A 57,671-nucleotide genomic window follows, 5' to 3' on the forward strand; every position below is an offset into this window, starting at 1 on the left:
ATACCGAAGGCCTGGTGACAGGCCTGGCCCGTCGTCTTGGTCCCTATGCCTGGGGGGTCAATGCCTTGGAGATTGACCACGAGGCGTTAAAAATTGGCCAGTTTGCGCTCAAATCCTGTGAGGGCTTGACTCAGGATGGCTGTATTTTTCGGGTGCCTATGGCCGACCCGCATCCCCCGGCACTGGAGGTGCCGACCACCATCAAGGACTGCGTTGTCTATCTGACCGTGCCGCAGCGCCGTCAGGGCGCCGTCGAGGTGGATCTGAGCGGCGCTGAACGTTCAGCCAGCCGGTTGCGCCCCGAAAGCCAGGAGGTCACGGATGTCACCAGCACCGAGCGCAAGCCGGTGCCGCTGAATGTTGGTAAGATGCGCCTGCAGTTTGCCCTTGGTGTTGACGATATGGCGGATCTGCTGGCGATCCCGGTGGCGCGTATCATCGAGGTGCGATCAGACAAAGAGATCGTGCTGGATCAGGCCTTTATCCCCTCCTGCCTGGATGCGCGCGCGGCCTCGGTGCTGCGCGATTTCCTGCGTGAACTCGAAGGGTTGCTGGCGCACCGCATGGAGGCACTGTCAGGTCGTTTGGCCGAGGCAGGAACGGCCCGTGGCGTAGCGGATGTCTCTGACTTTATGCTGCTTTCGGTGGTGAACCGGATGTTACCGATGATCCGGCATCTGCGTCAGATCGAAAATCTGCATCCGGAACGTCTGTATATGCTCTGTGCCGGGCTGGCGGGTGAGCTGTCGGGCTATATGGCGACGAATAAACAAGCGCCAGAGCTGCCCTCTTATACCCATGATGATCTGATGGGGTGTTTTGCGCCGCTCATTCGGGTGTTGCGGCAGTATCTCAGCTCGGTGCTGGAACAGACAGCGATTGCGATCAAACTGGAAGAGCGCAAATACGGCATCTCGGTTGGGGTAATTGCGGATCGCAAATTGCTGGGCAATGCAGGGTTTGTCTTGGCGGTGAGCGCCGATCTACCGGCCGAAGACGTGCGGCGCCATTTTGCGGGCCAGGCCAAGATCGGCCCGGTTGAGGAAATTCGCCAGCTGGTCAACTCGGCCCTGCCGGGGATCACCTTGCGGCCCCTGCCAGTTGCTCCGCGTCAGATCCCCTATCATTCCGGTGTGGTCTATTTTGAGATGGATGCCGATAGCCCCTATTGGCGCAAGATGACCACCTCTGGCGGCGTGGCTGTGCATGTCTCCGGGCAGTATCCGGGGCTGAAGATGGAGCTTTGGGCCATCCGCAACAGTTGAGGCAAGCAGGTTTATGAATTCTCCGCTGCGGTGGGGGGTTTAGGTAATTTGGTGAGTGGGTAAAAGAACATGGGTGATTATGACGACCCCTTTGCGGAACCGGGTGATACCGATAAAACGGTGATCCGCCCCAATCCCGGTGGACGCCGACCTGCAACTGCGCAGCCCTCTCCTGTTGCGGCGCCAGCTTCCGGCGGTGGTCCAGAGAGTGCTGGGGGTGCGGGTGAGGATGCCTTTGGTGTGCCCCAGGCCGCCACAGCCCAAAGCAGCCAATCTGCCGGCGCCGCCACTGGCAAAGCAACACCCATTGCGCTGACGGGGATGAACCCTCTGGCGGCCTGTGCCTCGACCCTGTTTGCCCTGATCAGCCGCATTCGCAACCGGGCACAGCATATGGATCCGGATGGGTTGCGCAAAAACGTGGTGGCCGAGGTGCGCGCCTTTGAAAACCGCGCCTTGCAGACAGGAATTGCAGCGCAGACGGTAAAAGTAGCCCGTTATGCACTTTGCGCGACTTTGGATGACGTGGTGCTGAACACGCCCTGGGGCGGGCAGTCCAGCTGGGGGCTACAGTCCATGGTGGGGACTTTTCATCGCGAAACTGTTGGCGGTGACCGGTTTTACGATCTTTTGGCGCGGCTGGAAAAGGAACCCGGCGCCAATATCGACATGCTGGAGTTTCTCTACATGTGCATGTCGTTGGGATTTGAAGGCCGCTTGCGCATTGAGCAAGGCGGTCCGGAAAAGCACCTGCAAATTCGAGCCGCCTTGGCCCGTATTCTGCGCAATCAGCGCGGCCCGATCGAGCGGGATTTGTCGCCGCATTGGGAAGGGGTGATCAAGCCTTTCAAGGTTTTGTCTGCCTGGCGTCTGGTCTGGATCGCCCTGGTGGTTACATCTGTCTTGCTGGTGGCGCAGTTTCTGGGGCTGAGTTGGGCCCTGTCCAACCAGACCGGAAATGTAGTGGGCCAGTTGAGTATCGTGGATGCAGGGCCACGGGTCGAGTTGGAACGCCGAGCCCCGCCCCCTCCGCCGCCGCCTCCTATTCAGACGCTCGAAGAACAGGTGGCAAAGGTCGCGGGTTTTCTGGAGCCGGAGATTGCAGAGGGCATCGTTCAGGTTTTCCAGAAGGGCAATACGCTGATCATTCGCCTCGCAGGTTCGGGGATGTTTGGCTCTGGCTCTGACCAGCTGAGCAAAGCCTTCAAAACGCCGGTGGCCCGGGTTGCCGAGGCGCTGAACGGCGAAAAAGGACAGATCATTGTCGCGGGTCACTCGGACAATATCCCGATCCGGTCCTCGCGCTTTCCTTCCAATATGGCGCTGTCACTGGCGCGGGCCAAATCGGTGATGACGGGCATGGCCCGGGTCTTTGACAACCCTGATCGTCTTTCTGCCGAGGGACGTGCCGAGAAAGAGCCGATTGCCGACAACGGCACCAAAGCCGGGCGGGCCAAGAACCGCCGTATCGAGATCTTGCTGGTGCAGGAGGTTGACCAATGATCCGCCGCTATCTTTTGCCCCTGTTTAGATCGCTTTATTCGGCGCTGATCCTTCTGGCGATTGCGCTTTCGGCCTGCACCTGGTTCTTTGCGCCCTATATTGGCGGCGCAGAATGGCGTCCCTTTGACAGTATCCAGGCGCGGGTGATCACCATTGCGGTGATCTGGATCGTTATCCTTTTCATCATAGGGCTGGTGTTCTGGCTGCGTCGCCGTCGCGACCGGGCGATGGCTGATGACATGGTTGAGGCGGTGGATATCGTTGATGATGACGATGTGATGCTGGAGGAAATCGGCGAGCTGCGTGGCAAATTCAAACAGGCCATGACAGAGCTGCGTAAATCCAAAAACGGGCGGCGACACCTGAATGTGCTGCCCTGGTATGTGATCATCGGCCCGCCCGGATCCGGGAAAACCACGGCAATTGTCAATTCCGGCCTGCAGTTTCCGCTGGCGGACAAGCTGGGCAAGGCGGCAATTGGCGGGGTGGGCGGCACGCGCAACTGCGATTGGTGGTTTACCAATGAGGCGGTGCTGATCGACACAGCTGGGCGCTACACCACTCAGGAAAGTGACGCTGAGGCAGATAATGCCGCCTGGCTCGGCTTTTTGGGGCTCTTGAAAAAGTACCGTAAACGCCAGCCGATCAACGGCGCTCTGGTGGCGATCTCGCTGTCGGATCTGTCGCTTCAGGACGAGGTAACGCAGAAATCCCATGCCCAAGCGGTGCGCAGGCGCCTGTCCGAGCTGCGCGAGCGGCTTGGCGTGCGGTTCCCGGTCTATGTTCTGTTCACTAAGGCGGATCTGATCGCGGGTTTTCAGGAGTATTTTGACGCCCTGGGCAAGGAGGAACGCGAGCAGGTCTGGGGCTTTACCCTGCCTCTGATCAAAAGCAAAAAAGACCCTGCAGGGATTGAACATTTCGACGATGAGTTTGCCGGGCTGCTGGGCCAGATGAACGCCCAACTCTTGGAAAAAATGCAGAATGAGACCGATCACCAACGCCGGGCGTTGGTGGCGGGGTTCCCCTCACAGGTGGCCTCGATGCGGGCTGTGGCCAAGGAGTTTCTAACCGAGGTCTTTCAGGACAACCGCTATGAGCAACGTCAGATGCTGCGCGGTGTCTATTTCACATCTGGCACCCAGGAGGGGACGCCCATTGACCGGCTGATGCTGGGCATGGCGCAGACCTTTGGCATTGGCCGACAGGCGATCGGTACCGGGCAGGGAACTGGGCGCTCGTTCTTTTTGACCCGACTGTTTGAGGGCGTGTTGTTCCCTGAGGCGGGCCTGGTGTCCGCTGATGATAAGGTCGAGCGACGTTATCGCTGGACGCGGCGTCTGGCCATCACAGCAACGGTTTTGGTGGCTGCGGCCATGGGCGGAATTTGGGTGAATTCCTATTTTCAAAACGCTGAGTTTATTCGCACGGCTGAAGCAAAGGTGGTCGATTATCAGGCCAGAGCCGCAACCCTGCCGCCAAGCCCGGTTGGTGATACGGATTTGGTGCCGGTGGCAGAGGCGCTCAATCTGTTGCGCGATATGCCGGGCAATCCGGTGCTGGCAGATCCAAAGCCCGAGCGCGCGATGACCTATGGGCTGTATCAGGGCGAGGTGATCGGCACCCAAACAGCGCAGACCTACCGTGCAGCGCTCAATCAACGCCTGCTGCCGCGGCTTCTGGTCCGTTTGGAAGAGCAGATCGAAGGCAATGTGAACAATCCGGATGTGCTGTATGAAGCGCTGAAAATCTATCTGATGCTGGGTCTGCAGGGGCCAATGAACCCGGATCTGGTCAAGGAATGGATGCGGCTGGACTGGGAGTTGGTGGCCTATCCCGGCGCCGCGCGCGCGCAGTTGCGCAGTGACCTGATGGATCACATGTCGGCGCTGCTGTCGCAGCCGATGGAAGAAATTGCCCTCAATGGCCCTTTGGTGGAGCAGGCGCAGAATATCCTGTCGGAGATGCCGCTGGCGCAGCGGGTCTACAACGGTATCGTCAACTCCAATCAGGCAACCAGCCTGCCGAAGTGGCGGTTGACGGAGATTGGTGGCCCCTCGGTCAAACGGGTTTTAGTGCGCAGTTCCGGCAAGCCGCTGAACGAAGGCGTCGAGGGTATCTTTACCTATGATGGCTTTAACAACGTGTTCCTGCCTGAGGCCGTCAGCGTTTCCGAACGGGTCCAGAACGAGGCTTGGGTGCTGGGCGAGCGCGCCGGGGATGGCCAGAGCGAATCGGCGCTTTTGGCACTCAGCCGCGATGTGCTGGATCTCTACTACAACGACTATATCAGCCGCTACGATCAGGTTTTGGGGGATGTGGACATTGTTCCGCTGGAATCGCTCAGCCATGCGGTTGAGGTGACAAATGTTCTCTCGGGTCCAACCTCCCCGATCATGAATATCCTGACCGAAATCAGCCGCGAAACCCGCCTGGCCGAGAACCGTTCAGCTCTGGATTCTGCCTCTCTGAACGAAGGTGTTTCGCAGGTTGTTGGCATCGAGACCCGCTCTGGCCTGTCCATTCAAGGACAGATCCTGCTTGAGGCTTTGATCAGCTCTGCCGCCAATGCGCCGGGAGAGGCCCCCAAGCCGCCGGGATCCTATGTTCAGGAACGCTTTCAATGGCTGCATGATTTGGTGGTCCGCCTGGAAGGGCAGCCCTCGCGTCTGGACGATCTGATGGGCTCTTTGCAGCTGGTTTACCAAGAGCTGAACAAGATGTCGTTCAGCGGCGTCGCCTCGGGTGAGAGCGGTCAGGCCTTGTTGCAGTTCCAGCAGACAGCCTCGCGGATTGATGGGCCTATCCAACGTTGGGCAACCCAGATTTCGTCAGGCTCCTCGGGTATTACATCTGAGGGAACGCGGGCATCGATCAATGCGCGTTGGCAATCTGCGGTATTGCCCTTTTGCCAAAAGGCGCTGGACAACCGATATCCGTTCAATCGCCGTGCCCGCGCCGATGTGGCGATGGCGGATTTTGCAAAACTCTTTGCGCCGGGTGGGCTGATCGACGGTTTTTTTGATGAGAACCTGCTCAAATATGTGGATACGCGCAGTCGCCCATGGACCTGGAAACGGGTGAATGACGTTGATCTGGGGATCAGTCAGGCAGTGTTGCAGCAGATGCAATATGCGGCTGAAATCCGGGATGCCTTCTTTAATGGTGCAGCCACTCCTTTGGTGCAATTCCAGATCACACCTAAGGCGCTAGACCCCAAGGCCAAGGAAGTGTTGTTGGAAATTGATGGCACAAAGGTCAGCTACAATCACCGGATGGGGCAGCCCACGCCAGTTTCTGTGAGGTGGCCAGGATCAGTCGGCCTGGCGCGGATCACTCTGCTGCCGCAGCGGCGCGGCAATGAAAACACAATGTCGCGCGACGGGCCCTGGGCCTGGTTCCGGCTGCTTGATGCAGCAGAAGTGCGGCGCACCAATGTCAGCGATCGGCGCCGGGTGAACTTTCGCGTAGGTGGCCGACTGGCGCTGTTTGAGCTGCAATCGGGATCGGTGGTGAACCCCTTTGCCTTGCCTGCCATGGCAAAATTCCGCTGCCCGAAGTCGATGTAATGGCAGCGGGGTTTGGAGCTTTTGGCAAGATGCCCGACGTCGGAGATTTCTTTCGGCTCAACGTGTCTGGCGGCTTTGTGCGGGTCTGGGACAACTGGCTGCAGCAGTTGCTGATGGAAGGGCAGGCCCAATATGGGGCCGGTTTTGACACCCACTACATGTCGGCGCCGCTCTGGCGGTTTACCCTGGCGGCTGGCCTGGCTGGTCCTAGCAAGATCATGGGGGTTCTGATGCCTTCGGTGGATCGTGTGGGACGTCGCTTCCCGCTGACCCTGGTGCTGCCTTTGGACACTCCTGGCCCCCCGGCCTTGGACCATTTGCGCGAAGGTGCGCTGTTCGAAAACCTGGAAGAAATTGCCCTCTCGACGCTTGAAAACGGCATGACGAAATCGCGGCTTGAAGAAGACCTTCAGGCCATAGAGGTCCCAGGTTTACGGGCCTCGGTGCCGCTGCGGCACGAAGGGGAGACCCTGGTCCTCACGGGTAGCGGCGGTGATGATGCTTTGGTTGCGACCCATCTTGCAGGGGCTTTGCTGGCAAAACAGGTGCCCGGTGGCGGTGTCTGGAGCACCCATCTGGAGAGCGGACCACGGATGATGGTCAAAGTGGATTTGCCGTTGGGGCGGGCGGGATCCGGGTTGTTTGACCTGGCAGCACCAATTTGGCGGGAGGCCCAGCCGATATGACAGATGTCCGGACTTACCGTTTTGTGGCGCAGACCCATGTGGGGCTGAAACGAAAGGTGAATGAGGATGCATTCCTTGCTTTGCCGGATCACCACATCTGGCTGGTTTCTGACGGAATGGGGGGGCATCAGGCCGGTGATTATGCCAGCGCTTTGATCGTGGATACGGTGGCGTCACTGCCGCTTGGACTCGATCCGGCGGCAAGGATGCATGGGCTGCGGGATCGAATACAGACTGCCCACCGGGCAATTCAGGCCGAGGCACAGGCGCGGGGAGGGGGCACCATCGGCGCGACGGTTGTGGCTCTTGTGCTGGCAAATGGTCATTTCCTCGGCCTCTGGGCGGGGGACAGCCGTCTCTATCGATTGCGAGATGGCGTGATCGAGCTTCTGACCAGCGATCACTCTGCTGTGGCTGACTACGTTCTGGCCGGCAAGATGGATTGGGACGAAGCCGATCAACATCCCCATGCCAATGCGATCACCAGGGCAGTTGGGGTCGGCGAAGAGCTGGAGCTGGATAAGATCCGGGGTGTTGTGGAGGCCGGCGATCGGTTCCTGATCTGTTCAGACGGGCTGACCAAATACGCAACCTTCCCTATTCTGCAGGAGGTGCTGTCGACAACTCCGCTGGAAACCGTTGGTGATCGCCTGCTGCAAGTAGCCCTGGAGGGAGGCGGAGCAGACAATATCTCCCACATCGTCGTGGATGTGATCTGACCGGACCTGTGCGACAAAAAAGGTGCTGTTCTAGTGGGAGATCAGCACCTTCGTTGGCTGGATGAGGCTTCTGTGAACCCTCTCCATAGCTATGAATTCCGATGTCTCTCTCCAAGAACCTGCAATGGCATGCTCTAGAGCAACTTCAAACGCCTGGCTTTCTTCCTACTGTGTGCTGGCTAAACCACTTTGAAGATGCAGAGGTGGTTACGGCAGGGCCGTTTCCAATATCTTGCTGTCCATTGATAGGATCAACCCGGCATCCCTGGCGCTGTTCTCCTTGAGAGCCTCGGCAAAACCAACAGCGCTTTCGGAGGTGGGACGCAGCCCGGCGAACAAGGGTTCAGAGGAGTGCAGGACCAGAACGCGGCTTTTGCCAAGCGTGCTGTCATCGACGCGGAAGGCGAGGCCGCCGTTCAGAGCGGATTCTGCCAGGGTATAGGCCACGCGCACCGAGAATGGCCCAGTAGTGTCACCGCGCAGCTCTGCAATCGAGTTTTTCTGGCGCGAGAGATTAGGTAACAGATGAAAGACGTTACCCGAGACATCCAATATGGAAACCGTTAGAAAGCCCGTACTGATCGTGGCTGGTAACTCTATGTCGATAACCGGGTTTTCACCGACAAAAAACCGTCCCGACGGGTTGGGCACATTGTCATTGCCGGTACTGAAGGCGACATCTATTTCCCCGGTCGGTGCGTTTGGCAGCGCACCTTCAACGACGCAAAGTGAGGGGTTCAGGATCTCAACCTCAAAGGAAATCTTACGGCTCCCGGCGAGGCGACGCAGCGCATCAAACATCCGAACGCGGGTTTCCGACCCGGCAAGACGGCCCGTAACGGTGATTGTATCCTCGGGACCAAAGCCGCCCCCCACCGATCCAGGCGTTACATGCAGGGGGCCACAGTCTTCAAAGCCGCCAATCAGGCCGCGCACCTGGGAAATGGCGAGAACCGGCAGCCGATAGGTGATCTCTACCGTGCCGTCCAATCCGCCAGGCAACCCGTCTTCAAACTTGGCGTTCAGTGCAGCGGCCAGATCGGGATCACTGGTGATGCCGCTCAGTTTGGCCTGATTGTCGCTGACCGCGAGACGCCATCGCTGGAGATCAGATAGTGGGGTGAGGGTGGCCAGAATATCCTCCCCCCAACTCTCAGAAATTGCCCCGCTGGAAAGGGTGATATCAGCCTGTTCCACCAGTGCCACCAGCGCATCCCGGCTGTCTTCAGAGGGCATGTTGCCGATGGCACGGCTTGGTCCGGTTTTGGTTTTTTCGACAATCAGCGTAAAGGGCTGCGCAACCGGGTAGCGAGGCCCTAACAAGGGATCAAACAGGCCTGAGAAGAAGGCACCGGCGCCAGCCATGCCGAGGGCAAGAATGGCTATCAGAGCCAGGAGGGGGGCTTTACTGCGGGATGTCTCTGCTTGGGTCGGTTCGCTCTTGCGTGTGCTGGTCGCTTTTGCCGGGGCCGCAGCGTTTGGGACAATGATTGTCGCCTCATCTGAGGGCGGTTCGGGGAGGGGGGGCGTGGCAGCCTCTGGGTCGCTTTCAACGCGATCCAGAAAGGCCAGCACATCCGCCGCACTGCCAAGGCGGCTATTTGGATCAGGGTCGCACATCCGCTCGATCAGCTGCTTGAATGGCGCTGGCAATCCGTCTGTATCGAGTGGCTTTTGTTTGTTTTCAACCACCTCCATGGGGTTTGCCCCCAGCGAGGGAGAGGCGCCCCGGAAGTTGGCCAGTAAGAGTGCCCCCAGCGAATAGATGTCAGCACGGGCATCGGTATTGCCTGCCAGTTGCTCTGGCGCTGCATAGGAGTATTTGCCGGCAAATTCATTGCCCACAATGGTTTCTGCTCCAGGGTTGGTATCCTTGGCAATGCCAAAGTCGATGATCACCGCCTTCGCAGGATCGCCATCGCGCAGGATGATATTGTCCGGGCTCAGATCGCGGTGGACGATGTTGCGGGCATGGGCCGCCTTTAGGCCTTCGGCGACCCGGCGGCAGATGATCAAAAGATCAGCGGCCTCCATCGGCCCCTGTTTCAGTTTTTTATCCAGGCCTGGCCCGTCGATATAATCCATCAACAGATAGATATGGCCATCTGGCGTGCGGTGGTTTTCAGAATAGCGCACAACCGCATCATGGCGAATTTCACGGATGTTTTCTTCGCGGGCCATCAGGACTGTGAAGTCCTCATTGCCGGAAAACTCCTGCTTTAGAACCTTGATGGCAACGAGGTTGCCAGAAATCTCCGAACGCGCCTTGTAGACGTTCGACGTCCCGCCCCGGCCCAGGAGCATTTCAATGCGATAAGTATTGTTGAGCAGATCGCCTGGTTGAAAAAGATCACTGGGCTGGGAGGTGATCATCGCAGCCTATCCTTGTCCAAAGCCGGTACTTCGTGAAACTGTCCAAACACAGCAAAACATGCTGTGCAAAACCGCGAGGGATGTGCATCTTCAGGCCGCAAAGGGGCCAGGTTGAATGGCATAAGGTTAGCCCAGAGCCTGGAATTCTACACGTCGGTTTTCATCTGCGCGCGGATTGGCTTCGTTATAGGGGGCGGCCTCTCCCATGCCGATTGCCTTGAGCATGTTTTCCTCTATGCCACAGCTGCTGATCAGATGACGGCGGACTTCCTGGGCGCGCAGCAAGGAGAGCCGCTCATTGTAGCTGGACGAACCAGAGCTGTCGGTATGGCCGATGATCTGGAAAACCGTCCCCTGCAACGCCTGCATCGAGGCACACATATTGACCAGTTTTGGCTGCTGATCTGCCCGCAGTGTGGCGCTGTCAAAATCAAAAGAGATCTGCAGGTTGATCTGTGCCTGGCGTTCAACCGGGGAATATTCCGCGCTGGCAGCCGCAACAGTAGCGGTTTCCTGATTATCAGAGGCCTGCGGCACGGCAGCAGCAGCACTGCTTGGCGCAATCACCAAGCCGCGGGTCTTTTGCTGTTGCAGGATTTTGGTAATCTCTTCCACAGACTGACCCGCAGTGCTCTCCTGGGCGTGGGCCCCGGAGGCTGGCAAGAACAGTGCTGAACACACAAAGGCAGCAATAATACTGTCGCGGACCATAACTTGTCCCCTATACTGAAAAAACATCACTAGAAAAGACTATACCACATGCGCAGTTCTGCCAATGGGCAGGATGGGAATAAGAGTTTTGTCAATTGATGTGATAATTCTGGACAAAGGGCTTTACTCACCTGCCGCCTGGGCCTTGAATGGACAGGTAATGAGTTGAGGGTGTTATGCGGGTTTTACCAGCTATTATTGTCTGTATCGGGCTGCTCTTGGCACCTGCTGTCTGGATTGGCCTGAAGTGGATGCTGTCCGAAGAGGACTTCCAGGGGGCCTCGGTTGATTCTACGGCACGGATCGAAATCGAAATGTTGCGCCAGCAAATCGAAGACCTGCAACTGCGCCTGACGGATCTCCAGACCGAAGTCACGCGCCTGCCGCTTGCCGGTGGCGCACAGATGGCACCTGCGGCCTCCTCGGCTGAGGCCGAGCGCGAGATCTGGGATCAGACCGAAGGTGCGGATCTGGACTACGCACAGGTTGTGTTGATTGCCGATCGGGTGAATGTCAATCGCGGCTTGAAGGTGACGGGTGGCCGATACCTCACAGAGCGACTGGGACGGCCACGCGAGACCCTGAATGATACCTGCCAACCGATGACCAACCCAGAGTTGAGAGAAAAACTGGTGACAGAACAGGTTGGGCCAATTCGGGTTAGCATGTTGCGCCCAGCAATCGAGAGCCTGAAAGTGGTGTTTGAGAACATTCGCCAGGCAGATCCGGATCTATACAACCGTATCAATACCGCCGGAGCGCTCTGTGTCCGCCGTATCCGGGGCACCACCAATTCTCTGTCCACCCATAGCTATGGCTTGGCGGTTGATCTCAATATTGACGGTCAGCTGGATAATTTTACCGATGGGAAAACCCAATTGGGGCTGACGATCATGGCTGACTTTTTCTTTGCCGAGGGCTGGGTTTGGGGCGCTGGTTTCCGGCGTGAAGATAGCATGCATTTTGAAATCAGCCGCCGTCAACTGGATGCCTGGATCGCAGAAGGCCGCCTATAAGAGCCTTCCTGCAGATCCGGTCCATTCCTCAGGACCGCAGCAAGACCTTGTTTGAGCCCAAAGCCGCAGCCACCTGTTGGTATTGACTGGCGCGCGTCGCAGACTGTGTTGATGAGCGTAAAAGCTGGGTTTCGGCTTCTTCGAGAATAGCGATTGCCTGCCTATGCACGCTGGGGCGTCGGCTTGCAGGAACTGCTACCAATGGGCGGGTGGAGCGCTGACCGTCAGCGCTGCTGATGCGGGCGCGTGGAGCGTTACGGTCGCTGTTTTCACGCACCAAAAGACGCAGCTCTTCTGCGGTGTCGCGCAAAATCTGCTTCAGTTCTTTGTGACCGTGTAACCCGGAGGCATCCTGACTGAGTGTTGCAAGACGCTCCGCCAGACAATCCGCGACATAGCTTCCGGCCGCCTTGCACATTGTCTTCATCTGCGAAATACGCGTTGATAACTCAGGGACGGTCGTGACTTGGGTTGCCGGAGATCGACCCGTTGGGGTTCCTTCATTTGCTGAGTCAGAACCATAGCTGCCGCTATCTCCCGTAACCTGTGCTGACACTGAGGAGGATATGATCAGCAAAAGGCCCGCAACACAGCCAAGAATTGTTTTTGAAACGGAAACCATGGCGTAAACTCCTGAAATTTTTACTTTTTTGATGGCCCAACTAGTCATCCAACCCGTAGGCCCGGCGAATGCCTCGCTGGGTTCCGGGACCAAAATCACCATCAATAGAACCTTGATAAAACTGGTTTTCTTTCAATTTGTCCTGCAGTGCCCTGCGGGTGTTCAATGTGAACATATTTGGGCGTTTGCTCAGTAGATCCAAGACATCGGCGCTGCCGGTGCGCAGGGCTGCATACAGGAAATGAGCTGCCTCCTCGGGGCCTTTGCCAGGCACCAGACCGTCGTCAATGAGGGCGGCAAAATTGAACTGTGCTTGTGGGTGTCTGAGCTCAGCGGCCCGCTGGAAAAACCCATAGGCTTTTTGAGGATTAGCCGGCAGGCCAAGGCCGCCCTGATGATGCAGGAAGCCCAGATCGTTGATTGCATCAGCAAAATTTTGTCCCGCTGCAGCTTGATACAGCTGCAAAGCCTTTTGCGGGTCGGCTGCAACGCCGGTGCCGCGCTCATAAAGTTTGGCCAGTTCAAACTGGGCTTCCGGTGCCCCTGCATCTGCGGCACGTTGCAGGAAATCAACGGCTGCAACAGGGTCAAATCGGCCCGCATTGGGGTTGAGCCGCATATAGGCCAGCCCCAGCATTGATCGTGTATCGCCCTGCTCAGCCAGAGCAAGCAGTTGCTGTTCCTGATCAGGCTTGATTGCGGACCAGGCGTCGGAGGTGCCTGCAGGCAGCGCCTCGGCGCCCTCCGAACCAGTGGAGGCGAGATAAAAGGGGACCCCGGTCAAAGATCCATAGGTATGGGGTTCCTGCAAGTTGCCGGTTTTTTCCAGAACCAAATCGCGCACCTGCCGGAACATCAGGCTGATTTCCAGGCCCGGTTGCGCCATTTTTTGCATCAGAGCCTGTGCATAGGGGCTATTTGTGCCGCTGCCATCCAGAGCCACCTGACCATCACGGGCTGCAAAGGCCACCAATGTGCCACGGTCAGGATCGACCGCAGCCATGCCACCACCGCCACCACGGGTGTCATTAGATGCGGTGTCTGACGCATTGGCTTGGCTCAGAGTGAGGGAGTCACCCAAAGGATTGTCCCGGCAGCTGTCGAGGATGACAATCCGCATTTTACGGGCACGATCCACCGCGGCCAACAGTTGTTTCAACGAGGCAGATTGGCGCTGTACATCACGGTTGCTGGTGACATTCGCATCCACGGGGATGAGGAAATTTTCACCCTGTACTTCGATCCCATGCCCGGCAAAATAGATCAGGGCAAGGTCTGCCACTTCGGAGCGGAACGCAAAGTCATCCAGCAACCCGACCATGTCCTGAGTGGTCGCATCCAGCGAAAGGGTGACATCAAAACCAATGTTTTCAAGGCTTTGTGCCATGCCGTTGGCATCGTTGTGGGTGTTCTCCAAAGGCGGCAGATATTGGTAGTTGGCGATGCCGATAACCAGTGCGATCCGATCCCGCGCCGCCTCTGCGATTTGAGGAAGAGTGAAACAGACCACCGCTGTCAGAATCTTGAAAAACCGCACCATAGCAAAACCAACGAAAACCAAACAAAACTACAGGTAATCTAGCGTGCTGGGGCAGCAAAGAAAGAGAAAAAGCCGTTCAAGCAAAATGCTCAAACGGCTTTGAGGTTTGTTTGGGTCTTTTACAGGCCTTAGCCTGTATATCAGGTGGCTACAAAACTGCCAATTTCCCGCAAACGTTCCCGCAATTTCTGCAGCGTAACTGTTTCTGTTGCGGCTTGAATGTCAGCCTCACCCGTATCCAGAACCTGCGATTCAACCCGTTCATAGAAACTGGCCATCCCTGCAAGCGTCTGCATGACCAGGTCGAAGTCCTGCAGAGATTGAGTCTCCTGCCGGGTTGGCTTGGTCCCACGATCAAATATGTCGTGGACCACGTCTTCCAGGGTTTGAACCTTGGAATACAGCTGTCGCATTTCTCGCGCAGAAATCGCGCTGAGACCGGAAATAGTTTCGTGCTGTCCATCCATGGTTACAGCCGCCCGACGACCTGCTCGATCGCCTGTTTCATTGTCGCCACGGTAAAGGGTTTGCGGATGATGTTGTTCAATCCGAGTTTTTTACCGACTTCAATGATTTCCGGCGTTGGTTTGCCGGTAACCAGAATAAAGCCAAGCCGTTGTGTTGCCTGATTGCCCCGCACTGCTTGCAGCAGACCCAGACCATCCATGCCGGGCATGTTGTAGTCGGACAAAACCAGATGCACTGGGGTTGTCGTTAGCTTTTGAAAGGCGGATTGACCATTGTTTTCCACCATGTAGTTCTTGATGCCAAGTTCGTCCAAACACTGGGTAATGATACCGCGGCTTGTGGACATATCATCGACGACCATGACGCGTAGGGAGTCTTTAAGGCTCATGTCTTTTTCCTCGTGTTGCTCTTGTTGCTCGCTTACGGAGCATCGCCTCCGGCGGGAGTGTTGATGTAGGTTGTGATCCCAGATGTCGTCAGTTTTGCCTCGGCTGGTCCGGACATACGTTCGGAATGGCCGATGAACAGATATCCGCCGGGGTTCAAACTACGTTGAAAGGCTTGCCAGACCTTTTGCTGGGTTGGTGTGTCAAAGTAGATGGCCACGTTGCGGCAGAAAATTGCATCGAACTTACCCTTGAAGGGGAAGGGTTCGATCAAATTCAACACCCCAAAGGTGATCATCGACCTCAGGTTTTCAGGCATGCGCCCGTCCGCTTCCATTTTGGGAACCAGACTGCGGTACTCAGGCGGGATCTGATCAAGCTCGTCCTGCGGATACTTAGCCGCTTTGGCGAACTGAACCACCTGCGGGTCGATATCCGTGCCCAGAATCTTGAAGTCATAGCGCCCAATGTCGGGGCACATGCTATGAATGATCATCGCCATCGTGAAGGGTTCGGGCCCTTTGGAACAGCCTGCAGACCAGATCCGAACGCGCCCACCGTTGCGCGCCTTTTCGATCAGCGGAGGCAGAACATCGCTGCGCAGCGTTTCAAAGTGGTGCGGCTCGCGGAAAAAATGCGTGACATTTGTGGTCAGGAGGGACAGCAGCTTGCTGCGTTCCTGATCACTGTTTTTTCCGTTCAACCGAGCCAGATATTCTTTGAAATCGACAACTTTCTGCTGCCTCAATTGCCGGGCAAGCCGGGCAGAAACCAAAGGCTTCTTGCTGCTCGACATCGCCAAGCCGAAGTGCTTGTAGGCAAAATCAGCAATTGCCTCAAAATCCTGATCCGTCAGGGTAAACCCATCATTGTTGGATTCTATTGCGCCGGCAGCAATCATCAGAGCACCTGCTCCGGAACCGAGATAACCGCATCCAGATTGATGATCCGCACCATGGTTTCATCATGCGAGATGATGCCTTGGATATACTCCATGGTATTTCGGCTATCGACCGGCGGTGTTTCCTGGATCTCTTCCGGGTTGATCGAAATGATCTCAGACACGGATTCCGCCAGAAGACCAACGGGTTTGCCCGCAGAGGAGACCACGATCACAACGTTACGCTCGCTGGCTTCTGTTGTTTCCAGGCCAAAACGGGCCGACAGATCATAGATCGGGATCACTGCCCCTCGCAGGTTCATCACACCCAGAACGTCCGAAGGCGCATGGGGCAGGATGGTGACTGGGGACCAGCGCCGGATTTCACGGATCTGGGTGATTTTCAGACAGAAGGCCTGCCCGGCGACGGTGAAGCTGACAAACTCGCTAAACTGAGCGTGCTTAACTTCTTGGTCGTTACTTTTTACTTCAGCTTGCATTGCTCATTCTCCGCTCGGTATCAAAGGCGCCTGTCGCAGGCGAGGCTGCCAGGATGCTTTCAGGGTCAAGGATCATCGCGATCTTGCCGTCTCCCAGGATGGTTGCGGCTGCGACGCCGGCAATTTCTCCGCAGACACCGTCCAGACTTTTGATCACGACCTGACGTTGGTCGTGGATGTCATCCACTGCCAGGGCGCTGCGTTGTCCGGTTTCGGTTTCTACCAGGAGGTAAACGCCGGGAGGTTGGTCATCTTTCTTTTCAAGGCCCAAGGCACCGGCGACATCACAGATCGGAACAAAGCTGCCGCGGATTGATAGCAATGTGCCATCTGCGCCGAGGTTGTTGATCATGTCATCGTTGCCGCGCATGGTTTCGACAATCGAGGTGATCGGAACCACCATTGTCTGATCTGCGACCGAAACAACCATACCGTCCATAACCGCAAGGGTGAGGGGCAGAATAATTGTGAAGGTAGATCCTTTGCCAGGCGTCGAGGTGATGTTGATCCGACCACCAAGGCCAGTCACCGCATTTTTCACCACATCCATGCCAACGCCACGACCGGAGAGGTTGGAAACCTCTTTGGCAGTAGAAAAGCCCGGAGCAAACAGAAGGTTGTCGATCTCACTGTCTGTCAGCTCGGCATTTTCTGGGATCAGGCCCTTTTCGATGGCAATCTGTTTCACACGCGGGCGATTGACCCCTGCGCCGTCATCTTTGACTTCGATACAGACCGAACCAGAGCGATGCGATGCCGTGAGACGAATCTCGCCGACCCGCTCCTTGTTGGCACCTTCACGATCTTCGGGTTTTTCAATGCCGTGATCGACCGCGTTCCGCAGGATATGCGTCAGCGGGTCAGCCAGGCGTTCAATCACCGTCTTGTCGACTTCGGTGTTTTCACCCTCGGTCACCAGCTTACAGGTTTTGCCTGTGGCGCTGGAGGCTTCGCGCACGATCCGTGCCATCCGCTGAAACAGCGGCTTTACGGGCTGCGCTCGAATGGACATCACGCCTTCCTGGATATCACGGGCCAGATTCTTAAAGCCCTCCAGTTCGGTTTCAACGTCCCGCACATCGGCCACATCGAGATTGGCAATTTGCTGTGCCAGCATCGAGTGGTTAATGATCAGCTCCCCAACAGCGTTGATAAGCCGGTCCACCCGCTCGAGATCCACCCGCAGAGTTGGATTTGGCCCACGCTGCTCAGATTTCGCATTCTCGGCTTTTGGGGCCGCAGGCTTAGTGCCGGATGCTTCCGGTTTTACCTCCGGTGTTGGTGCGGGGGCCGGCTGTTCAAAAGGGGCTGTGGGGGTCTCTTCAACCATGGCTGGGGGCTCCACTACAGGCGTCGGCTCTGCTGCTGGCGCGCCACCAAAAGCCGCGTCAAGCGCAGCAAGGGCTGCAGCATCCGCTTCTGCGTCACCGGCACCTTCGATTGAAAGTTCACAGAGGCCTTCAACAAATTCAAAAACAGCTTCCACTGTGGAGCGTGCTTCGGAGGTGACAAGCTTCAGATTCCAGCTCAGATAGCTTTCTTCTGGGTCAATGCTGTCAAATCCGGGCAGCTCCATGACATCCAGTTCGATGTCCAGTGTCCCCATCTCTTTAAGAGCTTGGAACAAAAAGATAGGTTCGTTGCCGGTGCTGTACATATCCTTGAGAGGACGGAAGTGGATCTGATAGGTCTCTTCGGTCGCAACCTCAGGGATATCAATCGCACTTATATCCATCGGACCACCAAGCCCCATGGGCTCAAAGGTCAGATCTTCTTCCTCTTCAGGAATGTACTTGTCCAGCGCTTCGATCAGCATGTTGTGATGTGCTTGATCTGTCTCACCACCGTCACGGGCGACCGCAACCAGGCTGTAAAGATGATCACAGGAGCGCAACAAGAGCTGAATCAGCGGCTCGTCGAGTTCCATCCGATTGGCACGGACTTCATCAAAAACTGTCTCAAATCTGTGGGCAAAAGCCACCAACTCGTCCAAGCCAAATGCGCCCGCGCCACCCTTGATCGAGTGAACTGCGCGGAAGACCGCATTGACAACCTCTGGGTCGTGATCGCCTCCTTCGATGGCACTCAGACCCTCATCCGTCGCTTCAAGGAGTTCTTCGCACTCCTCAAAGAAGGTATCTTGAATGGATCCTGACATTTTATGCCGCAGCTCCAGTCACGCGCTTTAGCGCAAAGATCAAAGAGGCATCATCAAATGGCTTGGTAATCCAACCGGTTGCACCTGCGTTGCGGGCACGTGCCTTCATTTCAGGAGCGCTTTCCGTGGTCAGAACCAGGATTGGCACTTTGGAATTGATATCGGTGCCGCGAAGCTCTTCAATCACACCAAAACCGTCAAGGTTGGGCATGTTGATGTCGGTGATGACCACATCTGGAGCGACATCATCATACATGTCGACGCCTTCGCGGCCGTCTACTGCACTTACATACTCAAAACCAGCCTCTTCCAGGGTGGCTGCAAGCAGATTCCGGATTGTGCGGGAATCATCGATTGCCAATACTTTGGTTTTCATGCTGTTACCTCGTCTTCAAATCGGTTGGGCTCAAGCCCCAGGAGCGTCAGGGACTTGCGGCAGGAATCGTTGATATTTACTACCGCGAACCCCAGTTCTTCGGAGCGCCACTGTTGTTCGGCGCTGAGCAGCAATTGCAGGCAGCGCGATGGCATGGCTGCGACTTTGCTACAGTCGATCTCTACTGCTGCGGAGCGTGCCCCGCTCAGAAATGCTGTGAGCGGACTCAGCTCAGCAAATGCATTTGGCAATTCCAAAAGATGTTTCTGCGTTTCTGTGGTCATCTTCCGCGATTCTCACCCCCATTGTCGGTGACATGTTTGTGTTTAGTAGCTTCATAGTTAGGCCTTCCAGCTTAACAATTGATTGCTGCCAACCAGGGGAAACGTGGATTTCTTGCAATCTTAGACCTGGGAAAATCGTGAATTTTTATAAAGTTTTCAGAGCCCTCCCACGTTTAGATTCTAAATCAATTGCTGGATCCAAAAACATCACAGCCAACAGAGCACTGGGGATACCGTATATATAGGGGCCATTTTTTCACGTTGGGTACGATCAATTTTTTTGGAGTTCAGATCCCTGCCCAGACAATTGATATGAAGCAAAAGAAGAATTGATTTGTAAAATTGAAACTACTGGTGGGATCCGTAAGCGGCAAATTAACATCTTTTCTGCAATCTGCTCGCCAGTCACTACGCGGTTTGCCGCGCAAAATGCCGCAGGAGAAGAAAAATGCAGGGCCTCAAGTCTCTCAAGATTGCTCACAAGCTACCACTGTTCGTGGTTGGGTTTGGTGTGTTGCTTACAGCCATTATTGTAACGATCAGTACGATCAACTTTCAGAAAAGCGCCTTTCATCAGGCTGAGAACCAATTCGAATCCCTGATTGCTGGTCGTAAAACCGCCTTTCTTTCGCTTATACGCGGGCTCAATGCGGATTTGTTGACGCTGTCGAGCACACCTTCGACGGCAACGGCAATCCAGCGACTTTCAGCTGCCTGGAGCAATCTCGGCGCTGATGCCCCGGATATCGCCCGCAAAGCCTATATCACAGAGAACCCTTTTCCAGCTGGCGAGCGGCACAATCTGGACCGGGGTAAGCAAACGATTCCCTACAACATTCACCACTCCAAATTTCACCCTTCATTTCGAACGCTGCTGACCGCAAAGGGCTACTATGATGCCTTCCTGATCAGCATGCCCGGTGACGTGATCTATACTGTCTACAAAGAAGACGACTATGGCACCAACCTGTTGAATGGCGCCTATAAGGACAGTGATCTGGGTGTTCTATTCCGCAAAGCGTTGGAAACTGAACCTGGCAAGGTAATCTTCTCCGATGTGGCCCCCTATGCGCCAAGTGCAAACGCGCCTGCTGCTTTTGCAGCAACCAAGGTTGTAGCCCCTTCGGGGCAAACGGTAGGTGTTCTGATTCTGCAAATCCCAATGCACATGATCAATAGCATCATGAACGATGCTCAGGGTATCGGCGACTCTGTGGAGATCTTTTTGGCGGGGCCCGACCTCGCTGCACGGTCGGCCTCTCGGTTTGAAAACGGCCATGCGGTTTTGGATCAACTGCCTGTCAACGACTACCTGGTGCAAGCCCAGGAAGGCAACGGCAGCTTCACCACTGAGGCAACAGGATTGCGCGGCCAACCCGTCGCGTCCTATGCCGAACATATTCCACTGGAAAGTGGCGTCTGGGTTATTGCCATCGAACAAGATCGCGAAGAACTTTTGGCGCCCGTTGTGAGAGATCGAAACGTTCTCCTGATCGCTTCGCTGCTTGGGGCGGCCGTGATGTCCGTCTTTGGATGGCTGTTCGCTGGTCGGATCACCCGTCCTCTGGATCGGATCTGCCGAAATATGGATGCTGTCTCTTCTGGCAATCTGGAAACTGAAGTGCCGGATGCCGAGCGTGGCGACGAGATTGGCGAGATAGGCAAAACACTGGTGTCGATGCAGGAAGATCTGCAACAGGCCCGTATTGCTGAAGAACAGCGCGCTGAGCTGCAACAGGAACAGCAAGTTGTTGTCGAAAGCATGAGCGCCGGTCTTGTCAGGCTTTCTGAAGGCGATTTCTCTTTGCCAATTGAACAGGCCTTCTCTGGTGAGCATGAAAAACTGCGTCTGAACTACAATCAGACAATCGAAACGCTCAGCGGAACAGTTTCTCAGGTCATTGACGCCTCTAGCTCCATCCGCAACGGTGCCACTGAAATCAGCCGTGCTTCGGATGATCTGTCCCACCGGACCGAAAGCCAGGCGGCAACCCTAGAAGAGACAGCCGCAGCACTGGATGAGTTGACCGCCAGTGTGAAATCCGCCGCCGATGGTGCGCGTAGCGTTGAAGCCACGATGGAAGAAGCCAAGAAAGAGGCTGAAAACACCGGCGAAGTTGTGCAAAGCGCAGTTTCTGCGATGACTGAAATCGAGGAGAGTTCGAACCATATTGGCCAGATCATCTCGGTTATTGATGACATCGCCTTCCAAACCAACCTTCTCGCGCTGAATGCCGGCGTCGAGGCCGCCCGCGCCGGTGAAGCTGGTAAAGGTTTTGCAGTTGTGGCCTCCGAAGTACGGGCCCTGGCGCAGCGGTCCTCTGACGCGGCGATGGAGATCAAGACATTGATCAGCGACAGCTCGAAACAGGTTGAGCGCGGTGTTGATCTGGTCGGTAAGGCTGGTGGCGCATTGAACAATATCGTCGAGCGCGTCAGCCATATTTCCAAACTGGTTTCCGGTATTGCCGAAGGTGCAGTAGAACAATCCACCGGGCTCAACGAGATCAATACCGGCGTGACGCAGTTGGATCAGGTGACACAGCAAAATGCCGCCATGGTCGAACAAGCAACCGCAGCAGGCCAATTGCTCAGCACCGACTCCACGCAGCTGGCACAGTTGGTCTCCGCGTTCAGCATCAAAGGCGGCGCTGAGAGAATTCAGATGCAGTCAGAGGCGCCGGCCTCTCCGGTCCAGCTTCCATCTGCCCATGGCAACGATGATTGGGATCTCGACGAGGTCTCACCTGCTCCGTCCAGCATGGCAGCTCATGCCGACGGAAACGCCGCAAAGGATCTGTGGCAAGATTTTTGATTAACCTATCTCGGGGCGTGTGATTGCCCCGGGACGACCGTAAACTTCGGTTTTTACCGATCAACCTGACTGGATGACACATTGCCGTCTCAGAACTTATTGATCATTACAACTGACCGGGCTTTTGCCCGCTCCATTCAAAGCCATATGGAAGCCACCTACCCTGGAATGAAGGTGTTTTTGGCCAACAACCTAATGATGGCCTACAATCAGGCAGAGGCTGCGCAGCCGGTTTTTGCCTTTGTTGAAGATGGCTTTACCAAGCTGCCTGAATTCGAAATGATGCTAGCGCTTTTCTCGGCACTGGACACCCGCTGGGTTGCGGTGATGGACAGTGTCGGGGCAACGCCGGCGCGCAAATCCTCTCCCTTGCTGAACGTTGGGGCCGGGATTTTTGAACTGACCAAAACGGATACTCCACAACAGTTCTCCCAGTATTTTGACATGATGGTCAAAGCCCCAAGGCGTGACCAAAGCGGGGCTGGCAGGTCCAGCCGCGCAGCTGCCGCCCCCGCGACAGACTTCAAGAAGATCATTCTGATTGGGTCCTCCACAGGCGGGGTCGAGGCCCTGCGCAGCGTTCTTGTTGGCTTTCCTGCGCAATGCCCACCAACATTGATTGTCCAGCATACGGGCAAGAATTTTGGCCAGGGGCTGGTTTCCTTGTTGGATCGCATCTGTGCGGCCAAAGTTGTTCCCGCTGAGGACAATATGAAGCTGGAGCCAGGCCATGTTTATGTCGCAGCGGGTCAACGCCGCCATATGGGCATGACCCAGCGTAAGCCTATGAGAGCACGCCTAAAAGAAGGTCCACCTATTTCAGGTCATATTCCTTCTGTTGACGCATTGTTCACCTCTGCCGTGCCATATGGAAAAGAGGTGGTTGCAACCATCTTGACCGGCATGGGCCAGGACGGGGCCAAAGGACTTTTGGCTCTACGTAATGCAGGGGCAACCACCTTTGCCCAGGATGAGAAATCCTCCGTTGTCTATGGCATGCCACGCGTCGCCTGGGAAACTGGCGCTGCAGAAAAACAAGTTTCCCTGGCCCGTATGGCCGGGGCTCTATTACAGGCTGCAAAAGCCTGAGTTACTTGATAAGGAGTGTGCTGTGACAACAGTTTTTTCTAATACTACCTCGGTCACGGTTCTGCAGGGTGAGTACCGGGTCTCAACAGACCCCAAAGTTATGTTCTCTACAGTTCTAGGTTCCTGTATTTCAGCCTGTATTTTTGATGCCGAAAATGGTGTGGGCGGGATGAACCATTTCCTGCTCGCCAATGCCAATGGCGGTGACGTAAGCGCCCGCTATGGCATCCACGCGATGGAGCTTTTGATTAACGGCATTATGAAAAAAGGTGCCCAGAGACGAAACCTGAAGGCCAAGGTTTTTGGCGGCGCAAAAATGTCGGCGAACCTCTCCGATATTGGCGCTTCTAATGCCGCCTTTGTGCAGCAGTTTCTTCACGACGAAGGTATTCCGGTCATTTCCTCCAGTGTTGGTGGAACCTCTGCTCGGCGCGTACGTTTTCACGCGGTAACTGGCAGCGCCCAGCAGACACGGGTCGCAAATGACCGCCGCTTGGGCGAACAGGAATTGGCCGCAGCGCGTCCGGCACCAAAGCCGGCACCCGCCGCAGCCGATCCGGGTGGTCTGACCCTGTTTTGACCAAAAGCAAGAAATTGCAAAAGCCCGCCCCGTGCAAGATCGGGGTGGGCTTTTGCTTGTGTGACCACAGCTTCCAATCTGTAAATGCGCGAATCTGGTTCACTGATCAGCTACATATTTGACTTGCCCAGCGAAGATCTCAGAGCTACCCAAAAGGGGTCCACTCGTAACAGGCCCGGGGAGGCTCTGATATCACATCCCGCATCCGGTGTTTTCTTGCTGCTTTGATCTTTGCAAGCAGCCTTGGCTCTGCCACAGGTGTTTTGGCGGCTGATGTCACGGTCTTTGCTGCGGCCAGTCTGAAGAACGCTTTGGACAAAATCACCACGTCCTTTGAGGCCCAAACTGGCTACTCCGTCTCCCTGTCGCTGGCCGGATCATCGCTATTGGCGCGTCAGATTGCGCTTGGGGCGCCGGCTGATATCTTCCTGCCCGCCAGTCCAGATTGGATGGACCACCTGCAGGAGCAAAACCGTCTGGTTCCTGGCAGCCGTCGCGCACTTCTCAGTAATCGGCTTGTCCTTGTCGCGCCAAACCAGAGCGCACGCGCCATAACTGGGTTTGAGGATCCAGCCCTCTTCGCGCAGCTTGGGCAGGGGAAATTGGCGATGGCGCTTGTCGAAGCAGTCCCAGCTGGGATCTATGGAAAGTCTGCGTTGGAAACCCTGGGGCTTTGGCAAGACTTGGCGCCACATATTGCGCAAACAGATAATGTCCGCGCCGCGCTGGCTCTGGTTGCGGCAGGGGCGGCGCCGCTTGGGGTGGTCTATGCCAGCGATGCGCAGGCCGATCCCCGTGTAACCGTTTTGGCCGAATTCCCCAGCCAGTCCCACGCGCCAATCCGCTATCCGCTCGCCCAGGTTCAGGGGGCAGGGGGGCCTGCGATTGACGCCTTTTTCATCTATCTGCAAGGCCCGGAGGCGCAAGAGGCCTTTGTCTCCGCCGGCTTTGACGTGATTGCGGAGTAGCGGAGCATGAGCTGGCTTGGTCCCGAAGAATGGCAGGCGGTTGCGCTGTCTCTCAAGGTCTCGATCTGGGCCAGCCTTCTAACCCTGCCCTTTGGTATCTTTACCGCCTATGCGCTGGCGCGCTGGCAGTTCCCCGGCAAACAGCTGGTCAATGGGCTGGTGCATCTGCCGCTGATCCTACCCCCGGTTGTCACCGGCTATCTGTTGCTGCTTACCTTTGGACCGCAGGCCGGTTTGGGCAGCTTTCTGCAGCAGTTTGGCATTTCCTTTGCCTTTCGCTGGACAGGTGCCGCCCTGGCCGCAGCGATCATGGGATTCCCCCTGATGGTGCGCGCCATTCGCCTGTCAATCGAAGCGGTAGACCCCAAGCTGGAAGAGGCTGCCGCGACCCTTGGCGCCAATCCGCTTTGGGGGTTTGCCACCGTGACCCTGCCGTTGATCCTGCCGGGGATCATTGCCGGCGTTGTTCTCGCCTTTGCCAAGGCCATGGGGGAATTCGGGGCTACCATCACCTTTGTCTCAAACATCCCCGGGCAGACCCAAACCCTGCCCTCGGCGATCTATGCCTTTTTGCAGGTGCCCGGTGGCGAAAGCGCTGCGCTGCGGCTGGTGGTCATCTCGGTCATTGTTGCCATGGGGGCCCTGATCCTCTCGGAAGTACTGGCCCGCCGCGCCGCCCGACGGATGGGAGGTCTGTAATGCTGAAGGTCTCACTGCGTCAACCTCTGGGTGGGTTTACCCTGGACCTGTCTTTTGAAGCCCCGGCTGGTGTGACGGTCCTGTTTGGCGGATCGGGGTCAGGTAAAACCACCGTGATCAATGCTGTGGCGGGGCTGATGCGTCCCGAAAGCGGGCGCGTGGCGCTGAATGATCGTGTTTTGTTTGACCTGAAGCAGGGCATTTGGCAGCCACCGCATCGCCGCCGTCTAGGCTATATCTTCCAAGAGGCACGGCTGTTCCCTCATTTGACCGTGCGCCAAAATCTGCTCTTTGGTCGCTGGTTTGCCCCGCGTGGTGCTGCACGGGAAGATCTGGACCGGATTGTTGCCATGCTGGGTATCGGCGCACTGATGCAGCGCTATCCTGTGGCCCTGTCAGGTGGTGAAAAGCAGCGGGTTGCCATTGGCCGTGCTCTGCTTTCCAGTCCGGACCTGATCCTGGCGGATGAACCGCTTGCGGCGCTGGATGAGGCGCGCAAGCAAGAGATCCTGCCCTATTTCGAACGGCTGCGGGATGAGGTGAAGATCCCGATGCTCTACGTCAGTCACTCCGCCGCGGAGGTGGCCCGGCTGGCCACATCCGTAGTGGTTCTCAAAGATGGCAGGGTGCAGCGCCAAGGCAGCGCCACCGAAGTGCTCGGCGACGATCGGGTGATGCCGACCGGGGTGCGCGCCGCGGGTGCCTTGCTGGAAGCCCGCCTGTTGCGCCATCACCCAGATGGGCTGAGCGAGCTGGACGCAGGCGGAGTGTCTTTGTTCTTGCCAAAGGTGCAGCAGGCACCCGGAAGCCTGCTGCGTGTGCGCATCCTGGCGCAGGATGTGATCCTGTCGCGACATAGGCCTGAGGGGCTGTCAGCGCTGAACATCCTGCCCGCCGAGGTCGAACAGATCCGCAGTGGCAGCGGGCCCGGCGCCATGGTTTCGCTTAAGACCAACGCAGGGCGGGTGCTTGCCCGGATCACCCGGCGCTCGGCCCAAGCACTGGAGCTTTCCCCCGGTACACCCTGCTATGCCGTGATCAAATCCGTTGCTATCGCCCGCAGCGATGTTGGCGGCACCGCTCCAGTTGAAGGCTCGTCATAGAAAAAGGCCACGCCTAAGCGCAGCCTCATGTCAGTATTTTTCAGATCCTAAGTATATCAGTTTACTGCAGTTGCGCCCAGAACAGCTCGAGATGACGAGCAACGATCTCCTCAAACCGGCCTTCTTTCTTCAGCGCCTTCAGACCTGCATTGATCCGATAGAGATGCGAGGTGCCGCGCCAGTGACGCTTTGAAATCACCACATGCAGCCCTTCTTCAGAGAGCGGGCGCTCCACCGGCAGGATGTCATCCCGCAGCCCTTCCTCGATCAGGGTATTGGCCCCAAGGAACAGGTTCACAGTGGCCGCATCAACACGGCCTTCCTTCACCAGATGAAAGCAGGCAGCAGGGGTATCGGCCTGCACTAGGGTGATCTTGCCTTCCGTGAGCCACCGACGGCCAGGGCGGTCCAGATCATGGGTGAAATAGCCCTTGGGACGGCACAGGGTCTTGCCTTCCAGATCGCTGTCCTGCGTGTAGGTGAACTCTGCATCTGCACGGGCAAAGAGCATGATCGGAATGGTGATCAGTGGCTCGGAAAAGTGGAAATTCACGCAGCGATCATCCTGCGGCGTGGTTTCACAATCCGGTTTGAACCAGGGGAACCCCATATCAAACTCTTTGTCGTTGAGCTTGGGAAACAAGTGTTTGGACCAGTCGTTCTCCCAGGTGATCGAGTAGGAGACAGGCGAGGGTGTCAGCTCCATCGCCGCATTGACCAGCTCGGTAATCAGGCCCTGACCCGGCAGGTTCTGGTCGGTGAAGGGGGCAAATCCGCCACCTGTCAGCAGTTTCATTTCGGCATCATCACGGCGTAATGGTGTTGCATCCGGGGCCGATACTCCCTTGGCGCAGGGAATATACAGCTCTTTGCCGGGTTCCGCGACCGGGCCCGTCAGGCGGCTCTGGTTGCCATAGTAGATCAGGGTCCAGCGGCCGCGATCCCCATAGTGGTGCTCGGCAATGGAAAACAGGGTGTCACCGGGTTGCACCCGGTAATCCACGTCACATATGGCCCAGGCCGCGGCCGGGCTCAGAAAACCTACAGCCAGGGCCAGATAGGTTGATAGCTTTTTCAGCATGACATCCCCTCCTAGAACTCGGCCCAAATGCGCGACAGGTGGTCCTCGATGATGCGCTGATAAGTGCCATCGTCGCGTACGTTCTGCAGGCCTTTGCTGACCAGGGCCATCATTTCTTCGGCGCGGGGGTGGGTTTTGTGCACCACAGCATGAATGCCAAGAACTGAGAGTGGCTGCGGCAGAACATTGAACTGATCCGCCAGATCGTGCTCTTTCATCACGCTGCGGCCAGTAAATTCATTGATCGCCACGGCGTCGGCTTCGCCCTTGGCCACCATGTCAAAGCAGTCTTTGACCGTGTGGGGCGTTTTCAGAGTGATCTTGTTGTCTGCAACCCAGCGGCGACCAGAGCCATCCAGATCAAAGGTCAGATAGCCATTGGGACGGCAGAGGGTTTTGCCAATGATGTCCGCATCATCTTCAAAGGTGAAGGGACGATCTTTGTCGACAAACAACAGCATCAGGGTCTCAAACATCGACTCCGAGAACAGGAAGTTCACACAGCGATAGCTGTCGGGCATGCTGTCACAGTCGGGGCGATACCAGGGAAAGCCTACGTCCAACAGCGCATTGGAAAGCAGCGGATCAAAATGCGATCCCCAGTCGTTTACCCAGTGAATGGCAAAGCCTTCCTTTGGGGCGGCCGAGGTCATCACCGCGTCCATCACTTCCGTAATCAACCCGCCGTTATGCGAAGCCTTGGAGGTAAAAGGAGCGTAGTCATCGCCGGTCAGCAGATTGATTTTCTGCCGGACCGATGCATCGCCGGGAGCCACTTTGACAGGCGCTGCCGCAACCGGAACCGCGCTGGTAGCCTTGGTTCCGCCTTCCAATCCTGTTGGCAAGCCGTTGATACAGGGCATCCGCAGCTTCATGCCGACGCGAATTGCATTGGGTTTGGGTCCAATGGCGTCGATGTTTTGTGAATGGATGGTGCTCCAGGTGCCGACATCCTTGTACAATCGGTCAGCGATCAGGGACAGGCTGTCGCCGGATTGTACCTTGTAATAGCCGCCACAGGTTTCGGCAGCGACGGATTGTGCGGAAAAAAGGCCAGCAACTGCAAAAGTTGCCGCCAAGAACGTGTTCTTCATGTGGTCCCCCCAGGGATGTAAAGGTTCCGGTCGCCACGATCTGTGCCGTGTAATTGAATTGAGACCGGTCAAAAGTGTGGAAGAGTGGTTGGATGTCGTGCAGCCGACAACCCAAGAATTAGGAACCCTTCAGGACGCAGTCCCAAGGGTGGGAGATGGCCTATTGACCACCAAACAATGTTAGCAAAGCACCAGTGTTTACCTCACCCGTGCTCGTCAGCAGAACAGCAGGCACCTCCACTTGCTGTGAACGGTGCGCATCGTTGACCATCTGATCAATATACTGTCGCGATTGCCCCTGCTCGAGCGCTGTCAGAACCATGGCATAGAGCCCATTGCTCTCTCCCGTGGCGACAGGAGTTGCAGCGACGCCTGTGGACGATGTTTCTGTCGAGCCATTGCGCAGAGCAGCGAGTGTACCTGCGGTAATATGCGCCACGATGTCGGCACTGTTGCCGCCTGTTGCGGATGTGGTCGCCAGTGCGGAAACTGCTGGCAAAGTGCTGGCTCCGGCCGCCGAAATCACCGGGTTAAAGCTCTGAGCTGCTACCTGACCTTCGCCCTGCGTCTCACCCTTGGACCCGGAAAACTGCAAGAAGGTCAGGGCGATGGCAGATACACCCAAGACAGTTGCCGCAGCGATAAGTTTGATCATTTTCATAGAAGGTCCCTGCGACAGCAATGGTTCAGATTCAATCGACTGTGCCTCACGTGGGGCTTCGGAAAACCCATCGTTCCAAGGCATCGACGGGGCAGGCGCAGCGGGTGTTACCTCAAGATCGAGACTGTCCGGAGCAACAGTTTCAGGTTCAGACATGACTGTTTCGGGGGGGCTGGCAGTGTCGGCTTTGCCCGTTGCAACCACCTTCAAACCTGGTTTTGGGACAACGCGAATATGTCCCTTGGTAACCACGGCGTTGAGTTTCACGGGTTTGGCCCCGGAGGCCGCCGAAGAGGTGTCATCTGCGGGAATATCTAAGGACTGTAGCACTGAATCTGTCACCCTTTAACGCGGCATACCGGCAAGTCTCGGGGCTGCGTACCAAGAGTTTCGCCGAAGTTAACAATTTATTAACCAATTGCCGAATCAGCGTCAACATGGCGCGGAAGCTTCATCTTTCACTCCGAACCTTGTCTCAAAATGATAGAGTGAAAATCGGCCTACCCGTTGCTTTTATTTGGAAAAACAATGGTAAGATTAAGATGTCACCGCAAGTACTTGTGCTCAAAAGCCACATGTCAACCACAGACTGAGATGTTTGAAAAACATCCCACGGTGGAATTTACTATTCATCAATGCAAGTTAGACGATTTTCACTTCCCAACCGAAGGCGACAGATAGGGCGCGCAGGATCAGCAGGCCCTATGTCTAACCGATTTCAACCAGCAGCTCGGAAATGGCCTGACGATAGCGGGCGAGAATCTGATCGCGTGCAATATGGCGACCCGCCTGTACAGCATGGCGACCCGCAGACCACAGGTCGGTGACCACCTCGTCCTTGGCAGCAAACACAAGCCCATCCAAAAGCTGATCATCCGTTAGGGCACAAAGCGAAGGGTGAGTGGCATCAATGGCGACCAAATCGGCCCATTGGCCAATCGCAATCTCGCCAGCGCTGCGCCCCAGCGCCTGGGCACCACCCTTGGCCGCGCCAGTATACAGCGCATGCCCAACCGAGCCCTCACCCGGCACAAGCACATTGCGCGACAGATCCCGCAATCGCTGCGAATACTCAAGCGTCCGCAACTCTTCAGTCAGCGAGATCAACACATTGGAATCAGATCCAACGCCAAAGGCGCCACCGGCCTCCAGATAGGTGGGCCCATTAAATGGCCCATCGCCCAGGTTGGCCTCTGTTACCGGACATAAGCCCGCCACTGCACCAGAGGCTGCCATCGCGCGGGTCTCCTCCGTGGTCATATGGGTGGCATGGATCAGGCACCAATTCTGGTCTACTGACGCGTTTTCAAGCAGCCATTCCACAGGACGTGCGCCAAGCCCGGCCTGGACCTCCTGCACCTCTTTTGGCTGCTCGGCAATGTGGATATGCACCGGGCACTCTTGCGGCTGGGCCTGCAGAACCCGAGACAGGTCATCCGGCGCGGTGGCCCGCAGGGAATGCGGCGCGATGCCAACCTGACAATCGGCGGGCAGAGAGGATACAGCGCTGCGTGCCTGATCGACCAAATTGCAGAACCGATCAACATCATTTCCAAACCGCATCTGCCCCGGCTCCAGAGGTTTTTTTCCTACACCAGCATAGCTATAGAGCACTGGCAAATGGGTGAGGCCAATGCCCGTCTGAGCCGCAGCCGCCATGATCCGGTCCGAATGCTCAGCCAGATTATCGTAGGCGCTGCCGTCCTTTTGATGATGCAGATAGTGGAACTCGCCAACCGAGGCATAGCCAGCCTCCTGCATCTCCAGAAACACCAGGGCGGCGATGGCCTCGATCTGATCTGGGGTCAGGTGGGCGGTAAAGCGATACATCAATTCGCGCCAGGTCCAGAAGCTGTCACGCCCCGCCTTGCGGTATTCGGTCATCCCAGCCATGGCTCGTTGAAAGCTGTGGCTATGCAGGTTGGCCAGGGCGGGCAACAGGGTGTCGACCTGCACATCTCCCAGCTCTGGCTGCATGTTGCGAGAGATCGCAACAATCCTGCCACCATCCAGTACAAGCCGCACTCGCTCAGCCCAACCGGTGGTCAAAAGTGCGCGTTTTGCAAAGAGTGTCGTCATCTCTCACCTCATTTTATGTCTAGACATATGGCATATTGATTTGTACTAGAAAAGAGAGAAATGAACATATTGAGAGGTCACCATGCTGACTGAGGGCCACGTCTATACCGAACTCCGGGCCGCCACTCTGACCGATGACACCCCCCCCTATGGGTTGGTCGAGGCTGCGGCCATTGCCGTGGTTGACGGCAAAATCGCCTGGGTTGGCCCGCAAGAAGACCTGCCCGCAATCTATGCCGGGTTGAAGACGTCCTCGCTTGCAGGTCGGCTGGTCACTCCTGCTTTGATCGACTGCCACACCCATGTGGTACATGGCGGAAACCGTGCAGCGGAGTTCGAACTGCGCTTGAATGGGGCTTCTTACGAAGAAGTGGCACGGGCAGGGGGCGGCATTAACTCCACCGTCACCGCGACCCGCGCCGCCAGTGTCGAGGATCTGATCGCGCAAGCACTGCCCCGTGTGGATGCGATGCTGGCCGAGGGCGTCACCACAATTGAAGTGAAGTCCGGCTATGGTCTCGACCGCGAGACCGAGTTGAACATGTTGCGCGCTGCCCGCGCCCTGCCAAAACACCGGCCTGTCCGGGTGGTGACCAGCTTTCTTGGCGCTCATGCGGTGCCTGCTGACTATAAAGACCGCGCCGACGCCTATATCACCGAGATCTGCATCCCAACGCTGCGCGCCGCCCATAGCGAAGGCCTGGTGGATGCGGTTGACGGGTTTTGCGAGGGTATTGCCTTCTCCCCAGAGCAGATTGCCCCTGTCTTTGATGCCGCTCAAGAGCTGGGCCTGCCGGTGAAGCTCCATGCAGAACAGCTGTCCAATCTTGGCGGGGCCAAATTGGCTGCCAGCTACGGCGCGCTTTCGGCTGATCATATCGAATACCTGGATAGTGAAGGGGTTGCCGCCCTGGCAGAGGCCGGGACCGTGGCGGTAATCCTTCCGGGTGCGTTTTACACCCTGCGTGAAACCCAGATGCCACCGATTGAGCTGCTGCGTCAGGCAGGCGTGCCGATGGCACTGGCGACGGATTGCAACCCCGGCTCCGCACCGATGACCTCGCTTTTGCTGACGATGAACATGGGCTGCACCCTGTTTCGCATGACCCCAGAAGAGGCCCTGCGCGGTGTCACCATCCATGCCGCCCGCGCGCTTGGCCTGTCTGATTGCGGCACCCTCGCAGCTGGCCAACGCGCCGACCTTGCCATCTGGGACGTCAGCCACCCCGCAGAACTGGCCTATCGCATCGGCTTCAACCCGCTTCACGCCCGTATTTTTGGAGGCTCCCAGTGACCACCCTGACCCTCACGCCCGGCAATGTCTCCCTTGCCGAACTCGAACGCGTCTTTCGCGAGGAATGCGCCGTGCGCCTTGACGCCGCCTGCCGCCCCGCGGTTGAGGAAGCCCAGAGCCGGATCGAAGCCGCCGCCAACGGCGAGGCCGCCGTCTATGGCGTCAACACCGGCTTTGGCAAATTGGCCAGCGTCAAAATCGCGAGCGAGGACACCGCCACCCTGCAGCGAAACCTGATCCTCAGCCACTGCTGTGGCGTTGGCCCTGCAATTCCACGTGCCCATGCCCGCCTGATGATGGTGTTGAAGCTGCTCAGCCTTGGCCGAGGCGCCTCGGGTGTACGGCTGCAAGTGATCGACCTGCTCGAAGCGATGCTTGAGGCGGGTGTTACCCCGGTGATCCCGGCACAAGGCTCGGTTGGCGCTTCTGGCGATCTGGCACCACTGTCGCATATGGCTGCGGTCATGATGGGGGAGGCTGAGGCCGAATTTGGCGGCGCGGTGATGCCTGGTGGTGACGCGCTGAAGGCCGCCGGCCTGACCCCGATTGAGCTGGGCCCCAAGGAAGGCCTGGCGCTGATCAATGGCACTCAGTTTTCCACCGCCTTTGGTTTGGCTGGCCTGTTTGGGGCCTGGCAGGCGGCGCAAAGCGCCCTTGTGACATCCGCACTGACCACCGATGCCATCATGGGGTCTACCGCGCCACTGCAGCCCGAGATCCACAGCCTACGTGGCCACCGTGGTCAGATCGAAGCGGGCGTGACCATGCGCGCCTTGCTCGAGGGCTCAGTTATTCGCGAAAGCCACCGCGACGATGACACCCGCGTACAAGACCCCTATTGCATCCGTTGCCAGCCACAGGTCGTTGGTGCGGCCATGGATGTGCTGCGCCAGGCCGCCCAGACACTGGAGATCGAGGCCAATGCCGCCACGGATAACCCGCTGGTGCTGGTTGGCGCTGATCTGATTGTTTCGGGTGGGAACTTCCACGCCGAACCTGTTGGCTTTGCCGCTGATATGATCGCACTGGCCATTGCCGAGATTGGCGCCATTGCACAGCGCCGTATCGCCTTGATTGTCGACCCGGTGCTGAGCCATGATCTGCCGCCCTTCCTGACCCCAAATCCTGGCCTCAACTCCGGCTATATGATTGCAGAGGTCACCACGGCTGCCCTGATGAGCGAGAACAAGCATCTGGCCAATCCTTGTGTCACTGACAGCACGCCGACCTCCGCCAACCAAGAGGACCACGTGTCGATGGCCGCGCATGGCGCACGACGCCTGGGGCAGATGCTGGTGAACCTGGAACGCATCCTCGGGGTGGAGCTGCTCTGCGCGACTCAGGGTGTTGAGTTCCGCGCACCCTTGCCGACCAGCCAAGCTTTGGAACAGGTCATGCGTAAGCTACGAGAAACGGTGCCGCCCCTGGGAGACGACCGCTACACCGCGCCCGACATCGAGGCGGCTTCGGCCTTGATCATGAGCGGTGAGATCGCCCATTGCACCGATATCGCCATGCCGGATTTGGCCAAATGATGTTCCCGGTTGAAATTCAACAGGGTCACAGCCCTGTTGTGCTAGGCCTGCCCCATACCGGCACCTATGTCCCAGCGGAGGTTGAGGCGCAGCTCAATACCCGCGGGCGTGGGCTGGATGACACCGATTGGCATATCCATAGGCTCTATGATGGGCTTTTGGAGGGGGTAAGCACAGTTCGCGCCACCTTTCATCGCTATGTGATCGACGCCAATCGCGACCCCTCGGGCGTCTCGCTTTATCCTGGGCAAAACACCACCACCCTGGTGCCACTCACGGATTTTGACGGGCAACCCATCTGGAAGCAGGAGCCAACAGCCGCTAAGGTTGAGGACCGCCGTCAGGCCTATCACGCGCCCTATCACGCCGCCCTGGAGGCTGAACTGCAGCGGGTGAAGGCAGAGCACGGCTTTGCCATTTTATACGATTGCCATTCGATCCGTGGGGACATCCCCTTCCTGTTTGAGGGCACTCTGCCGGATTTCAACACCGGCACAAACATGGGCCGCACATGCGATCCCGCGATCGAAGAGATCGTGGTCACAGCCTGCGCCAAGGCCAAAGGCTATAGCGCGGTGCTGAATGGGCGCTTCAAGGGCGGCTGGACCACCCGCCACTATGGCCGCCCTACTGAAGGGCTGCACGCCATCCAGATGGAACTGGCGCAATCCACCTACCTGACGCAGGAGGCTGCGCCCTGGAGCTATGATCAGGACAAGGCCAATCGCCTGCGCAGCCACCTACATGACATTCTCACAAGCCTGGCCAACTGGGCGCCTCAGACCGGAGGAAACACATGACCGATCCCCGTAAGAACACCCGCGATATCTTCCCGCCCACTGGCCCAGAGATCACCGCCAAAAGCTGGCTGACCGAGGCGCCAATGCGGATGCTGATGAACAACCTGCACCCGGATGTGGCTGAAAACCCGCATGAGCTGGTGGTCTATGGCGGTATTGGCCGTGCAGCGCGCACCTGGGATGATTTTGACCTGATCGTTGATAGCCTCAAGGATCTGGAAGCTGATGAGACCCTCTTGGTGCAATCCGGCAAGCCGGTGGCCATCGTCAAGACCCATGAAGACGCCCCGCGTGTATTGATTGCCAATTCCAATCTGGTGCCTCATTGGGCCAATTGGGACCACTTTAACGAGCTCGATAAAAAGGGCTTGATGATGTACGGCCAGATGACTGCCGGCTCCTGGATCTACATCGGCACACAGGGCATCGTGCAGGGCACCTATGAGACCTTTGCCGAAGCCGGACGCCAGCACTATGGCGGAGACCTGACGGGCAAATGGATCCTGACTGGCGGGCTTGGCGGCATGGGCGGCGCCCAGCCGCTGGCAGCGGTTATGGCCGGGGCCTGCTGTCTGGCAGTCGAGTGCAACCCCGACAGTATCGATTTCCGCCTACGCACCAGATATCTTGATGAAAAGGCCGAGACCCTGGACGAAGCACTCGAGATGATTGAGCGCTGGACCGCCGCCGGAGAGGCAAAATCCGTGGGTCTTTTGGGCAATGCCGCAGAGATCTTCCCCGAGCTGTTGCGCCGCGCCGAAGCAGGCGGAGTGCGCCCAGATATCGTTACCGATCAGACCTCAGCCCATGACCCGATCAATGGCTATCTGCCGCTGGGTTGGGCCATGGGCGAATGGAAAACCCGCCGCGAAAGCGACCCTAAATCGGTGGATAAGGCAGCGCGCGCCTCGATGCGGGTGCAGGTGGATGCCATGTGCAAATTCCACGCCATGGGTGTTCCCACGGTGGATTACGGAAACAACATCCGCCAGATGGCCCTGGAAGAAGGGCTGAAAAACGCCTTTGACTTCCCCGGATTTGTGCCCGCCTATATCCGCCCTCTGTTTTGTCGCGGCATTGGCCCCTTCCGCTGGGTGGCGCTGTCCGGCGATCCAGAAGACATCCGCAAGACCGATGCCAAGATGAAGGAGCTGTTTCCGGACAACACCCATCTGCACAATTGGCTCGATATGGCGGATGAGCGCATTGCCTTTCAGGGCTTGCCGGCACGGATCTGCTGGATTGGTCTGGGCGACCGCCACAAGGCCGGGCTTGCCTTCAACGAGATGGTCAAGAATGGCGAGCTTTCAGCGCCTGTCGTGATTGGGCGCGATCATCTGGACTCCGGCTCGGTGGCCTCACCCAACCGCGAAACCGAGGCGATGATGGATGGGTCCGACGCGGTGTCGGACTGGCCACTGCTGAATGCGCTCACCAATACTGCCTCGGGCGCCACCTGGGTCTCGCTGCATCATGGTGGTGGCGTTGGCATGGGCTTTTCCCAGCACTCCGGCGTGGTGATCTGCGCTGATGGTACCGATGCAGCGGCCAAACGGCTGGAGCGGGTGCTGTGGAACGATCCGGCTTCGGGTGTGATGCGCCATGCGGATGCGGGATATGAAGAGGCCAAGACCTGCGCCCGTGTGCACAATCTGCGTCTGCCTGGCATACTGAAATAGGAAAACCACTACAGACAGGCGGCGCGGTTTAATACCGCGTCGTCATCCGATGCCCCGGGCGGAAGGTCTGGCGCACAAAGGTAATCGCCTCTCCCTTAAGCCAGGTGGAGCGCTCAACCGTGAACAGGGCCTCACCCTGTGTACAGCCCAGATACTCCGCCAGGTCCGTCGTGGCCGAGGTGGCAGAAAAGGCAATTTCGGCATCTGAGAAGGGCACCGTTGCAACCAGCCATTCATTGGGTCCCAGTGCGTTGAAATCTGCCTCTTCGGCCTGTGGCAAAATCGACAGCGAGATCCAGCGGTCTTCATGCTGGTAGGGCAGCCCATCGGCGTAATGCATACAGGTGAGATGCAGGACCATCGTCCCCTGATCCAGATTCAGACGCGCACAGAGCCAATGAGGTGCGGCCAGTACCGCACGGTTGACCAACGCATAACGATAGGCAGCATTCTGGTTCTCGATCTCTGTACGGACAATGGGAATGGAAAACCGGGCCTGTCGCAGCGGCGCCTGCCGCACCCGGGTGCCAGCTTTGCGGCGACGTTCAACAACGCCCTCATCTGCCAGCTCCCGCATGGCGCGGTTGACGGTGGCACGTGCGCAGCCATAGCTTTCGGCCAGATCCAACTCATTGGGTACCAGCCCCCCCGGCGCCCATTCACCCGAGGTGATTTTCCCCATGATGTCCGCTTTGACATCGCGAAATGTTGCCTTCATGTCCGCTGCGCCTCTTCTGTTAAGCGCAATCATAAAAGCCTTTTGTCTAAGTGTATAGGTAGATGATCCGCGCCAAACGGGCAGGGGAGGCGGCCCGCTCTCGTCAACTTCGGGCCACCTGAGGTTCAGTTCATCGCTCAGCTCTGCATCTTTTTATCCAGCATCGCCTCTTCAGCGATCATCGCTTGCAACTGGCGCCGGAATCGCAGAGGGCCGGCATCAATGCTCAGGTCGATATGCGGCGAGACCTTTTCATCCATGCCAATCTGCACCTCATCCAGGACCGCGCGGTCTTCCTCAAACGCGACCCTCACGTCTTCGCTCATCATCTCTGAGAGTTCCGCATCATCGGGGCGTAGATTGCGCAGCTGGAACCAGTAATACCGGGTCTCTGACTCGGTGGTAGGCGTCATGAAGTTATAACTGTCCATGACAAAGGTCCTGTCATCCAGCGGCCCATCAGGACCACCAGTACCCGCCGGGGTGAACACGGCCCGGATCAGCGCATGGGCCGGGTAGCGCACCTCGTAGTGCTGCAGGCGATCGCAGTTGCCGTCAAACTCGATCACCTTCTTATAAAAGGGTGCCGGTTCATGATCCATCATCCAACGGTGAACGATGATCCCCTCATCGGTCTTACTGACCCGCAGGGGGGTATCCTTGGTGGCGGGCGCGGCAAAGGACGATTGATGAACCCAGGCAACATGGGTCGGGTCCAGCAGGTTGTCGCACATCAGCAGGTAGTTGCACTGCAACTCCATCGCAGCACCGCGGTTGATGCCCCAATCGGGGCTGTCAAAGTTGGGAATATCAATAATCTCTTCGATATCGGCGATGGCGGCATTGCCCATCCAGATCCAGATCAGCCCGTATTTCTCATGAACCGGGTAGGGTCGCACCTGTGCCGCCGACGGGATGCGGCCGCCGCCCGGGGCCCAGACACATTGCCCTGCGCAATCAAAGGTCAGCCCGTGATAGCCACATTCAACTGTATCGCCCTTAATCCGGCCTTTGGACAGGGGCAGCTTGCGATGTGGGCAGGCGTCCTCAAGGGCAATGACTTCGCCTCCCTGGGTTCGAAACATGCAGATCTTTTCGCCCAGGACTTTTACCTGTTGCAACTCAGCGCCAATTTCATCGCTCCAGGCGGCGACATACCATGCGTTCCTGAGAAACATTCGTTTCCTCCAGTTCGGAATTTTACCTGAAGCAATGCTAGAGTTTCAAAGGCAAGGTTACAGCCCTAGATTTCTTTACTTTCTTTTAGTTCTTCTAAATCAAAACCAATCTAAGCGCCTGCGAGTACCCACTTGAGAAAGGCCTGCGCCTTTGGATCCTGTAAGACCGCAGACCCCCAGCAGACATAATAGGGCGCAGGCATCGGTAAGGTGTTTTGAGACAACCGAACCAGGCGGCCGAGCTCCAGATCAAATTCTGCAAAAGACGCCTGCGCCAGCGCGACCCCCTGGCCACCGGCGGCAGCCTCCAACGCCAGGCTGGAGAGTGAGTGGACCGATTGGGGCGGACGATCAGACACCGCAACACCCTGATGAGCCAACCAATCAGCCAGTCTTGGAACCGACGAATAAGTCGGCCCCCAATCAATATCGATCCAGGGCAACTCCCGCAGCTGGTCAGGGTTCCGCGCTTCAGGGTATTGTCGCAAAAATTCTGGCGAGCAGACCGGAAAACAATGGTCCAAAAACAGAGCCTGTTTATGAGGGAAAGCCTCCGCTGCTGCGCCATATGTCAGGCGAAACTGCGTCCCGTACTGGTGCGGCTCAGGCTCGGAGTGCGTGGCCTCAAGGTGAATTGCAGCGCCGTCCACCTTGGCCTGGAACCGGTGAATCCTCGGATTGAGCCATTTTAAAAGCAGCGTTGGCAGGCCTGAAATTTTGATGTCTGCACGGCTTTGATACTGTGCATAAACTTCTTGCGCGCGGTGCAACTGGTCAAATCCAGCTGTGATAAACTGGTGATAGGTCTTTGCCTCCGGCAATAGGGCCGGACGGCCACCTTCTTTTGAATAAAGCGGTTGGCCAAGATGGTTTTCCAGGATTTTCATCTGCTGACTGACAGCCCCAGCCGTAACCCCAAGCTCCTGCGCTGTAGCAGAAACCGAACCACACCGGCCAAAGACCTCAAATACATGCAGGGCGCGTAGCGGGGGAAGATCAGGTTTCACAGGCTTTCCTTTCCTGAGCCTGCATACCACTTCCCGTAGCCTTCAGATATAGTTTTCCTAAATTTGAAATCCCTCAATACCAACTAACCGTTGTCGCCCTGCGCAGGCTAAAGTGTCACTGCCAAGCCAATGCTCCTCGACTGGGAAACCCACCTGAAGTGGCAAAACTGCTTGGGTTGCCTTGGGGAGGCGTGTACAACTGCTTCAGTTTTTAGTTATGGTTCCTTATTCAGTATGACTAGTCGTCACCCTGCCTCGCATTTTGCCACCCGCGATAGCCTGGGGCATTTTGAGCAATTGGCCACACCAATCTGGGTCTTTGACGTCGACAATCATAGGATGTGGTGGGCAAATGCCGCTGGCATTATGTTTTGGGAAGCCTCTAGCCTAGAAAACCTGCTGTGCCGGGATTTTTCTACTGACAGCGATATAGTTCGCACACGATTGCACCAGGTTGTGCGCAATGGCCCCGGGCAAAAAGGCATCCAGGACACTTGGACGCTCTATCCCAATGACGAACCCAAAAACGTCATTTTGTCCTTTCTTCCTATCACCATCAATCAGGGTGAAAATGCCGTTCTGATCGAAGTTAAGCAATTTGTTGACAGCACGGTGGATGCGGACTCCCTGCGGATTCTTGAGGCAACTCGCGCCTCAACTTTGATGGTCAGCACCTTTTCCGCCGAGGGGCAATTGCTGGCGCAAAATCCAGCAGCGCTGGCCTGCTATGGCCCCCCGAGACCCGGCATAAACGGCAATGAAATGGCAAGCCGCCTGAAGGACCCGGATGTCGCCGTGCAGCTGCTGGAAACTGCAAAGAGCGGCAAAAGCCTGGACCTGGAGCAGCTGGTCTGGACACAAGATGGTTCCCGTGTGCACCGGATACAGGCGCGACGCGGGCGCGACCCCATTACCGGCGCCTTTGCAACGATTGTCAGCGAAGAAGACGTGACCAAGCAAAACGCCCTGCGGCTACAGATGCAGGCTCTGAACGCACAGCTTGAACGCAAAGTCGAGGACCGCACACGACGGCTCGATGCCAGCGAGGAACGCTATGCCCTGGCCACACAATGCGCGGCGGTCTGGGATTGGGACCTGGTGCAAAGCCATCTTTATCTTTCGCCCAGTTTTCTTGAGGCGCTCGAGCTTCCGCCTGACTTTGAAACCGACAACTTTCTGGATAACAGCACCGACAGCACAGTCTCTAAAATCCTGCACTCTGAAGATGCTGCCTCTTTCCAGGCAGAAGTGACCCGTCATCTAAAAGAACCGGAGGTCCCCTTTAGCCATGAACATAGGCTCAAAACCGGATCTGGCGACTATCGCTGGTTCCACGCTCAGGGCAAAGCAATTGTTGGCGCGGACGGCAGGGCCACCCGCTCGGTAGGGATCTTGACAGATATCACAGAGAGAAAAGAGCTCGAAGCTTCACTATTGGCCGCCCATCGCGCCGATGCCATTGGGCAAATCTCTGCAGGAATCGCACATGATTTCAACAACCTGCTCACGGTTATCCTGGGTAATGCAGAGCTGCTGGACATTTCTGACACTGCCAACTCCGAGCTGGTAGCAGCCATCAAAAACGCCGCCCTGCGCGGTGCTGATCTGACCCGTCATCTGCTTGCTTATTCCCGCAAACAGACCCTCCGCCCCGGGCCAGTGGATCTGTCCCGATTGGTCACCAGCATGAGCAAAACCCTGCTGCACAACCTCGGAGAAACTATTGAGGTTGAAACCAGCATTGCCGGTGGATTGTGGTCCATTCACGCCGATGCAACACAGGTGGAAAGCGCAGTTCTGCACCTCGCCTGTAACGCCCGCGATGCCATGCCACTGGGCGGAAAGCTTGATATCTCCTGCCAAAACCACCAGGTTACCGAGGCACAGCTCCTGCCAGGGGCGGGGCACAATTTAAAGCCAGGTGAATACGTCAAAATCCAGATCCGCGATAGTGGTGAAGGAATGACACCAGCTACGCTCAACCGCGCCTGCGAGCCCTTTTTCACCACCCGTAAAATCGGGCAGGGCAGCGGGCTAGGGCTTTCCATGGTGTTTGGGTTTGCGCGACAGTCCGGCGGCGGGGCGGCCCTGTACAGCCAACCTGGTGTTGGCACCAGCGCCTGTCTTTTCCTGCCCAGATCAGTTCTGCAACCAAAAGCAAGCACTGAGCCAATGCATGCAGCATCAATCTGCGGCAATGGCGAGAGCATTCACCTATTGGAGGATGACCGAGCTGTTCAAAGCACCCTGCGCGGTATTCTGGAATCGCTGAACTACCGGGTCACACAGTCAAGCGATGCGGCGACTGCAATGCATGTTATTTCGCAGGGGCCACTTCCCGCATTGATCCTGGCGGATGTTGTTTTGCCCGGTGGCGAAAGCGGCGTGGAATTTGTCGAGCGACTTAGAGGTCATTATCCGCAGATCAAAGCGGTTTTGATGTCAGGTTACACCCAGGAAGAGGCAACGCTGAACGCACTCACTGGCCATGGTCATATCTTCCTGCAGAAACCGATGAACAAGGCCCGGCTGTCGCAGATGCTACATGCCGCGTTGCAGGGCAAAACCTGAAATACCCGACTTGCCTAGAGAATATCCAGTGACACCTTGACCCGGTCCATCACCACCGAGGTATTGAACCGGCTGACATTGGATTCATCAAAGAAGTACTCTTGCGTAAACGCTTCATATTCTTTGACGTCTCTGGTGACGACGATAAGGATGAAATCTGCTGCACCAGTGGCATAGTAACATTGCTGCACCTCAGGTGCTGCCCGCATACGCTGTTTAAACGCATCCAGATGCATACGGCTTTCACGCTCCAGCACCACCTCGACGATCGCGGTCATCTCGCGGCCCAGTTTGGCCGGGGACAGCACGGCGATTTCGCTTTGAATAACGCCTGAATCGCGCAGACGCTTCACGCGTTTTTGCACTGCAGGCGGCGACAGCCCCACTTCGGCGCTCAGCGCATCAGCGGTCAAGCGGGCATTGCCCTGCATCAGTTTCAGTATTTCGAGGTCTTTATCGTCCATGGGCCGATAAAGCGCAGAACAAGGTCAAAGAACAACCATATTCTGCGCGCTATCTCACTGAAACTTGCTAAATCACCGGAAGTTCCGGCGCAGCCCGCCTGGTCAGAAGTTCGGCCCCCTGTGCACGGATAACGATGTTCTCCTCATGCACCATGATCAAGCTCTCCCCATAGCCCAGGGATGGCTCAAGGGTCAGAACCATGCCCTCTTGCAGCACCGTGGTGTCAAAGGCCGCATGGGAGGGCTGTTCGGTCAGCTGCATGCCCAGCCCGTGACCCAACCGACCGATGTCGCCGCCTTGGTCGTCAAGCTCTGCAATTACGGACTGAATGGCCTGAAACAGATCCCGGCAGGTATTGCCCGGTTTTGCTGCAGCAAGCCCTGCCTCTGTGGCGCGCCACAACACATCATAGGCACGACGGGCCGCATCATCTGCTGCTCCGATGGCAAAGTTGCGATCAAAATCACAGAAATAGCCGTCCCATGTGGCACCAGTGTCCAGCATCAACACATCCCCCATCTGCAACGGGCGACGGGAAGGCGGCGAGATCACATCGACATAACCTCCGGGTCCGGCGCTGCCGACCAGATAGGGCACATCATCCGCGCCCTGCGCCAGAGCCTCGCGACGAAAGGCCCGAAACACTTCTTCCAGTGGCATGCCTTCGGAAATCTGTTTTGGGACCTGGTCAAAAGTCGCCGAGCCGATCCCGCAGATATGGGTCAGTTTTTCGATTTCTGCCTGGGACTTCACCATCCGTAGCCCCTGAACCAACCCAGTTGCATCCGTCAGCTGCAGCCCCGGCAGAGCCTGAACCAGACGCTCCCAGTCCCCCAAAGGCATCCGCAGCGACGTTTCATGTCCCTTAAGGATACCCAAGCGCGCACCACGCTGTGCCAATGGCGCCAGAAGCTCGCTGAGCAGGCTAATGCCATCATCCTGCGGGGCAGGGGCGCTCCAGCTGCGAATATCCTCGATCCAGGTTTGACGCATCAATGCGGCACCGATTTCTGGGATCACCGCGATTGGTTTGCCTGCAGCCGGGATAAACAAGAACCAGGGCCGAGTCGGACTTTGCCAGAACAGAGTGTTAAAGCCGCTGAAATATCGCACCTCCGGCTCGGTCAGCAGCAGCAGACCTTCCAGCCCCTGCGCCGCCATAAGCGCCTGCGCTTTTTCGGTGCGGGCCTGAAACTCCGCCTGTTCAAAACCGCGCGTTAAGGCCTTACGCTGCATCGGTTTCCCCCATGATCTGGGCAAAAATAGCTGGATCCGTAACCCCTTCGGAACCGATCAGCAAAACGCGGGAGCCTTCATCCAGCCCCAGGTTTTGCGACAGCTCAGCGTCCTGACGCGCAGCGATCAAAGCGGCCAAGCCGGCAATGGCGCTTTCGCCTGCTTCAATCGCCTCATCCCCGGGCAGGGGGCGGGCCAGAAGACGCACAGCAGGGGCCACCAGAGTTTCCGGGATGGTCAGAAAGTCCGAGACCTCCTCAGCCAGGATTTCCCAGGCCATTCCCGAGGGTTCACCGCAGGACAGACCCGCCATCAGGGTTTCGGTTTGGATGGCAAAGGTCGTGGCTTCACCGGCGCGACCGCTTTCAAACAGGCAGGCCGCCAATTCAGGTTCAACAATCACCACCCTCGGGCCCTGCGCGCCCCAGTGCTGGCGCAGACCGGCAACTACGCCTGCTGCCAAGCCGCCAACACCGCCTTGCAGAAACACATGGGTCGGGGCCTGCTCCAGGCCTTCGCAGATCTCCTGTGTCATCACGCCGTAACCCGCCATCACATCGCGTGGAGGCTCGGAATATCCCTCCCAAGAGGTGTCAGAGACCACAAACCAGCCGTTCTCTGCCGCTTCCTGTTTGGCCAGAACGACGGATTCATCATAATCGCCAGTGATACGGATCACTTCGGCCCCCAGATCGCGCATGGCTTCCGCGCGTCCTTCGCTAACCTCAGCGTGGATATAGATCCGACAGGGGGCGCCAAAACGCTGACATCCCCAGGCCAGAGAGCGACCATGGTTGCCATCGGTGGCAGAGACCAGCGTAATCTGGGCGGCTTCGGCCTTATACTTGCCGGTTCGGATGTCTTCCAACGAGACCTCTTGCCCCAGCTGGGCCGAGATTTGCCGCCGCAGCACCCGTAGTGCCGCATAAGACCCACCAAGCGCCTTGAAACTGCCTAGTCCAAAACGGGGGCCTTCGTCCTTATACAGAACCTCTCCAACGCCGATCTTGGCCGCCAAAGCCGTCAGCGAGACCAGGGGCGTAGGCGCATAGCCTTCCCACTGGGTGATTTCCGCGCGGGAGGTGGCAAAATCCTGGCGCGACAGCACCCGTTCGACAGCGTCACCGGAACGTTTGTTAGCAGCGACATGGCCAAGCTTTGCGGTAGGAAGAATATCAAACATCGTTAGTCTTTCGGCTAGGGAGACGATCACGGACCAGATCTGCCCAAAGGGCAGCACCAATCGGTAAAAGCGCATCGTTGAAATCATAATCGGCGGAGTGAAGTGGCTGACCATTGGCGCCGCTCTCTCCATTGCCCAAGAGCAGGAAGCAGCCGGGAACAGCCGCGCAGAAATGAGCAAAATCCTCAGAGAAGCTCATCGGAGGGCGATCGGCGATGGTTTCCAGTTTCAGCGCCCGCGACACCCGCCCAACAGCCTCGGTTGGGGTTTTGGCATTCAGGGTCTCGATGAATTCGGTGTCGAAGCTCATCTCGGCCGTGATGCCATGCGTTGCGGCGATACCACTGGTGATCTGCCGCATAAAGCGTTCCACCGCCAGGCGGTCTTCAGGCTGGCGCGCACGCACATCTCCTTTGAGCCGCGTCATACCGGGCAGCACATTGCGCTGGCCATCGGTGATGAATTCAGTGACCGATACCACCGCCCCGGAGGAGGGGGCCAATTTGCGGGAAACAATTGTTTGCAAGGCGAGAACCATTTCGGCGCCGACGGTGATGGTATCCACCCCGACATGGGGCATCGAGGCATGTCCGCCCTGGCCGTTCAGAGTAATCTCGAACAGGCTTTCGCTTGCACAGATCTGCCCCTCGCGAGTCGAAACCTGCCCCACCGGCGCACCCGGCAGATTGTGGATTGCATAGACTTCCTCAAGCTCAAAGCGCTCCAGCAGACCCTCGGCAATCATCGCCTGCGCCCCCAGACCGTGCTCCTCATTTGGCTGGAAAATAAAGACCACAGTGCCATCAAAATTGCGGCTTTGCGCCAGTGTTTCCGCCGCGCCCAGCAGCATGGTCATATGCCCGTCATGGCCACAGGCATGCATCACCCCGGCGGTCTGTGAAACATAGTCTTGATCGCCAATCTCGTGAATTGGCAGGGCGTCCATATCTGCACGCAACCCAATGACCCGGTTGCCGCCACCTGATCTCAACACGCCAATGACGCCAACCCCCTCATGAACTTCGAGACCAAGCTGCCGCAACCTCTCAGCCACGCGCGCCTTGGTACGATGTTCTTCAAAGCCAAGCTCAGGCTCTTGATGAAACTGTTGCCGCATCGCCGTCAGGCGCTTGTGAAATTCATCCATGAAAGATCCCCATTCTGCTCCCAATTTTAGCCGGAACAGCAGGAGGCTGGCATCAATCTTTCCACAGATCGGAAGTATTTTCCTCGCCAGCTAGCGGATTCGTGATTGTTTTCAGAAACCCAAAGCCCCAGGAGCACCCGCGCACCTCTAGGGAAACCCTGTAAACACCAAATAGAAATGTCACTGGCTGCGCAAAACAGGAATGTCACCAAGGGCGCTGACGGTAGCAAGGCTTAGCAGCCCGGAGACCTCAGATATTGAAGGGCTGAGAAGCCTTGTGGGGAAGTTGGACGACCGAACTGTTGAGGCCATTTCGGTCGTTTTGGAAGCGCTTAAAATTGTGTGAGTGATATAGTGCATAATGTTGATTATGTAATATTGAAAGCATCTATCCCAATTTCGACCCCGGCATCATTAACCCATCTCTCACAGAGCACCACCAGCCGGGAAAAGGGGAAAATCACCCCGTTTTCATGGCTCAAATTTGCTTCAAATTACCACGAACTCGAACCACACCCCAGCCCCTATCTGTCTGAGCAAACTGTTAACCAGTTGGCACTTATTAATAATTCCGAACAGACACTTGATGGTCGACCAAGGTGGTAACACTTCGTCAATAATCCTTATCAATTTGAAAACAAGAGTCAGCTTTTCGCCACATCTTGTTCCCAAGCTGCACATTCCACGCCTCTAGCCCTGACCTCCAACACAGATCTTTCTGCGAGGAGTAAGTTATGAGCAATCTAGCAAAGCACGTGGTCCTGAAGGCACAAGCCGGAACCGCAGGCCGTCTCAAGCTAGGTTTTGGTGCCCTGACCAAAGCCCTGGCCACAACCGCCGCCGTCACCATGGCGCTGCTTGCCACCACGGATACAGCCTCTGCCGCCGGGCAGACTCCCTATGTGGTGGGAAATGACCGAGGCGGATTTGTCCGCGACCGTCTTATTGAGTTGCGCAATCTGCGCTCATCCGGGCGGCAGGTCGAAATCCGCGGCCGCGTCTGCTATTCGACCTGCACGATGCTGCTGGGCCTGCCCAATGCCTGCGTTTCTCCCAATACGACCTTCGGGTTTCATGGCCCGTCCCAAAGTGGGCGCCGCCTGTCCCCAGAGAAGTTTGATTTTTATTCGCGCGTCATTGCCGCCAATTACCCACAAGAGCTAAATGACTGGTACATGCAGACTGGCCGCAAGCGGATCAACAGAATCTACAAAATCAAAGGCAGCCAAATCATCAAGATGGGAGTCCGGGCCTGCTAAAAACAGCTCTGTACCCTGGGCCAATCCTGACATAGTGGCGCAAAAGTGCCGCGTTCGGTCAGTCGTAGTTGCCCCTATTCGCCATCAGTGGAAACGGCCCAACACTGCCTTTGAGCCGTGTATTCCACAGCACATGAAATTCTGTCCCCAGTCGTGACAGGGCCGTCAGAGGGACGTGAGCATGACGCAAATGAACGGATCCATTGGATTGAACAAAGGCAGCGCGCCCTCTCAAAAAAGGAGCGAGACCAGCGGCGCTTGGGCTTGTCGGAAATTCTACCCCATCAGGGCCTGATTGAGATCTGAGATCAGATCATCCACATCCTCGATCCCAACTGAGATCCGCAACAGGCTTTCGGGGATGCCGGTATGGGGTTCGATAGTGTGGCGATGCTCAACCAGGCTTTCGACCCCCCCCAGCGACGTGGCACGGTGAAACAGGTTCAGACGTCCTGCCACTGCCAGCGCCGCCTCGCGCCCGCCTTTCACCAGAAAGGACATCAGGAAACCGTAGCCACCTGTCATTTGACGGTTGGCCAGTGCATGGCCTTCATGGCTGGGCAATCCAGGGTAAAGCACATCTTCAACCTCCGGATGTTGGCTCAGGAATTCGGCCACCGCCATGGCATTGGCACACATCTTCTCTACTCGCAGCGGCAGCGTGCGCATGCTGCGCACCAGTAGCCAGGCCTCAAAAGGCCCCATCACCGCGCCGGCCTCGCTGCGGTCCATGCAGATCGCCTCCCAGAGCGGGCTACGCGCGCGGGTGCTCAGCACCCCACCCAACACGTCCGAGTGGCCATTGATCACCTTGGTGGCGGAATGCATGACGATATCCGCCCCCATCTCCAACGGTCGGGTCAACAGCGGTGTTGCTGCAGTGCTGTCCACCACCAGACTGGCGCCCGCCCGGTCCGCACAGGATTTTGCGGCTTTGATATCAACGGATTTCAACCAGGGGTTTGAGGGAGTCTCAACAAACAAAAGCTGTGCATTATGCGCCGTGCAGACCGCCTCCAAAGCAGCTGTGTCGCTGGCCTCAACCTCGTGCAGGGTGATGTCGCGGCGGGTGCAGAAATCGCGGATCCATTTGGTTGTCCCCCAGTAGATACCCGATTGCACAATCACCGCACCGCCATTGGGCACGGTGCGAAACACTGCTGCGATAGCCGCCATGCCGGATGGAAACAGCTGGGTATCCTCAGCGCCTTCAAGCCGCGACAGGATCTCTTCACCCAGACGAACCGCCTCGTTATGGGAGCGCAGATAGACGTTATCCTGATTGACCAGCTGATAATCGCGGTCGCGCACAAAGGTTGTCGAGGGCTGCAATGGGGGCACCACGCCACCGCTGGCCTCATCGATTGCCCCGGCTGCCTGGGCAGCAATTGTCGCCGGTTTCATATCATTGCGCTGCATCTCAAAGGCTCCCTGGCTGTATCGCCCCATCTTTGAAGCGCGACCGGGGCAAGTTCAATCGCTTTTGCGCAAAACCCATTGCAACGGTGACAGTTCCCTCAAACCTCGCCCTTGCGGTTTTCCTGCGTGCATGGTCCTTTTCCCACAATCTTGTGCCACCCATATGGAGAGCCTGCCAATGCCAGTAGAAATTCGCCAGGCCCTGCCGCAAGACAGTACCTGCATAGCTAAAATCGCCAATGTTATGATCCGGGACACGTTGTTTACTTTCACCTCGACAGAACGCCGGTCCGAAGAGATCGCCGCGCGGCTGCTGAAAGATCCGAGACCCTTTTTGCTGGCAGAGCTCGACGGGCGGATTCTGGGCTTTGCCACCTATGGCGATTTTCGCTCTGGTCCCGGGTACCGACACACTCAGGAACATTCCATCCAACTTTTGCTCGAGGCGCAGGGGCACGGGTTGGGGCGGGCGCTGATGGCGCGCCTGGAAGAGGCCGCCCGCGCCAGGGAGGTGCATGTCCTTGTCGCCGGCATCAGCAGCGCCAACCCCAAAGCCGTCGGCTTTCACAGCGCTATCGGATTCACTCAAACTGGCCTGATGCCTCAGGTCGGGCGCAAATGGGGCAAATGGCTGGACCTGATCCTGATGCAAAAGCAGCTGTAACCCGGTCAGGGCCTTAGTGCAGCTGATCCACCGCCCGCGCCAATCGCGCCAGGGCCTCGCGCAGCTCTGCCATACTGGTCGCGTATGAAATGCGAAAGTAAGGCGTGAGCCCAAAGGCGCGGCCCGGCACCATGGCCACATCATGCTGTTCCAGCACATAGCTGCAGAAATCCGCATCTGTTTTCAGGGTCTCACCCGCTGGGGTCTGCCGCCCTAACACATCAGCGCAACTGGCAAAGGTGTAAAAGGCACCTTCGGGGCGCGGACAGCTGATGCCATCAATGGCATTCAACCCATCAACCACCAGATCCCGGCGAGCCTGAAAACTGGCACGTCGCTCAACCAAGACATCTTCTGATCCGTTCAACGCCGCCACGGCCGCCGCCTGGGAAACAGAAGGGGCGCAGGAGGTCGATTGCCCCTGGATCACCGCCATGGCAGCAATCAGTTCGGCAGGCCCGCCGGCATAGCCAATGCGCCACCCGGTCATCGCATAGGCTTTGGACACCCCGTTGATGGTCAGACAGCGGGGTTTCAACCGCGGCTCAACCGCTGCGGGGGTGGCAAAATCAAACCCCTCGTAGATGATGTGCTCGTACATGTCATCCGCCATGATCCAGACATCCGGGTGCTGCAACAGCACCTCCAACAAGGGCGCATAGTCCTGCGCCGAATAGGCCGCTCCCGAGGGGTTAGAAGGTGAGTTGAACAATACCCAACGGGTGCGGGGTGTCATTGCGTCTTGCAACTGCTCTGGCGTCATTCGAAACCCCGTCTCGGCACCGCAGGGCACCAACACAGGCTTGCCACCCGCGAGGGCAATAATATCCACATAGGAGGTCCAGTAAGGAGCGGGCACGATTACCTCATCCCCCGGTTCCAGACTGGCCATGAAAGCATTGTAGAGCACCTGTTTGGCGCCGGTGGAGACAATGATTTCATCCAGGCTGTAGTCCAGCCCATGATCACGGGCGAACTTGGCGCTGATCGCCTGTTTCAGCGCCTGGGTGCCGCCCAGAGCAGTATACTTGGTCTCTCCCGCCCAGATCGCGTCAACCGCGGCCTGTTTGATCGCATCCGGTGTGTCAAAATCCGGCTCCCCTGCGCCCAGTACAATCACCGGTCGACCCTGTTGCTTTAGCTCTGCGGCCCGCGCCCCGATTTGCAGAATCTCTGACACCTCGATGGCATCAATGCGGCTGGCCTTGCGAAACTCTGACATCGGAATGGTCCTATAGCTGAGAGCACTGGCGCCCAGACCCAACGCCCAGACGCTCAACCTCAAAACCTAAGGCCCTCTTGCGCACAGAATACTCCCCAACGCGGACCTAACTCATTCCAGAACCGAATGGATCGGCTCGCTTGAGAGCCAGACTAACTACCCGGTTCTCTGCCGCAGCTGCCGGGTGATCCAGATCTCGAATTTCTGCACCGCATCCGGGGCCGATCCGTGGGGGCGCACCAGATAATACCGCTTGCTTGAACGCAACACCGGCCCCGACAGCTGCAGCAAAGCCCCGCTGTCCAGCTCATCCGAGACCATGTCAAAGGGCACGATCGCCGCCCCAAGCCCCGCAGTGGCGGCGCCGATTACCATGGAATACTGGTCAAAGTAGCGCCCATCCTGACGCGGCTGCCCGGCAATCCCAGCCTCCAGAAACCAATCCGCCCAGGCATCACTGCGGCTTTCCAGATGTACCAAAGGCACATCCGTCAATGTCGCACTATTGCCCAATCCACATTTGGCAAACAGCTCAGGCGCCGCAATTGGCACCATCTGTTCGCCAAACAGCTCCACCATGCGGGCCCCTGGCCAGTTGTCGCGCCCATAGTGGATCGCCAAGTCAAAGGGGTCGCGGGCAAAATCAAAGGGTTCCAACCGGGTCGACAGGCTCAGTTCAATTTCGGGATGGCGGGCAAAGAAATCCGGCAATCGCGGGATCAGCCAACGATTGGCAAAGGTTGGCAACACCGCAAGGCGCAGGGCACTGCGCCCGGCCCCGGCTGCCACCGCCTTTTGCACGGTGGTGCGCAGCGCGCCCAGATCCTGTGCCAGATCCGCAGCCAGACCCGCGCCAGCGGCGGTCAGCACCACGCCGCGCCCCACTCGCTGAAACAGCGCAAAGCCAAGATCGCTCTCCAGCTCTTTGACCTTTTTGCTGACGGCACTTTGGGTAAGACCAATTTCTTCGCCTGCCGCAGTAAAGCTCTGATGGCGGGCGGCGCTGTCAAAACAGCGTAGATGGGTGAGGCTAGGCAGGCGCATCTCTGGTCTCCTCTGCTGCGATCTGGACCAGCAGCCAATTACGAAACTGAATAAGAGGGTAATCATCGCCAAGTTCTGGTGGCCAGACCAGGAAATACTCCCCCAGCGTTACCGGCGGCCCCTTGATCGCAAGCTGCAAGCGACCTGCCGCAATCTCGCTCTCGGCCAGAAAGGTTGGCAGCAGGGCAATCCCCAGCCCATGCACCGCCGCCTGGGTCATGGCAGAGGATTGGTCAAACAACATGCCCTGCAATCGCGCGACCTCGACGTCATGCAGCCCAAACCACTGCTCCCAACTGTCGGGATGTGTTTCCAGATGCAACAGCGGGAAGCCCAGCAGATCCTTGGGACTGGACAGTTCCGCAGGAACCAGCCCCGGCGCGCAGACTGGCAGTACATGTTTGGGCATCAGGGGCAGATATTCCACCCCCGGCCAGTCACGGGTACCGTAGTGAATTGCCGCCTGCGCCGTGCCCACCTCAAAACTGAAGGGCAGGTTATGGGTCTGCAAATTGACGGTGATACCAGGGTGCTGACCAACAAAATCCTTCAGCCGAGGTGCCAGCCAATGCAGACCAAAGGAGGCCAGGATTGACAGGTTCAGGCTGCCCCCATCCGGGTTTGCCCGCAGCTTGATCGAGGCCTGTGCCAGACGTGACAGGATCGCGCGGGCCTCTTTGGCATAGTTCGCCCCGCCGGGGGTGAGCTGGAGGCGCATCTGATCCCGCGCAATCAGGTCTACCTCCATCTGCTGTTCCAACTGTTTGAGCTGACGGCTGACAGCGCTTTGCGTGAGATTGAGATCTTCTGCCGCCGCGGAGGCACTGCCAAGGCGGTCCACGGCCTCCAGTGCCAGCAAGGACGAGATCGAGGGTAAAAAGCGGCGCGGCGCTATCATATGACCTTACCTCATAGCTTTAGAATTTAGTATCATGTGCATTTTCACCGTTCTCGTGTGATTTACAAGAAAACCTCATGAATCACCAGCGCCAAGACCCCGCACTATGCTCATGGCCTGATAGATCCCCTGAAAGGATAACCCATGCCTCATTCCCAGATCCTCACCGCAGCTGGCTTTACCGATGAAGAGCTCACTGGCGGCAGCCTCAGCGTCAAAACGCCGGTTGATGGCAGCGAGATCGCCAGCATTGCCATGCATACCACAGCCGATGCCCAAGCCCAGATTTCAAAGGCCAAGGAAGCGTTCAAATCCTGGCGTTCCGTTCCCGCACCGCGCCGCGGTGAGCTGGTACGTCTGCTTGGTGAGGAACTGCGCCGGGAAAAGGAAAACCTCGGGCGGCTGGTGACGCTGGAATGCGGCAAGATCTACCAGGAAGGCCTGGGCGAAGTGCAGGAGATGATCGACATCTGCGATTTTGCCGTTGGCCTGTCACGCCAGCTTTATGGTCTGACCATCGCCTCGGAACGCCCCGGCCACGCGATGCGTGAAACCTGGCACCCCATGGGCACCTGCGGTGTGATCACCGCCTTCAACTTCCCCGTGGCCCCCTGGTGCTGGAACGCAGCTTTGGCATTGATCTGTGGCGATCCGGTGATCTGGAAGCCCTCGGAAAAAACCCCGCTGACTGCCCTTGCCGTGCAAAAGATCTGTGATCGGGTCACTGCAGAATTTGGCTCCGACGCGCCAAAAGGCCTTATTCAGACCCTCATTGGCGAACGCGATCTGGGCGAGGCCCTCACCGCATCCAAAGATGTGGAGATCATTTCGGCCACCGGATCAGTTCCCATGGGCAAATCCGTGGCACAGGACATGTCACAGCGTCTGGGCCGCACCATTCTGGAACTTGGCGGCAATAATGCGATGATCGTTGCCCCCTCGGCTGATCTGGAAATGGCCTTGCGGGCCATCGTCTTTTCAGCCGTTGGCACCGCCGGCCAGCGCTGCACCTCATTGCGCCGCCTGATCGTACATGCCGACATCTATGACGCCCTGATCCCGCGCCTGATCAAAGCCTACGCAGGCCTGCCGATTGGTGACCCGCTGGTGGATGGATCACTTGTAGGCCCCCTGATTGACGATCAGGCCCTGACCGCGATGGAGGGCGCTCTGGTTCAGGCCAAGGTCGAGGGCGGCACGGTTCATGGCGGCGGTCAGGCACTGGTCGACAGCCACGCCGCCGCAGCCTATGCCCATCCGGCGATTGTCGAAATGCCCGGTCAAAGCGCGATCATGCATACCGAGACCTTTGCGCCGATCCTTTATGTCGTAAAATATGAGGATCTGGATCAGGCCATCGAGATGCAGAACGAAGTGCCCCAGGGGCTGAGCTCCTGCATCTTTTCCACAGATGTCCGCGAGACTGAATATTTCCTCTCGGCAGCCGGTTCTGATTGCGGTATCGCCAATGTTAACATTGGCCCTTCAGGCGCCGAAATCGGCGGCGCTTTTGGCGGCGAAAAAGAAACCGGCGGTGGACGGGAAAGCGGCTCTGATGCCTGGAAAGGCTATATGCGTCGCCAGACCAACACCGTGAACTACTCGCGGGAGTTGCCGCTTGCACAGGGAATCAAATTTGACATCTGATCTGACCTCCAGCCTCTGGCACCGAACCTGCCAGGAAAACCCTGTCTCCTCGGTTTTGACCGGGGAGGTCACGGTAGATCTGGTGGTAATTGGCGGCGGTTACACCGGATGCTCTGCCGCGTTGAAGGCGGCCGAGATAGGCGCTTCGGTCTGTTTGGTCGAGGCAGAGGTCTTTGGCCATGGTGGATCGGGGCGCAATGTCGGCCTGGTCAATGCCGGGCTTTGGTTGCCGCCAGAAGATATCAATGACCGTCTCGGCACAGAAGCGGGCAATAGCCTGTCGCAAGCGCTGGGACAGGCACCCGATCTGGTTTACGGGCTGATCGAGCGCCACGGCATTGCCTGCGAGCCGGTGCGCAACGGCACCCTGCACTGCGCCCATGCCCCCAGCGGCCTGCAGGATTTGCAACGCCGGGCCAATCAGCTGCAGGCCATAGGGGCCCCGGTCCAGCTGCTAGATGCAGCCCAGGCGCAGGCCCGCGTGGGCTCAGCCGCCGCCCACGGCGCGCTGTTTGATCCCCGTGCGGGCACCATCCAGCCCTTGGGATTTGTGCGCGGCCTCGCCCGTGCCGCACTCACTGCAGGGGCGCAACTCTATGACCAAACCCCGGCCACAGCCATTCAACGCAGCAATGGCAGCTGGCATGTCACAACGCCCAAAGGCAGCATCCGCGCCAAACATCTGGTGATGGCCACCAATGGCTATGCCCGTGCCATGACAGGCTATGAGGCCCCCGCCATTGTTCCGGTTCACTATTTTCAGGGCGCAACTGCACCGCTTACGCCAGCCCAACAGGCGCTCATCCTGCCCGGGCTGGAAGGCTGCTGGGACTCTGCCCTGGTCATGTCCTCCTGGCGGATGGATCAGCAGGGTAGATTGGTGATTGGCGCCATGGGCGCATTGGATCATTTTGCCAGCGGCATTCACCAAAACTGGCTAACGCGGAAACTCGCCGCTGTTTTCCCAAGTCTTGCCGGGACACAACTGGAAAGCCAGTGGTTTGGCCGTATTGCCATGACCCGGGAATACCTTCCCAAGATCGAAAAACTGGACGGCGGCTATGTCAGTTTTGGCTATTCCGGTCGCGGCATCGGGCCGGGAACGCTTTTTGGCCAACAGATCGCCGAAGCGCTGATTACTGGCGATGAGAGCCTGCTGCCCTTACCCGCAAGTACTGGCCACAGCCTGTCCTTTGCCGGGCTGCGCGGCGCTTACTATGAAACTGGGGCCACACTGACGCATCTGGTCAAAGACCGGATCTAAATTTCAATAAGGGTCAGAGTTACCCCTGACCCTTATTTGATTTTCTGGTTTGGATAGAAACCTGACCCTAGTGGCAGTCAGCCATGGCTGCACCAAGCTCTTTCAACAGCGCAGGGTAGAAGCCAGCGCCCAGCTCCAGACCTGTGCCCAGTGGATCGATGACCACAGTTTTGGCGCCGCTGCCCTCCAGCACAGTTGCCACCATATCAGGGTTGAACTGCGGTTCAGAGAAAACGCAGGAAACCTGCTTATCTTTCACCACTTGCTGAATCTCTGCAATCCGCGCAGGGCTTGGATCAGAGGCATCCCCCAGAGAAATGGCCCCAGCCGCCTGCAGGCCAAAGCTGTGCTCGAAATACTGATAGGCATCGTGGAACACCACAAACCCCCCGCTCCGCAGTGGTTCCAGACCCGTCAAGACTTCGGCCTTGGCTGCTTCAATTTCCTGCTTTCCTGCGGCGGCATTGGCGGCATAGGTGGCGGCGTTTTCCGCGTCATGCTCTGACAGCTCTGCCGCAATCACATCCAGCCAGAGTTTGGCGTTTTCAGGTGACAACCAGGCATGCGGGTCCAGGCCCTCGTGGTCGTGACCCTCATGGCCGCCATGGTCGTGCCCCTCGTGATCATCGTCATGACCATCTTCATGCTCATCCTCATGGGCATGCTCGGCCTCGGCGTGTTCCTCATGGTCATGATCGTCGTGGTCGTCATGCTCAGCGTGATCATCGTGATCGTCATGTTTCTCATGGTCGTCGTGGTCATCTCCATGATCATCGTGGTGGTCGTCGTCATGACCCTCTTCTTCACCATGATCATGAGCCTCAAACCCAACGCCTTCACGGAAAGGTAGCGCCAAGCCACCTTCAAGCTCCAACAGCTCCACAACATGGGCGTCCTTGGCCAGCTCTTCCACCGCGCCTTCCAGCCACGGAGTCAGCGCCTCGCCCATCCAAAAGACGACATCCGCCCGCGACAAAGCCAGAGCCTCAGAAGGGCGCATGGAATGATGATGCGGCGAAGCGCCCGCTGGCACCACCATGTCAGGCTCTCCCACGCCCTGCATGACCCGCGCAACCAGACCGTGCACAGGCGCAATATCGGTTGCAACTTTTGGCACATCTGCCAGAGAAACGCCTGCAAACCCCATGAGGGCCGCAACAGAAGTCAGAGGAGTTTTAAGCATGGGACTCTCATGTAATTTTATAACATCGCACGACTTGTTAAACGTCATACCATAACATATCAAGAGCCGAGTTTACCAAAGGCCAGGCAGCGCCCCTTCTCAGCGGAGACCCAAGACCATGGATTCCATCGGATTTGAGACCCATGACCACGCCAGCTGCATTGCTGACTGCATTGAGACAGCGAATGCCCAGTGCAAAGCGCAGGGGCTGCAGTTCACGCCGGTGCGCAAACGGGTTTTGGAAATTCTTCTGCAAGAGCACCGCGCGTTGGGAGCCTATGAGATCCTGGATCGGCTGCGCGAAGAAGGGATGGGGTCACAGCCACCTGTGGCCTATCGGGCATTGGATTTTCTGGTGACCAACGGCTTTGCCCATAAAATCGAGCGCCTGAATGCCTTTATTGCCTGTACCCATCCCGGCGAAGACCACGCCCCGGCCTTTATGATTTGTCGGATGTGCAAATCCGTCGCCGAGGCCCAGACCCTTCCAAGAAATGGACAGTTGGGCAAGGCCGCCCGAGACGCAGGTTTTCAGATCGAACGCACCGTGGTCGAGGCCGAGGGCCTCTGCCCCAAGTGTCAAAAAGCCGACGCTAAATGCATCTGATCTCGCTACAGAACCTTTCGGTCAGCTATGGCGGCAACACGGTTCTATCAAATGTGACTTTTGGCATCTCTCCGGGTGAGATCGTCACCATCGTTGGGCCCAATGGCTCTGGCAAATCCACCCTGCTGCGCAGCGTCATTGGCGCCCAAGTGCCAAGCCAGGGCAGCGTGACACGCAGCCCCGACCTGCGCATCGGCTACGTGCCGCAAAAACTGCATATCGATCCCACCCTGCCAATGACGGTGCGCCGGTTTCTCAGCCTGCCAGACAGGGTGACGAACCAACAAGCGACCAAGGCCCTGGAACAGGCCGGCGCCGGGCAGCTGTCCAACCGTCAGATGGCTGATCTGTCAGGGGGGCAGTTTCAGCGCGTCCTGCTAGCGCGGGCGCTGCTGTGTCAGCCACAACTGTTGATTTTGGATGAGG

General features: G+C 57.5%; 50 protein-coding genes (1 of these 50 running past the window's edge). 23 read left to right on the plus strand and 27 right to left on the minus strand.

What is annotated here, in order from left to right:
* The 5 genes from tssK to ED661_RS14715 all read left to right on the plus strand — a co-directional run.
* The coding region (tssK, locus tag ED661_RS14695; protein ID WP_254054851.1) for a type VI secretion system baseplate subunit TssK at positions 1–1,265 on the plus strand (1,265 nt) is incomplete at its 5' end.
* Positions 1,266–1,334: 69 nt separating this feature from the next.
* A complete protein-coding gene (gene tssL / locus ED661_RS14700) occupies positions 1,335–2,768 on the plus strand; it encodes a type VI secretion system protein TssL, long form (protein WP_122074686.1) in 1,434 nt (477 codons plus the stop codon).
* Positions 2,765–6,337 (plus strand): type VI secretion system membrane subunit TssM, encoded by a 3,573-nt coding sequence (gene tssM, locus ED661_RS14705; protein ID WP_122074687.1) that lies wholly within the window; start codon positions 2,765–2,767, stop codon positions 6,335–6,337. Before tssL ends, tssM begins: the two co-directional genes overlap by 4 nt.
* The gene (gene tagF / locus ED661_RS14710; RefSeq protein WP_122074688.1) at positions 6,337–7,023 is read left to right on the plus strand and encodes a type VI secretion system-associated protein TagF; all 687 of its coding nucleotides are present in this window, start codon (positions 6,337–6,339) and stop codon (positions 7,021–7,023) included. The genes tssM and tagF overlap by 1 nt, the downstream gene beginning before the upstream one ends.
* A complete protein-coding gene (locus ED661_RS14715) occupies positions 7,020–7,742 on the plus strand; it encodes a PP2C family serine/threonine-protein phosphatase (protein WP_122074689.1) in 723 nt (240 codons plus the stop codon). Before tagF ends, ED661_RS14715 begins: the two co-directional genes overlap by 4 nt.
* Positions 7,743–7,949: 207 nt before the next feature.
* Here ED661_RS14715 and ED661_RS14720 read toward each other — a convergent pair whose 3' ends face one another.
* Together ED661_RS14720 and ED661_RS14725 are read right to left on the minus strand one after the other, a co-directional pair.
* Positions 7,950–10,115, minus strand: coding sequence for a serine/threonine-protein kinase (locus tag ED661_RS14720; protein WP_122074690.1), 2,166 nt, complete (start codon positions 10,113–10,115; stop codon positions 7,950–7,952).
* A 126-nt stretch (positions 10,116–10,241) separates the two neighbouring features.
* The gene (locus ED661_RS14725; protein WP_122074691.1) at positions 10,242–10,826 is read right to left on the minus strand and encodes an OmpA family protein; all 585 of its coding nucleotides are present in this window, start codon (positions 10,824–10,826) and stop codon (positions 10,242–10,244) included.
* A gap of 176 nt (positions 10,827–11,002) precedes the next feature.
* Between ED661_RS14725 and ED661_RS14730 the strand changes: the two genes are divergently transcribed.
* Entirely contained in the window at positions 11,003–11,842 is an 840-nt protein-coding gene (locus tag ED661_RS14730; protein WP_122074692.1) for a M15 family metallopeptidase, read from the plus strand.
* A gap of 28 nt (positions 11,843–11,870) precedes the next feature.
* On the opposite strand, the gene ED661_RS21960 is transcribed toward ED661_RS14730, so the two are convergent.
* The 9 genes from ED661_RS21960 to ED661_RS14775 all read right to left on the minus strand — a co-directional run bounded on the left by ED661_RS21960 (position 11,871) and on the right by ED661_RS14775 (position 19,056).
* Positions 11,871–12,512: a hypothetical protein gene (locus ED661_RS21960; protein ID WP_162930138.1), complete on the minus strand. Its 642-nt coding sequence runs from the start codon at positions 12,510–12,512 to the stop codon at positions 11,871–11,873.
* The gene (locus tag ED661_RS14740) at positions 12,505–14,004 is read right to left on the minus strand and encodes a caspase family protein (RefSeq protein ID WP_122074764.1); all 1,500 of its coding nucleotides are present in this window, start codon (positions 14,002–14,004) and stop codon (positions 12,505–12,507) included. The genes ED661_RS21960 and ED661_RS14740 overlap by 8 nt, the downstream gene beginning before the upstream one ends.
* Before the next feature lie 140 nt (positions 14,005–14,144).
* Positions 14,145–14,471 (minus strand): hypothetical protein, encoded by a 327-nt coding sequence (locus ED661_RS14745; protein WP_122074694.1) that lies wholly within the window; start codon positions 14,469–14,471, stop codon positions 14,145–14,147.
* Between the two features lie 2 nt (positions 14,472–14,473).
* A complete protein-coding gene (locus tag ED661_RS14750; protein ID WP_122074695.1) occupies positions 14,474–14,860 on the minus strand; it encodes a response regulator in 387 nt (128 codons plus the stop codon).
* 32 nt (positions 14,861–14,892) lie between these two features.
* Positions 14,893–15,759 (minus strand): protein-glutamate O-methyltransferase CheR, encoded by an 867-nt coding sequence (locus ED661_RS14755; RefSeq protein ID WP_122074696.1) that lies wholly within the window; start codon positions 15,757–15,759, stop codon positions 14,893–14,895.
* Complete coding sequence (locus ED661_RS14760) at positions 15,759–16,238, minus strand: chemotaxis protein CheW (protein ID WP_054462171.1); 480 nt, start codon at positions 16,236–16,238, stop codon at positions 15,759–15,761. The genes ED661_RS14755 and ED661_RS14760 overlap by 1 nt, the downstream gene beginning before the upstream one ends.
* Positions 16,228–18,396 carry a chemotaxis protein CheA gene (locus ED661_RS14765; RefSeq protein WP_122074697.1) on the minus strand — a complete coding sequence of 723 codons (2,169 nt, stop codon included), beginning with the start codon at positions 18,394–18,396 and terminating at the stop codon, positions 16,228–16,230. Before ED661_RS14765 ends, ED661_RS14760 begins: the two co-directional genes overlap by 11 nt.
* 1 nt (position 18,397) lies before the next feature.
* A complete protein-coding gene (locus ED661_RS14770) occupies positions 18,398–18,772 on the minus strand; it encodes a response regulator (RefSeq protein WP_009807715.1) in 375 nt (124 codons plus the stop codon).
* Complete coding sequence (locus tag ED661_RS14775) at positions 18,769–19,056, minus strand: STAS domain-containing protein (RefSeq protein ID WP_122074698.1); 288 nt, start codon at positions 19,054–19,056, stop codon at positions 18,769–18,771. The genes ED661_RS14770 and ED661_RS14775 overlap by 4 nt, the downstream gene beginning before the upstream one ends.
* Positions 19,057–19,504: 448 nt before the next feature.
* On the opposite strand from ED661_RS14775, the gene ED661_RS14780 reads away from it, so the two are divergent.
* The 6 genes from ED661_RS14780 (at position 19,505) to modC (ending at position 26,310) form a co-directional block, all read left to right on the plus strand.
* Positions 19,505–21,871, plus strand: a complete 2,367-nt coding sequence (locus tag ED661_RS14780) for a methyl-accepting chemotaxis protein (RefSeq protein WP_122074699.1) — start codon at positions 19,505–19,507, stop codon at positions 21,869–21,871.
* 147 nt (positions 21,872–22,018) lie between these two features.
* Positions 22,019–22,960, plus strand: coding sequence for a CheB methylesterase domain-containing protein (locus ED661_RS14785; RefSeq protein ID WP_122074700.1), 942 nt, complete (start codon positions 22,019–22,021; stop codon positions 22,958–22,960).
* A 22-nt stretch (positions 22,961–22,982) separates the two neighbouring features.
* Positions 22,983–23,540 (plus strand): chemotaxis protein CheD, encoded by a 558-nt coding sequence (locus ED661_RS14790; protein ID WP_122074701.1) that lies wholly within the window; start codon positions 22,983–22,985, stop codon positions 23,538–23,540.
* 224 nt (positions 23,541–23,764) lie between these two features.
* Positions 23,765–24,508 (plus strand): molybdate ABC transporter substrate-binding protein, encoded by a 744-nt coding sequence (modA, locus tag ED661_RS14795; protein ID WP_162930139.1) that lies wholly within the window; start codon positions 23,765–23,767, stop codon positions 24,506–24,508.
* 6 nt (positions 24,509–24,514) lie between these two features.
* Positions 24,515–25,207: a molybdate ABC transporter permease subunit gene (modB, locus tag ED661_RS14800; RefSeq protein WP_122074702.1), complete on the plus strand. Its 693-nt coding sequence runs from the start codon at positions 24,515–24,517 to the stop codon at positions 25,205–25,207.
* Positions 25,207–26,310, plus strand: coding sequence for a molybdenum ABC transporter ATP-binding protein (gene modC, locus ED661_RS14805; protein ID WP_122074703.1), 1,104 nt, complete (start codon positions 25,207–25,209; stop codon positions 26,308–26,310). The genes modB and modC overlap by 1 nt, the downstream gene beginning before the upstream one ends.
* Before the next feature lie 61 nt (positions 26,311–26,371).
* Here modC and ED661_RS14810 read toward each other — a convergent pair whose 3' ends face one another.
* From ED661_RS14810 to ED661_RS14825, 4 genes are all read right to left on the minus strand, one after another.
* Positions 26,372–27,391 (minus strand): LysM peptidoglycan-binding domain-containing protein, encoded by a 1,020-nt coding sequence (locus ED661_RS14810; RefSeq protein WP_122074704.1) that lies wholly within the window; start codon positions 27,389–27,391, stop codon positions 26,372–26,374.
* Positions 27,392–27,402: 11 nt separating this feature from the next.
* Positions 27,403–28,485: a LysM peptidoglycan-binding domain-containing protein gene (locus ED661_RS14815; protein ID WP_122074705.1), complete on the minus strand. Its 1,083-nt coding sequence runs from the start codon at positions 28,483–28,485 to the stop codon at positions 27,403–27,405.
* Positions 28,486–28,645: 160 nt separating this feature from the next.
* A complete protein-coding gene (locus ED661_RS14820) occupies positions 28,646–29,476 on the minus strand; it encodes a hypothetical protein (protein ID WP_162930140.1) in 831 nt (276 codons plus the stop codon).
* Positions 29,477–29,854: 378 nt separating this feature from the next.
* Positions 29,855–31,225 carry a formimidoylglutamate deiminase gene (locus ED661_RS14825; protein WP_122074707.1) on the minus strand — a complete coding sequence of 457 codons (1,371 nt, stop codon included), beginning with the start codon at positions 31,223–31,225 and terminating at the stop codon, positions 29,855–29,857.
* 82 nt (positions 31,226–31,307) lie between these two features.
* On the opposite strand from ED661_RS14825, the gene hutI reads away from it, so the two are divergent.
* The 4 genes from hutI to hutU are packed head-to-tail and all read left to right on the plus strand — an operon-like array spanning position 31,308 to position 36,533.
* Entirely contained in the window at positions 31,308–32,519 is a 1,212-nt protein-coding gene (gene hutI / locus ED661_RS14830; RefSeq protein WP_122074708.1) for an imidazolonepropionase, read from the plus strand.
* Positions 32,516–34,054: a histidine ammonia-lyase gene (gene hutH / locus ED661_RS14835; RefSeq protein WP_122074709.1), complete on the plus strand. Its 1,539-nt coding sequence runs from the start codon at positions 32,516–32,518 to the stop codon at positions 34,052–34,054. Before hutI ends, hutH begins: the two co-directional genes overlap by 4 nt.
* A complete protein-coding gene (gene hutG / locus ED661_RS14840) occupies positions 34,054–34,854 on the plus strand; it encodes an N-formylglutamate deformylase (RefSeq protein WP_216822457.1) in 801 nt (266 codons plus the stop codon). Before hutH ends, hutG begins: the two co-directional genes overlap by 1 nt.
* Complete coding sequence (hutU, locus tag ED661_RS14845) at positions 34,851–36,533, plus strand: urocanate hydratase (protein ID WP_122074711.1); 1,683 nt, start codon at positions 34,851–34,853, stop codon at positions 36,531–36,533. The genes hutG and hutU overlap by 4 nt, the downstream gene beginning before the upstream one ends.
* A gap of 28 nt (positions 36,534–36,561) precedes the next feature.
* Here hutU and ED661_RS14850 read toward each other — a convergent pair whose 3' ends face one another.
* From ED661_RS14850 to ED661_RS14860, 3 genes are all read right to left on the minus strand, one after another.
* The gene (locus ED661_RS14850) at positions 36,562–37,251 is read right to left on the minus strand and encodes a UTRA domain-containing protein (RefSeq protein WP_162930141.1); all 690 of its coding nucleotides are present in this window, start codon (positions 37,249–37,251) and stop codon (positions 36,562–36,564) included.
* A gap of 137 nt (positions 37,252–37,388) precedes the next feature.
* Entirely contained in the window at positions 37,389–38,429 is a 1,041-nt protein-coding gene (locus ED661_RS14855) for an aromatic ring-hydroxylating dioxygenase subunit alpha (protein ID WP_122074713.1), read from the minus strand.
* Between the two features lie 110 nt (positions 38,430–38,539).
* Positions 38,540–39,436 (minus strand): LysR substrate-binding domain-containing protein, encoded by an 897-nt coding sequence (locus ED661_RS14860; RefSeq protein ID WP_162930142.1) that lies wholly within the window; start codon positions 39,434–39,436, stop codon positions 38,540–38,542.
* Positions 39,437–39,670: 234 nt separating this feature from the next.
* Between ED661_RS14860 and ED661_RS14865 the strand changes: the two genes are divergently transcribed.
* Complete coding sequence (locus ED661_RS14865; RefSeq protein WP_122074715.1) at positions 39,671–42,007, plus strand: hybrid sensor histidine kinase/response regulator; 2,337 nt, start codon at positions 39,671–39,673, stop codon at positions 42,005–42,007.
* A 14-nt stretch (positions 42,008–42,021) separates the two neighbouring features.
* On the opposite strand, the gene ED661_RS14870 is transcribed toward ED661_RS14865, so the two are convergent.
* The 4 genes from ED661_RS14870 to ED661_RS14885 all read right to left on the minus strand — a co-directional run bounded on the left by ED661_RS14870 (position 42,022) and on the right by ED661_RS14885 (position 46,038).
* Positions 42,022–42,471 carry an Lrp/AsnC family transcriptional regulator gene (locus ED661_RS14870; protein WP_122074716.1) on the minus strand — a complete coding sequence of 150 codons (450 nt, stop codon included), beginning with the start codon at positions 42,469–42,471 and terminating at the stop codon, positions 42,022–42,024.
* Between the two features lie 67 nt (positions 42,472–42,538).
* Positions 42,539–43,708 carry a Xaa-Pro peptidase family protein gene (locus tag ED661_RS14875; RefSeq protein ID WP_122074717.1) on the minus strand — a complete coding sequence of 390 codons (1,170 nt, stop codon included), beginning with the start codon at positions 43,706–43,708 and terminating at the stop codon, positions 42,539–42,541.
* A complete protein-coding gene (locus ED661_RS14880; protein WP_254054853.1) occupies positions 43,698–44,966 on the minus strand; it encodes a diaminopropionate ammonia-lyase in 1,269 nt (422 codons plus the stop codon). Before ED661_RS14880 ends, ED661_RS14875 begins: the two co-directional genes overlap by 11 nt.
* Positions 44,884–46,038 carry an amidohydrolase gene (locus tag ED661_RS14885; protein WP_122074719.1) on the minus strand — a complete coding sequence of 385 codons (1,155 nt, stop codon included), beginning with the start codon at positions 46,036–46,038 and terminating at the stop codon, positions 44,884–44,886. Before ED661_RS14885 ends, ED661_RS14880 begins: the two co-directional genes overlap by 83 nt.
* Positions 46,039–46,772: 734 nt before the next feature.
* On the opposite strand from ED661_RS14885, the gene ED661_RS14890 reads away from it, so the two are divergent.
* Entirely contained in the window at positions 46,773–47,297 is a 525-nt protein-coding gene (locus ED661_RS14890; RefSeq protein WP_122074720.1) for a hypothetical protein, read from the plus strand.
* A gap of 276 nt (positions 47,298–47,573) precedes the next feature.
* Here the strand turns inward: ED661_RS14890 and ED661_RS14895 are convergent, their stop codons facing one another.
* Positions 47,574–48,716 (minus strand): PLP-dependent aspartate aminotransferase family protein, encoded by a 1,143-nt coding sequence (locus tag ED661_RS14895; RefSeq protein WP_122074766.1) that lies wholly within the window; start codon positions 48,714–48,716, stop codon positions 47,574–47,576.
* A gap of 178 nt (positions 48,717–48,894) precedes the next feature.
* Here ED661_RS14895 and ED661_RS14900 point away from each other — a divergent pair, with 178 nt between their 5' ends.
* The gene (locus tag ED661_RS14900) at positions 48,895–49,380 is read left to right on the plus strand and encodes a GNAT family N-acetyltransferase (protein ID WP_122074721.1); all 486 of its coding nucleotides are present in this window, start codon (positions 48,895–48,897) and stop codon (positions 49,378–49,380) included.
* Positions 49,381–49,393: 13 nt separating this feature from the next.
* Here ED661_RS14900 and ED661_RS14905 read toward each other — a convergent pair whose 3' ends face one another.
* The 3 genes from ED661_RS14905 to ED661_RS14915 form a co-directional block, all read right to left on the minus strand.
* Positions 49,394–50,602, minus strand: coding sequence for a pyridoxal phosphate-dependent aminotransferase (locus ED661_RS14905; RefSeq protein ID WP_122074722.1), 1,209 nt, complete (start codon positions 50,600–50,602; stop codon positions 49,394–49,396).
* A 156-nt stretch (positions 50,603–50,758) separates the two neighbouring features.
* Positions 50,759–51,646 (minus strand): LysR substrate-binding domain-containing protein, encoded by an 888-nt coding sequence (locus ED661_RS14910; RefSeq protein ID WP_122074723.1) that lies wholly within the window; start codon positions 51,644–51,646, stop codon positions 50,759–50,761.
* The gene (locus ED661_RS14915; RefSeq protein ID WP_122074724.1) at positions 51,633–52,544 is read right to left on the minus strand and encodes a LysR substrate-binding domain-containing protein; all 912 of its coding nucleotides are present in this window, start codon (positions 52,542–52,544) and stop codon (positions 51,633–51,635) included. The genes ED661_RS14910 and ED661_RS14915 overlap by 14 nt, the downstream gene beginning before the upstream one ends.
* A gap of 144 nt (positions 52,545–52,688) precedes the next feature.
* Here ED661_RS14915 and ED661_RS14920 point away from each other — a divergent pair, with 144 nt between their 5' ends.
* Both ED661_RS14920 and ED661_RS14925 read left to right on the plus strand, forming a co-directional pair.
* Positions 52,689–54,191: an aldehyde dehydrogenase family protein gene (locus ED661_RS14920; RefSeq protein ID WP_122074725.1), complete on the plus strand. Its 1,503-nt coding sequence runs from the start codon at positions 52,689–52,691 to the stop codon at positions 54,189–54,191.
* Positions 54,181–55,455: an FAD-binding oxidoreductase gene (locus tag ED661_RS14925; protein ID WP_122074726.1), complete on the plus strand. Its 1,275-nt coding sequence runs from the start codon at positions 54,181–54,183 to the stop codon at positions 55,453–55,455. The genes ED661_RS14920 and ED661_RS14925 overlap by 11 nt, the downstream gene beginning before the upstream one ends.
* A gap of 67 nt (positions 55,456–55,522) precedes the next feature.
* On the opposite strand, the gene ED661_RS14930 is transcribed toward ED661_RS14925, so the two are convergent.
* The gene (locus tag ED661_RS14930; protein WP_254054854.1) at positions 55,523–56,638 is read right to left on the minus strand and encodes a zinc ABC transporter substrate-binding protein; all 1,116 of its coding nucleotides are present in this window, start codon (positions 56,636–56,638) and stop codon (positions 55,523–55,525) included.
* A gap of 118 nt (positions 56,639–56,756) precedes the next feature.
* Here ED661_RS14930 and ED661_RS14935 point away from each other — a divergent pair, with 118 nt between their 5' ends.
* Positions 56,757–57,245: a Fur family transcriptional regulator gene (locus ED661_RS14935; RefSeq protein ID WP_122074727.1), complete on the plus strand. Its 489-nt coding sequence runs from the start codon at positions 56,757–56,759 to the stop codon at positions 57,243–57,245.
* Positions 57,236–57,671 carry the 5' portion of a zinc ABC transporter ATP-binding protein ZnuC gene (gene znuC / locus ED661_RS14940; RefSeq protein WP_122074728.1) on the plus strand. It continues 350 nt past the right edge of the window, so only the first 436 of its 786 coding nucleotides appear in the window; the start codon lies at positions 57,236–57,238; its stop codon lies off the right edge, out of view. The genes ED661_RS14935 and znuC overlap by 10 nt, the downstream gene beginning before the upstream one ends.

This window comes from Pseudophaeobacter sp. EL27, from assembly GCF_900313025.1.
Lineage (GTDB): Bacteria > Pseudomonadota > Alphaproteobacteria > Rhodobacterales > Rhodobacteraceae > Pseudophaeobacter.

Excerpts from the sequence above, each read along its gene's own strand:
- tssL (WP_122074686.1), top strand. The coding sequence starts at position 1,335 with ATGGGTGATTATGACGACCCCTTTGCGGAACCGGGTGATACCGATAAA.
- tssM (WP_122074687.1), top strand. The coding sequence starts at position 2,765 with ATGATCCGCCGCTATCTTTTGCCCCTGTTTAGATCGCTTTATTCGGCG.
- tagF (WP_122074688.1), top strand. The coding sequence starts at position 6,337 with ATGGCAGCGGGGTTTGGAGCTTTTGGCAAGATGCCCGACGTCGGAGAT.
- ED661_RS14715 (WP_122074689.1), top strand. The coding sequence starts at position 7,020 with ATGACAGATGTCCGGACTTACCGTTTTGTGGCGCAGACCCATGTGGGG.
- ED661_RS14720 (WP_122074690.1), bottom strand. The coding sequence starts at position 10,115 with ATGATCACCTCCCAGCCCAGTGATCTTTTTCAACCAGGCGATCTGCTC.
- ED661_RS14725 (WP_122074691.1), bottom strand. The coding sequence starts at position 10,826 with ATGGTCCGCGACAGTATTATTGCTGCCTTTGTGTGTTCAGCACTGTTC.
- ED661_RS14730 (WP_122074692.1), top strand. The coding sequence starts at position 11,003 with ATGCGGGTTTTACCAGCTATTATTGTCTGTATCGGGCTGCTCTTGGCA.
- ED661_RS21960 (WP_162930138.1), bottom strand. The coding sequence starts at position 12,512 with ATGACTAGTTGGGCCATCAAAAAAGTAAAAATTTCAGGAGTTTACGCC.
- ED661_RS14740 (WP_122074764.1), bottom strand. The coding sequence starts at position 14,004 with ATGGTGCGGTTTTTCAAGATTCTGACAGCGGTGGTCTGTTTCACTCTT.
- ED661_RS14745 (WP_122074694.1), bottom strand. The coding sequence starts at position 14,471 with ATGGATGGACAGCACGAAACTATTTCCGGTCTCAGCGCGATTTCTGCG.
- ED661_RS14750 (WP_122074695.1), bottom strand. The coding sequence starts at position 14,860 with ATGAGCCTTAAAGACTCCCTACGCGTCATGGTCGTCGATGATATGTCC.
- ED661_RS14755 (WP_122074696.1), bottom strand. The coding sequence starts at position 15,759 with ATGATTGCTGCCGGCGCAATAGAATCCAACAATGATGGGTTTACCCTG.
- ED661_RS14760 (WP_054462171.1), bottom strand. The coding sequence starts at position 16,238 with ATGCAAGCTGAAGTAAAAAGTAACGACCAAGAAGTTAAGCACGCTCAG.
- ED661_RS14765 (WP_122074697.1), bottom strand. The coding sequence starts at position 18,396 with ATGTCAGGATCCATTCAAGATACCTTCTTTGAGGAGTGCGAAGAACTC.
- ED661_RS14770 (WP_009807715.1), bottom strand. The coding sequence starts at position 18,772 with ATGAAAACCAAAGTATTGGCAATCGATGATTCCCGCACAATCCGGAAT.
- ED661_RS14775 (WP_122074698.1), bottom strand. The coding sequence starts at position 19,056 with ATGACCACAGAAACGCAGAAACATCTTTTGGAATTGCCAAATGCATTT.
- ED661_RS14780 (WP_122074699.1), top strand. The coding sequence starts at position 19,505 with ATGCAGGGCCTCAAGTCTCTCAAGATTGCTCACAAGCTACCACTGTTC.
- ED661_RS14785 (WP_122074700.1), top strand. The coding sequence starts at position 22,019 with ATGGAAGCCACCTACCCTGGAATGAAGGTGTTTTTGGCCAACAACCTA.
- modB (WP_122074702.1), top strand. The coding sequence starts at position 24,515 with ATGAGCTGGCTTGGTCCCGAAGAATGGCAGGCGGTTGCGCTGTCTCTC.
- modC (WP_122074703.1), top strand. The coding sequence starts at position 25,207 with ATGCTGAAGGTCTCACTGCGTCAACCTCTGGGTGGGTTTACCCTGGAC.
- ED661_RS14810 (WP_122074704.1), bottom strand. The coding sequence starts at position 27,391 with ATGCTGAAAAAGCTATCAACCTATCTGGCCCTGGCTGTAGGTTTTCTG.
- ED661_RS14815 (WP_122074705.1), bottom strand. The coding sequence starts at position 28,485 with ATGAAGAACACGTTCTTGGCGGCAACTTTTGCAGTTGCTGGCCTTTTT.
- ED661_RS14825 (WP_122074707.1), bottom strand. The coding sequence starts at position 31,225 with ATGACGACACTCTTTGCAAAACGCGCACTTTTGACCACCGGTTGGGCT.
- hutI (WP_122074708.1), top strand. The coding sequence starts at position 31,308 with ATGCTGACTGAGGGCCACGTCTATACCGAACTCCGGGCCGCCACTCTG.
- hutG (WP_216822457.1), top strand. The coding sequence starts at position 34,054 with ATGTTCCCGGTTGAAATTCAACAGGGTCACAGCCCTGTTGTGCTAGGC.
- hutU (WP_122074711.1), top strand. The coding sequence starts at position 34,851 with ATGACCGATCCCCGTAAGAACACCCGCGATATCTTCCCGCCCACTGGC.
- ED661_RS14850 (WP_162930141.1), bottom strand. The coding sequence starts at position 37,251 with ATGAAGGCAACATTTCGCGATGTCAAAGCGGACATCATGGGGAAAATC.
- ED661_RS14855 (WP_122074713.1), bottom strand. The coding sequence starts at position 38,429 with ATGTTTCTCAGGAACGCATGGTATGTCGCCGCCTGGAGCGATGAAATT.
- ED661_RS14865 (WP_122074715.1), top strand. The coding sequence starts at position 39,671 with ATGACTAGTCGTCACCCTGCCTCGCATTTTGCCACCCGCGATAGCCTG.
- ED661_RS14870 (WP_122074716.1), bottom strand. The coding sequence starts at position 42,471 with ATGGACGATAAAGACCTCGAAATACTGAAACTGATGCAGGGCAATGCC.
- ED661_RS14875 (WP_122074717.1), bottom strand. The coding sequence starts at position 43,708 with ATGCAGCGTAAGGCCTTAACGCGCGGTTTTGAACAGGCGGAGTTTCAG.
- ED661_RS14880 (WP_254054853.1), bottom strand. The coding sequence starts at position 44,966 with ATGCGCTTTTACCGATTGGTGCTGCCCTTTGGGCAGATCTGGTCCGTG.
- ED661_RS14885 (WP_122074719.1), bottom strand. The coding sequence starts at position 46,038 with ATGGATGAATTTCACAAGCGCCTGACGGCGATGCGGCAACAGTTTCAT.
- ED661_RS14890 (WP_122074720.1), top strand. The coding sequence starts at position 46,773 with ATGAGCAATCTAGCAAAGCACGTGGTCCTGAAGGCACAAGCCGGAACC.
- ED661_RS14895 (WP_122074766.1), bottom strand. The coding sequence starts at position 48,716 with ATGCAGCGCAATGATATGAAACCGGCGACAATTGCTGCCCAGGCAGCC.
- ED661_RS14900 (WP_122074721.1), top strand. The coding sequence starts at position 48,895 with ATGCCAGTAGAAATTCGCCAGGCCCTGCCGCAAGACAGTACCTGCATA.
- ED661_RS14905 (WP_122074722.1), bottom strand. The coding sequence starts at position 50,602 with ATGTCAGAGTTTCGCAAGGCCAGCCGCATTGATGCCATCGAGGTGTCA.
- ED661_RS14910 (WP_122074723.1), bottom strand. The coding sequence starts at position 51,646 with ATGCGCCTGCCTAGCCTCACCCATCTACGCTGTTTTGACAGCGCCGCC.
- ED661_RS14915 (WP_122074724.1), bottom strand. The coding sequence starts at position 52,544 with ATGATAGCGCCGCGCCGCTTTTTACCCTCGATCTCGTCCTTGCTGGCA.
- ED661_RS14920 (WP_122074725.1), top strand. The coding sequence starts at position 52,689 with ATGCCTCATTCCCAGATCCTCACCGCAGCTGGCTTTACCGATGAAGAG.
- ED661_RS14930 (WP_254054854.1), bottom strand. The coding sequence starts at position 56,638 with ATGCTTAAAACTCCTCTGACTTCTGTTGCGGCCCTCATGGGGTTTGCA.
- ED661_RS14935 (WP_122074727.1), top strand. The coding sequence starts at position 56,757 with ATGGATTCCATCGGATTTGAGACCCATGACCACGCCAGCTGCATTGCT.